A 57,450-nucleotide genomic window follows, 5' to 3' on the forward strand; every position below is an offset into this window, starting at 1 on the left:
TCCGCTGGGGACAATGACCTGCCACGAGGGAAGATGAGCGCGCACCTTTGCTGCGAGACTGTCCCGGGCCGCGCGCAGTTTGTCTCTGTAGTCGGCAACGATTCTGTCATGGTCGCGCATGAGTTCGACGGCGACCAGCTGCTCGAGCACAGGAGCGCCGAGGTCGAGACTCAGTCGGGTGGATGCCATCCCCTCGATGCGGTGGGCAGGAATTCGCATCCATCCGACTCGGAGTCCACCCCAGGAGATCTTACTGGCGCTTCCTGCCGTGATGGAGTCGGGCACGAAGGCCGCCATCGGGGTTGGAGTCGGTTCGCCATCAAGGCCCAGCTCGACCAGAGACTCGTCGAAGATGGGCACCACTGAATTGCGGCTGAGCATGGCCCCGAGTTCGGGCCGTTGCGCTTCGGGCAGGAGTGCACCGGTGGGATTGTGGAAGTCGGGGATGAGGTAGGCCGACCGGACCCGCGTCTGGCGGGCGATATGGTCCATGGCCTCGATGTCCCAGTGGTGCCCGGCCGAACCTCTCTCGAGAGGGTAGGGAATCAGGGAGACACCTGCGCCTTCCAGGGTTGCGATTGCGTTCGGGTAGGTCGGGCTTTCGATGAGCACCCGGCCCCGGCCCTCGTTGAGACCACGCACTGCGATGGACACGGCGCCGAAGGCCCCCGAGGTGATGAGTATCTGATCGGGATCGGTGCGGACCCCGCGCGCCGTGTAGCGTTCGGCGATGAGCTCTCTGAGCACGGGCAGTCCCGAGGGGTAGTAGCCCGTACCGGGCAGATAGGCGTGAATCTGCGAGACCGCACGTTCGTAGGCTGCCAGCAGCCAGGGCGGTGCCACAGCGGCGGTGCAGGTGAGGTCAATCTCGGCCTCGTCGGCTCCAGCAGGGGTCAGGAGGTGATCGATTCGCCCACCCGGGACTTCCGGGAGTTGGACCACGCTTCCCGAGCCGCGCCGCGTGATGACGAAATCCTGTTCACGCAGCTTCGCAAAGGCACGGGTGACCGTCGTCCGAGACAGCCCCGTCGCGGCGGCAACCTCGCGTTCGCTGGGCAGTCTGGCCCCGACCGGAATGCGTCCGTCACCGATGGCGCGCGAGATCGCGGCAGTCAGCGAATCATAGGCCGGACTGGGCCACGGCCCTATGCCGATGATGTCTGTCAACCTGGGTCCGCTCATGATCGGCGTGCTCATAGCATCCTCGCTGTGTCGATGACTCATCCACCGTGGCGGTGTCGATATGACCACTTTCTTCCAATTGGCTATTTTTTACAAGGCCAGTTCGGGAGATGATGGTGATATCAGTTGGAACGACCCGGAAAGACCTACGATGCCATCGACACCTGTACCGAAGCGCGAACTCGCGAATATCGGTCCCATCCAGCAGCTTAAAAGCGGCCGACTCCCCCGTCGATTGCCGCAGCTGCTCTTCGGCCTCTATCTCTATGGCGCCTCGATGGCCATGATTGTGACTTCCGGGCTGGGCATGATGCCCTGGGACGTCCTCCACTCGGGCATCATCAAGCACCTGCCGCTGACATTCGGCACCATCGTCACGATCACCTCGTTCCTCGTCCTCCTCATCTGGATCCCTCTCAAGCAGCAGCCCGGACTCGGGACGGTGCTCAACGCCCTCCTGATCGGTCCCGCCCTCGACCTCACACGCCTGTTCCTGCCCCAACCCGAGGAGCTGTGGTGGAACATCGGACTCCTCGCTGGTGGCATCATCCTCAATGGGGTCGCTTCGGCGATGTACATCGGCTCACAGTTCGGCCCCGGCCCTCGCGATGGCCTGATGACTGGGCTGTCGCGGGTCACCGGAAGGTCCATCCGACTGGTGCGCACCCTCATCGAAGTCACCGTGGTCATCGTCGGCTGGCTGCTCGGCGGCGTCTTCGGCATCGGCACCGCGCTCTATGCGGTGGGCATCGGACCGATCACGCAGTTCCTCCTACCCACGTTCACTGTCGAACTCAAACCACGTCCCCAGCCCCAGGCCCGGGACTGAGGCTCAAACAGAACTCACACGCTTCGGCGTCCGTCTCCGCGTGAGCGTCGAAGAGCTCCAGCGAAGTGGATCACTCCATCGTGTCGAGGATGTCGACAAGGTCCTCAAAGGTCGTGAGCGGGTTGACGATGGCGAACCTGGCATTGGGTCGCCCCTGGTGCGAGCTGGGTACGACGAAGGCTCGCTGATCTTCGAGCAGCCGATCCGACCACTGCTGGTAGTCCTCACGGGTCCAACCATCACGTTCGAAGACGACGACCGAGAGCTCGGGTTCACGCACCAGTCTGAGGGTCGGCCGCTTTTTGATCTCAGTTCCGATCTGCATCGCAAGTTCGATCGAATGACCGATGGCTTCACGGTAGGTCTCGGCGCCGTAGCTGGCCAACGAATACCACAGCGGCAACCCACGAGGCCGCCTGGTGAGCTGGATGGCATAGTCAGAGGGACTCCACTGATCAGCCTCGGTCAGAGTGTCGAGATACTCGGCCCGCTGAGTGTGCGCTCGCCGCCCCAAGGTGGGATCGCGGTAGATGAGTGCGCAGGCGTCGAAGGGAGCGAAGAGCCACTTGTGCGGATCGACGATGACGGAATCGGCTGCCTCGACTCCGGCGAACTTGTGCCGGGCTAGAGGTGAGAGCATCGCCGCCAGCCCATAGGCGCCGTCGATGTGGAGCCAGAAGTCGAAGTCGTCCTTGAGCGCTGCGATTCCGGCGATGTCATCTATAGTGCCGAAGTTCGTCGTCCCCGAAGTTGCGACGACGGCAATGACGGCCTCCCCGTGTTCTTTGAGGGCGGCGCGGACGCCCTCTGGACGCAGGATTCCGTCCTCACCGGTAGGAACGGGAGCCACATCGACGTCCATCACAGCTGCCGCCGACGCGACGGAGGAGTGCGCTTCGGCACTGCACACGATGACCCAGCGCCCTGGCAGCTCATCGCCGAGCGAAGCCTTGCGCGCATCACGCGCCGCGACGAGGGCCGACAGGTTGCCGATCGTACCGCCTTGGACGAAGACGCCGCCGGCTGTCGTCGGCAACCCGAATTCGCCGGCCAGCCACGACAGAACTTCGTTCTCGGCGTGGACGACGCCTGCGCCTTCGAGCCACGAGCCTCCGTAGAGCGCGCTGGCGGAGACCACCAGGTCGAACGCCACAGCAGCCTTCGTCGGCGCACTCGGAATGAAGGACAGGTACTTCGGATGGTCCGTCGTAATGCAGGCGGGAGCGAAGATGTGCTCGAAGATCGCGAGTGCACGAGAAGACCCGACGCCATCCTCGGTGATGGTCGGCCCGGCCAGACGCTTGAGCTCAGTCTCGGTCGTCGGGTGATCGAGCGGAGTATCGACGGCCAAGGTGCGCCGGCGAGAATAGTCGAGGACGAGGTTAACGAGGTTCCGAGTCTCATCAGATACGACGTGCATACGCGAATGGAGATTGTCGTTCATGGGCCCCTCCAGGGGTAGGAATGGTGTCAGCAGGCGAGCATTTCGTTCCTTCGAGAATATCCGCTCCCCTCCGGTGATGAGGGACTCCCGCTCACGTAAATGCCTCCACAAGGCCGAATCTTCAATCGCAAGTCCTGATTGCATCTCAGTATTGCTTGCGCTTTGCGCATGTAAAAGATAGATTGGCCGCTATGAAGGATCGCAGCGATACCGATGCCAGCGACACCGGAAGCACCGCCGCCGATGCCACAGCACGGCGAGCCAAAGAGGCACTGCGCACCAGCGAACTGTCCCAGCGGCATGTAGCCGCGAGCATCGGAATCGATGAGACCAAGCTGTCGAAGTCCCTGTCGGGTCGGCGCCGATTCGCCACCGAGGAACTTCTCGGCCTGGCCACTGCGACCGGTGTGACGGTCAGATGGCTGCTCGGCGACGAGTCCCAGGTCTCAGCGACTCCGCTGCACTTCCAACCCAGTCACGATCGGGCCTCAGCCCCACTCCCGGATTCTTCTCCGCGCAGGCTCATCGTCGAAACCGCCTGGGATCTGTTCGCCAGCGCCGGCTACGAGACCGTGCGAATCGCGGACATCGCAGAGGCCGCAGGGGTCTCGAACGCGAGCATCCACTACTACTTCGATGGCAAGTCCGATCTCTTCGACGCAGCCCTGGAATATTCTGTGAAACTCGCCTTCGATCGGCAGACTGCCTGGCTCGACGAGATCCCCAACCCACGTCGACGACTCGAGCGTCTGCTCGAACTCCAGTCACCGATTGGCCGCACCACCCGCAGCGAGTGGTCGATCTGGCTCCAGACCTGGGCCAGGCTCGGTCTCGAGGAGGCCCATACCTCTGACTACCCGGCCCATTACGAACGCTGGTCGCACACGGTGCGCTCCACCATTGAAGCCGGTCAGTCCTCTGGTCACTTCTTACCCGGTGACAGCGAGGCCATGGCCGATGAACTCACCTCGCTGCTCGACGGCCTCGGAGTCAAGGTCCTCACGGGAATCATGGATGTCGCGACGTTCCGGCGCCGACTCTCCACCTACCTCAAACGCGCAATCATCAACCCCAACCCTGATGAGGAGTCATCATGAATCGCAAGGTCATTCTCACCTGTGCCGTCACCGGCGCCGGCGATACGGCGAACAAGAGCGAGCACGTCCCCGTCACCCCGCAGGAGATCGCCGATGACGCGATCGCCGCGGCTCGTGCCGGCGCATCGGTCGTGCACATCCACGTTCGCGATCTCGACACCAAACAGGGGTCTCGCGAGGTCGCCCACTACAGAGAGGTCGTGCGCCTCATTCGCGCCTCCGACGTCGATCCGGTCATCAACCTGACTGCAGGAATGGGAGGAGATCTCGTCGTCGATCCTCAGGACCCGACCACTCATATGCCGGGCACGGACCTGGTCAATGCCCTCGATCGCCTCCCCCACGTCGAAGAGCTGCTGCCCGAGATCTGCACACTCGACTGCGGTTCCCTGAACTTCGGCGACGGCTCGAACATCTATGTCTCCACCCCTGACATGCTGCGTGAGGGCTCGAAGAAGATTCAGACCCTCGGCGTTCGACCCGAGCTCGAGATCTTCGACACCGGGAACCTCTGGTTCGCCAATGTACTCGTCGAAGAGGGACTCATTGATCCCCCACCGCTTTACCAACTGTGTATGGGGGTCCCCTACGGCGCACCGGTCGATGCCGGGTTGCTGACTGCGATGGTGAACATGTTGCCCGCGGGTGCACAGTTCACCTCCTTCGCCATCGGCCGCAATCAGCTGCCCTGGGTTGCTCAGTCCATTCTCGCCGGAGGCCATGCCCGGGTCGGGCTCGAGGACAACCTTTACCTGGCTAAAGGGGTCAAGGCCACCAACGCCTCGTTGACCGAACGTGCCGTCGACATCATTGAGAACCTCGGTGCCGAGGTGGCCACGCCTGACGAGGCCCGTCAGATCCTCGACCTGCGAGTGCAGACACCGATCGTGACGGGAGCCGACCTGTGAGCGCGACTGACACTGCTGCCTCCTATCCCGAATTCGAGTCGATCACCACGGTCACCTGCATCGGAGCCGGCACCATCGGCGGCGGCTGGGCCGCATACTTCCTGGCCCAGGGCTTCACCGTCAGGGTCTGGGATCCCGCACCGGATGCCGCCGAGAAGCTGAGTCGGCTCATCGACGCAGCCTGGCCCGCGCTGGCCGAACTCGACATGGTCACCGGAGCGGACAGAAACGCGTGGACTGTGCACACGGACCTCGGCGAGGCTGTGGCGGGCACCGGTTTCGTCCAGGAGTCCGCCCCCGAGGACCTTGACCTCAAACGCAAACTCCTGGCCAGCATTGATGCCGTCTGTGATGAACATGTGGTCATCGGTTCCTCCACCTCGGGTTACAGCATGACCGAGATGGCAGTGGATGCCCGCCATCCCGAACGCCTCGTCGTCGGACATCCGTTCAACCCTCCCTATCTCATCCCCCTCGTCGAGGTCGTCGGTGGTGAGTCCACCGACGTCACAGCAATCGACTGGGCGGCCGAGTTCTATACACGCATCGGCAAGTCCGTCATCAGAATGGCCCATGAGGTCCCTGGGTTCATCGCCAACCGACTCCAAGAAGCGCAGTGGCGAGAGGCCCTGCACATGATCGACCAGGGTGAGGCGACGGTGGAACAGATCGACCGGTCGATCACCGACGGTCCCGGTCTGCGCTGGCCGTTCCAAGGACCGATGCTCACCTTCCATCTGGCCGGTGGCGAGGGCGGAATGGCCCATATGCTCGACCACTTCGGTCCCTCGCTGAAGTCCCCCTGGACCCGCCTCGAGGCTCCCGAACTCACCCAGAAGCTGCGGGACGACGTTGTGGCCGGCTGCGATATCGCCGCCGGAGAAAAGACGATTCCCGATCTCATCGCTACGCGAGACGCGGGCATCATCGCATTGCGCAGACTCACGGCCGGACTCGATGCGGGACAAGAATCGATACCACGAGTCACCTCGGCGGATGAGGGAGCGGGAGAACCGGGAAGCCTCGGAACTTATCGGACCCAGGTCATCTCTGACTGGATTGACTACAACGGCCACATGTCCGAAGCCTTCTACGTTTTGGTCTTCGGTTTCGCCACAGATCAGGTGATGGATCAGATCGGTCTCGATCGGGCACATCGCGAGGCACATTCCACCTCGCTGTACACCGTCGAATCACACATCCGCTACCTCGACGAGGTCAGCCTCGGCGCGCAGCTCGAAGTTACCCCCACTCTCGTATCAGCAGGGGGAAAGAAGCTGCACCTGGCCTATGAGATGCGAGTCGACGGACAGCTCGCCGCGACCGAAGAGATCATCGCTTTGCATGTGGACCAGACAACTGGGGTCACAGCACCGTTTCCCAACCAGGTGAGGGAACGCGTCGAGAGGATTCGAACCGGGTCCCCAGACTGGGTCGGTCGACAGCTGAAATGAGTTCAAACCGGCCCCAGTCCCCCACACAACAGGAATCCAGAAGTCAGGCACGTGCGGGGAAGCTATTCTGGTGACCATGAGCACACGTAAGAGCACACCGACGGCCATTGAGTTCTCCACACAGCTGGAAGTCATCAACGACAGGCCGATCCTGCGCCTGCCGGCCGATTCCAGCGCGAAGCTGCCCTCTCGCGGTCAGGTCGCCGCGAATGGGCAGATGGGCGGGGTCGATTTCACGACAGTGATAGAACCCGACGGCATGCGCGGGCATTGGATCAACGTCACCGACGAATTGTCGGTACAGCTGGACACGGACAATGCCGACAGCGTGGACGTGTCACTGACTCCGACGAAGGAGTGGCCGGAGACCTCGATTCCTGATGACTTCGGTGCGGCGCTTTCCGACTCACCCGAACTCACCGAGGTGTGGGCGGGGCTGACACCGATGGCGCGGTGGGAATGGGTGAGGTGGATCCAAGCGACTAAGAATGCCGACACCCGCGCCCGTCGCGTTGAGGTGGCGATCTCAAAGCTGGAATCCGGGAAACGTCGGCCCTGCTGCTTCGACCTGGCCTCATGCACCGACCCAGAACTGGCGAAGAGCGGGAAGCTCCTCGGCATCTCCTGATATCTGTGCCAATCAGTCACGTCCAGGTGCACCTGCAGGTGCACGTGACGGGTGCAGGCCCAGGTGCACAATCGTGGCAGTCGGGGTCAGCGCGGGGTCAGAGACTTCGGGCGTACAGTCAGCGTCATCACCGCACCGAGGATCGAGACCAGGGATGCGGCCGCGAAGAGAAGCCAGAACCCACCGACGAGAGCAACGAGTCCCGCCCCGAGCAGGGGTCCGACGAGTTGTCCCAGTGCGGCGGAATTGTTGACCATGCTCAGGTCGCGGGCATGGTCATCGGGATCGAGCAGCAGGTCGGTGGCGAAGGCCAGGCTCACGGCCATGTACGCACCGTAGCCGGTGCCCATGATGGCAGCAGCGATCGTGGTGGTGACGAATTCGGGGCTGATGAGGATGATGACTCCCGAACAGGCCTGCACCAGCGCCGAGGTGATCGTCCAGAATCGACGATTGCCCGAGCGGTCCGATATGGCGCCCAGCACGATGGACGCGATGACGACGAAGACCGTGTAGATGACGATCAGGACGAGCAGCTTGTCTTCGGCAGTGTCGGCCGGAACCCCGATTCCGTAGATGAGGAAGAAGAGGAGCAGCGAGGTTCCGAAGGCGTTGCCCACGTTGACGACGAACCTCGACACGAGCAGCCATTTGAAATTGTGGTCGAGCAGCGACGATATCCGAGCACGAGTGATTGGTTCACGACCGGCGTGCTGGGTGAGAATCCTCGGATGTTCGGGAGCCGGGTCGGGCAGCAGAATCGCAGTGGCGATTCCGACGGCGGTGATGATTCCGGCCAGTAGCGCATAGGAGGCACCGAGTCCGAGTCCCAAGAGCACGACCGCTCCGACTCCGACGACGATGCCGACGGCCTGGGCGGAGCTCGCCGCTGCCGATGCTGTTCCCCTCTGTGAGTCGAGCTGATCGGCGATGAGTGCGGTCAGCGCCGCTGAGGCGATGGCCACTGAAACGGAGACGACGATCCAGGCAGCACCGACGAACAGTGGTCCATGTGCCCATCCGGTGAGCAGGAGGCCGATTGCGGCTCCCACCGATCCGCCGATGGCCCAAGGGCGACGGCGGCCCCACCGTGAGCGAGTGCGGTCTGAGAGGCTCCCGGCGATCGGGGCGGCGATGATACCGGCGAGTCCACCTGCTGAGAGGACGACTCCGGACCAGACGACTCCGTGCAGCCAGTGTCCGCTTTGGGTGTCGAGCTGCAATGGCAGAAGCAGCTGGATGGGAGTCAGCTGGATCGTCCAGATGGCCAGCCAGGCGAGGGTGAACCACACCATCCAGAGGGGCCCGACCTTCTTACTCGGCCACTGACCGGATCCCGGCTGGATTGCGCTCATGCCCGAACCGCGGCGATGAGATTCCGATACCACTCATACGACGACTTAGGTGTTCGCTGACCGGTCGTCATATTCACATGCACCAAACCGAAGCGCTGGGTGTATCCGTCCGCCCATTCGAAGTTGTCCAGCAGTGACCACACCGTGTACCCGGCGATGGGGACACCGGCCGCGATTGCCTCAGTGAGCGCCAGAAGGTGATCATGCAGGTAGGCGATGCGCTCGTCATCGCGAATCGGTTCGGTGCATTCTTCGGGTTCGGGAAAGGACGCGCCGTTTTCAGAGATCACGATGGGAGGCAGGGACGAGCCGTAGCGAGTGCGCATATCGATGAGGAAGTCTCGGAGTGTGTCGGGTCGGATCGGCCAGAGTGGTCCGAACCCGGTGGTCGCGGCACCCGGTGTGGGCACCATGTCGAAGGGCAACGGCCCTTCGTCGACACTGCGCACCGTGGTCGGGTTGTAGTAGTTGAACCCATAGACGTCGCAGGGTGTTGAGATCAGTTCCATGTCTCCGTCGCGGATCGGCATCTGGACTCCGAGTGCCTCGAGGTCCGGATACTCTCCGAGGAGCAGTGGGTCGGCGAAGAAACGATTGAAGATGAGGTCGAGAGTCGTCGCAGCGCGGTGATCGGCGTCCTCATCAGTCTCGGGGAGGATGAGGCTGTGATTGATTGCCGGTGCCACCTGCTGGGCTCCGTGTTCACGCAGGATCGTCGCTGCGGTGCCATGGGCCAGGAGTTGGTGATGGACCGTGGGCAGCGCGTCGAAGAGCATGGTGTGTCCTGGTGCCAGCTCCCCGAGCGCGTACCCCTGCAATGAGGTCGAGGCGGGTTCGTTGATGGTGTACCAATGGCGGACTCGATCGCCGAGGCGGTTCGCCACGGCTTCGACATATTCGCCGAAGCGATGAACAGTGTCCCTGTTCAGCCAGCCGCCCGCTACCTCGAGTTCGGTGGGAAGGTCCCAATGGTAGAGAGTGGGTTCCGGTGTGACCCCGGCAGCCAGAAGTTCGTCCACGACGCGGTCGTAATAGTCCAGGCCCGCTGCGTTGGGCTTCGTGCTTCGCTGCCCGTCTGGGATGATGCGGACCCACGAGATCGAGAATCGGTAGCGGTCGGCGCCGAGACCGGCCAGCAACGCTGCATCTTCGGCACTGCGGTGATAACTGTCGGGGCCGGGATCGGCGGCGCTGGAGTCGAGGACATTGCCGGGAACGTCGACGAAGTCGTCCCAGATGGATCGCCCACGGCCATCCAGTGTCCGTGCGCCCTCGATCTGGAAGGCAGCAGTGGCCGTTGAGAAGCGCAGACCATTCAATGCCTGCAATGCCTGAGGCGCAAACTCCGGTGTCCCTGCCATTCTCAGAATATGTCATGGAAGAAGTCCTGCCGCAAGGCCGTGGTCAGGGTGAATACTGAGTTCACTCAGCTCTCAGTCCGAGATGCCGATCTCAGTGTGAGGCGTTGGCCCGATCCTGCGCGATGTTCCATGACATCCAGACAAGGGGGACCTGCAGCGGCAGACGGGCGAGGGCGATCGCACGTCCACGAGGGTTGTGCCAGTGCTTCTTCACCGTATAGATGTTGGCAGGATAGACCGCGACCATGAGTGCAGCGGATGCTAGTCCGCCCAGCCTTCGAGTGGGTGGCAGTGCCAGGAGAGTCGCACATCCGAGTTCGGCGACACCGCTGGCATAGGTGATGAAGCGGGGATCGCCGAGGCGAGGCGGAACGATCGACTCGAAGGTCTCGGGTCGCAGGAAGTGTGTGATTCCGGCAAGTCCGAGAATGCCGGTCATGGTCTCTGTCTGCAGCTTCAACTTGTGATCACCTCTGCACGTCTGTGCGACAAATCTGTGGAGCTTAGGGGAATCGAACCCCTGACCTTTTCATTGCGAACGAAACGCTCTACCAACTGAGCTAAAGCCCCTTCGTTCTTCACTTTACGCCGAAGGTCCCGCCGTGCACAAAACGGCATCCCACCGCCGAAGGTTCTCGTTCGGTTGACTCACCGCGACAGGCGGTACAGGGTGGAAGAAATCCCCTCGTGGAAGGACGAACAATGGCTCAGGAATTCGGAACAGTCATCATAGGCGCAGGAATCGGCGGCGGAACCGCGGTCGAGACTCTTCGCGACAGAGGCTACGCCGGGTCGATCGCACTCATCGGTGCCGATCCGGCCGCACCCTATTACCGCCCGGATCTGTCCAAGAAGGTCATGCTCGAAGAGTCTGACCCGGCAGAGTCGGCACTGCGCGGAGAAGACTGGTATCCCGCCCACGATGTGACGACGTTCTTCGGCAGTGCTGTCACGGAACTGGATGCGAAGAATCAGACCCTCGCTCTCGACAGCGGCGAAAGTCTCACCTACGGGCAGGTCATCCTGGCCACCGGTTCCACCCCGCGGACCCTGGACGTGCCGGGTGCCAAGCTGGGCAACATCCACACACTTCGCGATGCCGGCGATGCTGTGGCCATCCGCTCGCAGTTCAGCAAGGGCAACAAAGTCGTCATCATCGGCGGAGGCTGGGTCGGACTCGAAGTCGCGGCAGCAGCACAGAACGCCGGCTGTGAGATCACGGTCGTCCTGCGCTCGACTCCCCCACTGAGGTCGGCCCTCGGCGCGGAAATCGGTCGGTACTTCGAAGAGCTGCATCGGTCCAACGGCATCGAATTCGTCACCGAGGCCGAGACCACCGGCTTCTCAGGATCGAAGGCCGTCGAATCCGTCCAGACCAGTGCCGGTGTCCTGCCTGCCGACCTGGTCGTCGTGGGGATCGGCGCCGACCCCACTATTGAACTGGCCACGTCAGCAGGCTTAGACATCGATAACGGCGTCCTCGTCGATGAGCACATGCGCTCCAGCGATCCCAACATCTTCGCCATCGGCGATATCGCTGCAGCTCAGAACACACTGCTGAAGCAGCGTCTGCGCGTCGAACACTGGGACAACGCTGTTCGCCAGGCCGAGGTCGCAGCATCGACAATCACCGGCGGGGACAAGGAATACGACTGGCAGCCGTACTTCTACACCGACCAGTTCGACCTCGGCATGGAATACGTCGGCCATGGCACCAGTGACGACGACGTCGTCATCCGCGGCGACAAGTCCAGCGGTGAGTTCATTGTCTTCTGGACTCGCGGCGGCGCCGTCACAGCGGCTATGAACGTCAACATTTGGGATGTAGGCGACGAGCTTCGCGCACTCATCGGCAAGAGCGTATCCGCTGCACGCCTGCAGGACGAGTCGATCGAGCTCACAGAACTCTGAGTTCGAGTCCACCCTGTCATGGAGTCACTGTTCGCCGACGAGGCCTTCGACCGCCACCCCCGCGTCATCGCACCGGGGGCGGTCTGGTTGCCTGGTTTCCTCGACGACGCGGCACAAGCCTGGATCATCAGGCAGTACACGATATGGCAGTCCGGACCTGTGCCGGCACATGCGACATCGATCGCCGGGCACCCGATGAGTGTGAAGACAATCGGACTCGGCTGGCATTGGCAGCCGGGCCGCTATGATCGCCACGCCCGCGATGTCAATGGGGAGCGGGTGCTGTCATTCCCTGACTGGATGACTCGCCTGGGCCGCCAGGTCATCTCCCAGGCCGCCGAGGTGGTGGCTGAGGACGTTGGCTCCCCGAGTCAGGCTCCCGAGCTGTGGGGTCTGGTCCCCGAGGACTACCGCCCGGATGTCGCGCTCGTGAACTACTACGATGCGCAGGCGAAGATGGGCATGCACCAAGACAAGGACGAATTCGATCCTGCTCCGGTCGTGTCCTTGTCACTTGGTGACACGTGCATCTTCCGGTTCGGCAACACGCGCAACCGGAACAAACCCTTTGAGGACATTCGGCTGGCCTCCGGCGACGCCTTCGTCTTCGGCGGACCTGCCCGCTTCGCCTATCACGGGGTGACATCGATCCGGGTGGCCACCGCACCCGAGTGCGGTCGTCTGGATCACCTCGGCGGGGGCAGGATCAACATCACGATGCGCACCACAGGCAAGGACTAAGCGGACGACTCCAGCGAGTCCGGGTCCTCATCGACGACTCCCTCAGGTGGGCGGGCTAAACGATTCGGCGCGGTCTTGCGAAAGACAGGCTGCCCTGAGAGAACACTGGCACGCGACAGAGTGTTGCTGGCCACCGACGACACGATGATCAGACACAGCACAGCAACAGCGGCCATGAGCAGGGAACTCCAGCTGAAGCCCTCAGTGTGGATGTCGTAGACGTAGACCGCTGCCACGATCAGAGGCATGCCCAACCCTGTGGCCGGTGAGAACACGTTGATTCGGGACAGTGCGTCGCGGACTCGGAACATCGCAAGCGCGGAGAACAGCATGAGGAGGGATCCGGTGATCCCGAAGACACCGACAAGGGTGGTCGCTACAGCATCGCTCATCAACGCAGCCCCCTTGTCAGGATTCGTGACAGGGCGACGGTGGCCAGAATGCCGACCATCGATGAGAGGAAGATTGCGTCGAGGACGATCGACGAGGATACGAGGATGCCGAACATCGTGAGCATGCCGATGGCGGAGAAGTACATGAGGTCGCTGACGATTGCTCGCGAGCCCAGGTCCTTGGCGGTGAGAACCCGGACGAGACCGAGGATGACGGCCGCGGCGAGGATGACGATGCAGATGCTGACGACAATGGTCATGGGCGTTCTTCCTCCTGTTCGACTTCGACGAGGGGTGCCGCCGGTGACGATGGCGCCCGCCCCCTGGTCATGGCAAGCAGTCGTGACTCCATGTCGTAGAGGCCCTCCAAGGCGCCCTCTTCCGAATCTTCGAAGAGGGCATGGACGAAGAGCACCGGCGGCTGCGTGGAGGTGCCGGCGGCGATGGCGGCAACCAGGGTTCCGGGGGTGATGGTGATCGATGAGGCGAATAGCGTCACCTCGAGGTCGGTCACGCACCGCAGCGGTACCTCGACGATCATCGGATGCGCGTATTGGCCGGGACGGAGGAGTCGGGTGACGATCGTCAGCGACCCGGTCACGATTGCCCAGCCGATATAGGCCAGATAGGTGATGCCGTGGATAACGCGCATCATGGCGTCGTCACCGCCTCGATGTAGGCGCTGTGGTCAAGAAGTCCGGCCGCGGCACGGGAGGTGATCTCGAGCAGCGGTTCGGGGTAGGCGAAGATGGCCACAGACAATGCGATCATGATCGTCCCCGGCACCAGCAGTCGGGTGGGAATCCGAACGCTTCTCAAGATGGGTTCGGCCGGGGCGCGGCCGGTGTCGGCGGAATCGGGGCGGTAGGTCTGCATCGGTGGTCCCCAGAAAGTGTTGCGCCACAGCCGCTGGAGCGCCAGCAGACTGATGAGAGCGCCGACGACGATCGCGCCGACCAGCCACCACCCCAGGCTGTCCCCGCTGCCGATTGCTGCGGTGATCAGTCCGACCTTGCCCCACAGCCCCGAGGTCGGCGGGAGACCGATGAGTGAGAAGAGACCCAGGATCATCAGGATCGTGGCCCATCGTTCCCGGCTGGCCAGTCCGGTCAGCTTTCGGAATGAGCCGCTGCCATAGGTCTGCTCGACTGCTCCCATGATGAGGAGGAGACCTGACATCGTGATCATGTGGTGGACCATGTAGAAGGCGCCGGCGCCCAGCGCCGTCGAGGTCAGAAGGACCACACCGAGGAGGATGTGCCCGACCCCACTCGTCATCTGGAAGGCAAGGACGTTGCGGACCCTGTTCTGCCCGAATCCGGACAATGAGCCGATGAGGATGCTGGCTATTGCGATGACGACGATGACGTTGACCCAAGCGGCCGGTTCACCATAGACGGTGGTGTAGACGCGGTAGATCGCGTAGAGAGCGACCTTCGAGTGCAGTCCCGAGAACAGGGACATCATTCCCGCCGAGGTGTTCGGGTAGCTGCGCACGAGCCAGCCGTGGAATGGTGCCCCGCCGGCCTTGATGATCAGGGCGAAGAGCACAACACCGATGGCCAATGCTCCCTGCCCGGTCGGAGCCCCCATCTGGGCGAGGATCGCAATGTTGACGGTGCCGTTGGCGCCGTAGACGAAACCGACTCCGATGAGCAGGATCGTCGAGGTGAGCAGGTTGACCATCACGTACATGCGACCCACGCCGAGGCGGCGCCAGGTTCCGGTCACCGCGATGAGTGCGTAGGCCGGCAGCACCATGACTTCGATGAAGACGAAGAAGTTGAACAGGTCCCCGGTCAGCAGCGCACCGTAGACACCGGTGAGCATCATCAGGATCAGGGCGGGAACGAAACGGTACTGGTCCTCACCGGTGGCGATGAGGAAGATGCAGCTGGCGATGGCGACAACGGAGGTCAGGACCAGCATCAGCGCGGTGAAGGTGTCGGAGACGAAGGGGATCGCCAGGCCAGGAACGTAGCCGCCGACGGAATGGGCCAGCACCGGTTGGCGTTGGTGGACGAAGAGCAGAACGATGCCGGAGATGCCGACGAAGCTCGGGGCAGCCAACAGCACGATGCGGTCGAATGTGCGCGAAGTGATGAGTACGCTCAGCGCCGAGAACAGGAGCGGGATGCCGATGAGCAGAAGCAGGAAGGCTGAGTTCATGATTCTCGACCCTCCCCTGTCTCCGGGGCCCGTTTCTGATCGTCGTCATGGCCGAGCACAGCCAGAGCAAGCATGAAGATCGTCACCGCCAAGGTGATGACGATGGCGGTGAGGACAAAGGCCTGCGGCAGCGGGTCAGCGGCAAGGCTCTGATCACCTCGATCGCTCAGCGGTTCGACTCGCCAGGCCCCGACTCCTGCGGAGAGCAGGATGAAGTTCGCGGCGTGGGAGACGAGCGTGAGTCCGAAGACTCCTCTGACCATCGACCGCTGCATCATCAGATACACGCCGCCTGCGGTGAGTACACCGATGGTGATGGCTAGGACCATTTCGCAGCCTCCTGCTCATCTGTCGGCGACTGCTCCGCTGTTTCGCCGCTTGACCTCTCGACGGGAGCATCGCCGTGGAGGATATGAGTCGATGATGCTCTTACCTTGGCATCCGGGTCGGCGTCCTTCGACCGTCGGTCCCGAGAAGGTCGCTCCCCTCTGATCGAGTCCAACGGTCCGCTGAGCTCACCGTAGAGCAGCTCATCGGCACGTTCGCGAGTGCGTTCGACATCGCGGCGGATGATGCCGTTGGTCAGCACGTCGTCACCGGCTGGCGTGGCCGCAGAGTCGGAGACTCCGAGGAGGTTGAACGAGGCCAGGATGAGGCCGAGGACCGCGAGGTAGACACCGAGGTCGAAGAGCATCGAGGTGGTGAAGTGTTGGCCCAGGAACTCCGCGTGCAGTGGTTCGAGGAACGAACCGACAGCGATGAGGCCGATGAGTCCGGTCACGACTGCGGTGGCCACGCCGGAGCCGATGAGGTAGAGCGGGGCACGTGGCGGGCCGATGGCTCTGTCCTTGGCCGTGGACATGTAGAGCAGGCCGATGACCGCGGATCCGATGAGTGCGGCTATGAAGCCGCCACCGGGTTCGTTGTGACCGCGCCAGAAGACCACCAGAGAGGTGATCGCCAGCAGGGGGCCGAGCACTCTGATCGTCAGCTGCTGGGGAATCACATTCGGCCAGGCCTCGTGGACCGCGCGATAGGCCGTCGTGCCGCGGGGGCGGATCGAGATCCACGCCTGCCGAGGTGGTTCGGGGATGTTCTCGGCCGGAGGGTCGATGAACTTGTCCTTGACCGTCGACATCACCGCGACGATCGCGATGCCGGCCATGCCCAGCACGGTGAGCTCCCCCAGCGTGTCCAGAGCACGGAACTCCACGAGGATCGTGTTGACGATATTGTGCCCGCCGCTGATGTCCGGGGCGTTGTCGATGTAGTAGAGACCGAGGTCGGATCGTTCTCGACGCCCGTTGAGAGCCAGCGTCAGCACGGTCGCGGCCAGACCGACGACGAGGGCGAAGATCACGCGGGTGGCCTGCAGACGCTTCGGGTATCGCCAGAAGGAACGTGGAAGCTTCTGCAGCACCAGCATGATGACGATGATCGTCATCGCCTCAACGAGCAGCTGGGTGAGGGTGACGTCCGGGGCACCGAGAGCCAAGATCTGAACCGTGGCGAGGATGCCGACTCCCGACAGTGCGACAACTGTGGTCAGACGCGAGTGGGAGGTGCAGACGACGAGCACGGCGATGGTGATGAGGACGAGGAGGACGATGTCGATGGGTCGCCACAGACCATCCTGCAGCGGTGGCAGATCCGGGTAGATGATCGGCACAGCAGAGAATGCGAGCACGGCGAGACCGCCCAGCGACATTGCCAGGTAGGGACCGGAATTCATCGGCTTGGCGAAGATGCTCAGTCCACGACCCGCTCGGCGCAGGACCCAAGTGAGGCCGCTCATGACATCAGCGCCGTCGAATCCGAGGGCGGCTCGGTGGAAGAAGACGAAGACGCGGGAGCGGTTGAAGATGATGATCACGCCGGCCGCGATGATCAGCGCAGAGGCGATGAGTTCTGCGTTGACCCCATGCCACAGTGCCAAGTCTGTAGGCCCCGTTGACTCGAACAGGGAAGCACGAACAGCCTGGCTGATGGGGTTGTCGAAGACGAACAGGGCGAAGCTCAGCGGAATAGACGCGAAAATCGGCACAGCAGCGGAGACGAGCATGACGGGCGAGCCGTGTCCCAGGCGGGCCCGGTCCACGCGCTTTCCATCGATGAAGGCACCCCACACGGTCTTCGCACAGTAGGCGAAGGTCAGCACCGAAGCACCCACGGCCACCAGCAGTGCCGCCCAGCTGGTCCAGGCCGAACCCGGAGTATCGCCGAATGCGGTGAAGAGCGCCTCCTTCGACACGAAGCCGAGCAGCGGAGGTATTCCCGCCATCGAGGCGCAGCCGACGATCATGACGACGAAAGAGACCGGTGCCGCGCGCATCAGTCGTGGGATTCTGGTCAATTCGCGGGTTCCCGTGAGGTGGTCGACGACGCCGACCATCATGAACAGACCGGATTTGAACAGGGCGTGAGCGATGACGTGCAGGATCGCCGCGGCGATCGCTGCCTCGGAGCCGATGCCGATCACCGCGGTGATCAGCCCCAGCTGCGACACCGTGGAATAGGCCATCAGCTTCTTGACGTCGTACTGGTTGAGGGCGAACCAGCCGCCGATGCAGGCGGTGATGAGACCGGCGACGATGAGCAGAGTGTTCCAAGCAGGAGTGGCGTGGAAGGCCGGCGTGAACCGCAGCAGCAAGAAGATGCCGGCCTTCACCACGGCGGCAGCATGCAGATAGGCAGAAACCGGCGTGGCCGCGGCCATCGCGTCGGGCAGCCAGGAGTGGAAGGGGAACTGCGCCGATTTGGTCATCGCCGCAACCGCGATGAGGATGGCCACCAGCGTCGTCACCGGTGCCTGTCCCGACCAGACCGGTGAACTCAGCGCCTCGTTGATGTTCGTGGTCCCGGTGACCGCGATGATGGTTCCGGTGGCCACAAGCAGGGAGAGTCCGCCGATGAAGGTGATGAACATGGTCCGCAGCGACGGACCCTGACCGGGCGAACCTGACCGGGCGATGAGGAAGAAAGATGCCAGGGACGTCAGCTCCCAGCAGACGAACAGCACCAGGAGGTCGTTGCTGAGGACGAGCATCACCATGGAGAAGGTGAAGATCACCATCAGCCAGTAGAAACTCGTGTTTCGCCCCGGGGACAGGTAGGCGGTCGAATAGACGAAGACGATCGCGCCGATGATCAGGGCGATAAAGGTGAAGATGACCCCGATGCCATCGGCACGAAGCGCCAGATCGACCCCGAACGCGGGGATCCACTGGAAGGACACTTCCGGGGTGGACCCGGACATCACCTCGGCGGCGGTGGGGGTGAAAAGGGCGGCAATTGCGAGGTAGGCGACCGCCAGGAGCCATCCGCTGGCTCGGCCGAGCCAGCGAGTGATGATGGGTGTGACGATGATGAGCGCTGCGAGTGCGACAACGGTTAGGATCATGACCGAGGCCTCAGGGCCCCGAACGCGGGTGATGCTTCCTTCACTCACTGACCCTTCGTCACGATGAACGCAATCTCGGATGAACGCAGACTTACAAATGATCAGACTATCTACTCGGAGTTCCATGAGCAAAAGCACAAGCAACCCTCTGACGACCGAAGCGATCCGCGTATTCTTCGATGCCCGCTTCACCCGAACGACCCACCACGACGGCATCTCCCGCTACGGATCGCGCCTGTTGTCTGCTCTCCTCGCAGCCGTGCGGGGAACCGGTATCGAGGTCACTGCGATCATCAACGACGAAGCTCAGCTGGATCTGCTTCCCGATTGTGCGTGGGTCAAGCTCAACTCCCCCACCTCACCTGCAGAACTCTTCATTGCGCGCAAGCTCAATCGGCTCGGTGCCGATGTAGTCTTCTCCACGATGCAGGTCATGGGGTCGACAGGACGCAGATACGGTCTCATTCTGACCGTCCACGATCTCATCTACTATTCTCATCCGCTGCCCCCTGCCGACCTGCCCTCAGCCATCCGGCTGCTGTGGCGGGCCTACCATCTCAGCTACGCACCACAGCGTCTCCTGCTGGGCCGTGCCGATGCGATTGCAGCAGTGAGCCGGACCACGAAGGGGCTCATCGCCGAGCACAAGCTGTCATCGAAGCCGGTCACTGTCGTGTCCAATGCAGCCGAGCTATCCGTCAGCGGTGTGCGAACCGTGAGCCGCCATGATGAGAAGTCCCTGGTCTACATGGGCGCGTTTCTGCCGTACAAGAACGTCGAGACTCTCATTCGCTCACTGGCACATCTGCCCGGTTGGACACTGCACATTGCGAGCCGGATCGAGGGCAGACGTGAAGCCGCGCTGCGCGCGCTCATCCCTGACCGCGCGAAGGTGGTCTTCCACCGAGGAGTCAGCGATGAGGAGTATGCCCAGCTGCTCGAGGGAGCGACGGCTCTGGTCACGGCCTCTCAGGAAGAGGGATTCGGGCTTCCCGTCATCGAGGCGATGGCGCAGGGAGTGCCCGTCGCGATCTCGGACATTCCGATCTTCCATGAGATCGCTGGAGACGCTGCCGTCTACTTCGACTGCACCGATGCCAAGGACGTGGCTTCCGCGATCAGTCGTCTCACCGATCCCGAGCTGTGGTCAGAGCTCTCTGCGGCGGGGCAGCACCAGGCGAAGTCCTTCGATTGGGATTCGTCTGCACGGACGCTGGTGGACATGATCCGCACGGTTCACGCATCACGACAGTGATTGCGCGAGCCGGCGGCGCGCGAACCGAGGGCGCGTGAGCTCCGAACAGGGCATACCACGGTTAGGAGGGGACGGTGCCCCAGCTGCGCAGGATCCAGTTGGTTCCGGTGAAGCCGAATTCGCCGTGTCCGCAGTTGCCCAGGACAGCCAAACGACCCGAACCGTCCATGCCGAGCAGCAGTTCTGCAGCGGCGCGCAGAACCGCTCCATGCGCCACGATGGCGATGGTCTGGGCTTCTGTGCCATCGATGATGTCCGTGATCGCCGAGGCGACGCGCCGACCCGATTCGGAGCGGGATTCGCCACCTGGCGGGTTCATATCAGCTCCGCTGAGCCATTGTTCAAGTTCCTCGGGCCAGGATTCGCTGAGCTCCGCGCGGGTATGACCTTCCCATTGGCCGAAGGCGGTCTCACGAAGACGCTCGTCACGTGTGACGTCGACGTTCAGAAGTGACGCGAGCTCATCGGCGGTAGCAGCGGCTCTCGATAAGTCGGAGGAGACGATGAGGTCAGGCTGCAGTTTGCTGAGGTAGCTCGCTGCTTGCGCAGCCTGGTTCCGCCCCAGTTCGTTGAGCGGGATGTCGGTCTGACCTTGGAACCGGCGTTCGAGGTTGTAGTCAGTCTGGCCATGCCGCCAGAAGATGACCGTTCTGGTCATTGAGTGTCGTCGGCGCCTGCGGGCGCAGGCAGCTGCAGATCGATGACAGGGCAGTCATTCCACAGGCGTTCGAGCGCGTAGTATTCGCGCTGTTCCTGCGAGAAGACGTGGACGACGATGTCACCGAAGTCCAGGAGAACCCAGTCGCCGCTCCCCCTGCCTTCTCGGCGCAACGGTGTATGACCATAGGTCGTCTGCAGAGCTTCTTCGACAGCGTCGACGATCGACGCAATCTGCCGATCGTTCTCTGCCGAGATGATGAGGAAGGCATCGGTGATGTACAGAGTGGCACTCACGTCGAGGGCCACCTGATCGGTGCCGAACTTCTCGTCCGCCGCGCGGGCAGCAGTCCTCAGCATTTGGGTTGTTTCAACGATCTCGCTCACAAGAGCCTTTCAGATGATTACAGCAACATGACCAGTGCAATGACGATGAGTGCGACTGCGAAGAGCGCAGCGACACCCAGCACTACAAAGGGTACTTTGGATGGTTCTTCACCAACAAGGATCCGGCCATCGTGACCGGTGACCTCGCTGGCGCGAATGCGAGTGCCTGGAGGATTTTCGGTCTCTTCATCCTCATAGTCAGGGTTGGGAAGCGCCCATGCCTCGGGCACTGTCTCCATCGGACGCGTCTCCGGGTTGGCTGCAAGAGCACGAGCCGCATCGTCGGATGCGGTCCCAGCCTCATAGCCGGAGTCCGGGTTCTGTCGCGGGTCGAGATCGGCTGCAGACGGGTCAGGAGTCGGTGCCGCAGCTGCGTTCGTGCCTACGCCGGGCTCGTTCCGGTCCGCCGAATGCTGGTTGCTCCGAACATCAGTGCTCGTCTCAGGGCTGTCGACCTCAGGGATCTGGGCTGAGGCCGCGGTGACGACCCGCACCCCCGAGGTGCTCGGAGGCTGAACGATCGGCATGCGCCGCGAGCGGCTCAGCGAGTCATCTTCGTCTGTCGCATCATTGCTCAGCGTCTCATCGCTCGGAACGTCTTCGGCAGCACCCGAGGGAGCCGATGCTGCTGACTCTGCAGCGTGTGGCTCGGAAGAATACCGCTCGGCACCGGGCCACTCCGGAGCAGGCGCCAGTGCATCGTCGTCCGAGGGAGTTTCCGCGGATTCGGGGGTGGGGCCTGCCGGTGCGGCTTTGGGGTCCAGTTCCTCGATCGGCTGGGACAGCGCATCGTGGGGAGCATCGTCGAGGGCAGTCGGGCGAGGAGCTGAATCGGCGGTGACGGGCGATTCGAAATCACGGGCGGCGACTTCGTCGGCGGATCCGCCGAATCCTGCGGTGTCGAAGGATTCGTTCTCGCCGGAGTTGTCTTCGTCCGATCCCTCCGGTGAATTCTCCTCGGGACCCGCGATGACTGGGATCGCGCCTGTGGAGACGTCGCCTTCCAGAGACAGTCCGTGTTCGCGCAGATAATTCTTGCGTGCCGTGCGCGAATCAAAATGCGGCAATGGGGCGCGCTGCGGGTCGAGACGGTCTTCGGCGTTGACTGGTGGCCGGGATTCCTGCGGGTGGTCAGTAGCCAAAGCACCGCGCTCATGACTGATGCGGGGTGTTGGTTCCGCGTCGACGCGCGAGCTGGTGTCAGCCGCTTCGGACTCGTCACTGTTCACTCGGGGTACGGGCACACCGGTGGGCGAATCGGACGTTTGAGCAGGAGCTTCCGGTGCATCGGCGAGCGTCTCAGGTGCCCGGGCAGGCGCTTCGGTTGGTTTAGCAGACGATGCCGGTGTCTGAGTGGACGACGGCTGCGGGTTCAGCAGTTCGGCTCGATCGGTCGCCGACGGCTCGCTTGGCTGCTCAGGCGTCTCTCGTGCTTCGAACGCCTGCTCTGCAGCAATTCGCTCGGCTTCGCGCCGGGCACGACGTGATGTGAACTGCTCCTCAGCCATTTTCACTCCTGTACAACTCGTATTTCGCGATGTACTGAACGACCCCGTCCGGTACGAGGTACCAGACGGGCGCCCCATCCATCACCCGTAGTCTGCAATCCGTGGACGAGATCGACAGGGCAGGAATCTGCACCAAGCTCAATCGGTCCACCGGAAGACCTTCACTGCGAAGTTCGTGTCCCGGGCGGCTCACTCCGACGAAGTGCGCCAAGGAAAACAGCTCATCTACATTCTTCCACGTCAGAATCTGAGCCAAAGCGTCCGCGCCGGTGATGAAGAACATCTCTGTGTCTGACCCGTAGCTCTTGGCTAGATCCCGAAGCGTGTCGATGGTGTAGGTGGGACCTGGACGATCGACGTCGGTTCGAGAGACGGTGAAACGCGGGTTCGACGCTGTTGCGACGACGGTCATCAGATACCGATGTTCGGCGCTGGTGACCTCTCCGGCGTCCTTCTGATAGGGACGGCCAGTGGGCACGAAGACGACTTCGTCGAGATCGAAGGTCGACTGTACCTCACTGGCTGCTACCAGGTGACCGTGGTGAATGGGGTCGAAGGTGCCACCCATGACACCGACCCTGCGTGGTTGTTTTGCCATATCAGTGGCGGTTGGAGATGCCCTTCCACGACCGGCTCACTGCTGCCATCGAGAGGAAGATCGCGAGGGTGATGAGTCCGAAGAAGATCGGGTCCATCGGCAATTCGGTGTGGTGGGCTGCCTTCTCCGCGCCTTCGGCAACGGTGGTCAACAGGGCTGCATTCACGTGCTCTCTCCTAATCAGTGATGATGACGCGGTGTATCTGCGTCGCAGTGCTTATGTCTTCAGTTTCTCATGGACTATGAGACAAGTGGGCATCGACATGGGTATGAGTGGCGTCCAAGTTCACCGTTGGTGCCCTGCGACCAGGGCCGGGTCAGTCCCGGATCTGACCATTGCCCATCATGACCCACTTCGTCGTCGTCAGCTGCTCGACTCCCATAGGCCCGCGGGCGTGGAGCTTCTGGGTCGAGATTCCCACCTCTGCGCCGAAGCCGAGCTCTCCCCCGTCGGTGAACCGTGTAGACACGTTGACTCCCACCGCAGCAGCGTCGATGGCTGTGACGAATGTCTCTGCATTGTCGATGTCCTTGGTCACGATCACTTCTGTGTGTCCCGAGGAATAGGCACGAATATGCTCGATGGCTTCGTCGATTCCCGACACGACCTTCACCGCGAGTTCAAGGTCAAGATATTCTTTCGCCCAGTCACGTCGAGAGACACGCTTGACCTTCATCGATTCAGGCGCCAGTGCCGCAACCGTGGAATCGGCGTGCAGCACGACCCCTGCCTGGTCGAGGCGCTCGAGGATCTTGGGAAGGACGCGCTTGGCAGCCTTCTCATGAACGAGCAGTGTTTCGAGTGAGTTGCAGACACTGGGCCGGTGAGTCTTGGAGTTGACCACCAGGTCGACCGAATTCTTCACGGTGGCCGAAGAGTCGATGAACATGTGGACGTTCCCGATCCCGGTTTCGATGACTGGAACGAGAGATTCCTGCACCACCGTGTTGATGAGTTCTGCACCACCGCGCGGAATGAGGAGATCAACGTAGTCACGTGCGTTCATGAGCACTGTGGCGCCATCGCGTCCGTATTGGTCTATTCCATTGATCGAATCTGCTGGCAATCCGGCTGTTTCCACGGCTTTGCGCAACACGGAAACGATTTCAGTGTTGGTGTTCTGGGCGGCTGAGCCGCCACGCAGGACGGTGGCATTGCCGGCCTTGAGCGCGAGGATCGCGATGTCGACGGTGACGTTGGGGCGAGCTTCGTAGATCGCACCGATCACTCCCATCGGCACGCGGTTCTGGGTCAGACGGATGCCGTTGGGCAGAACACGGCCCACGACGACGTTACCCACGGGATCGTCGAGGTCGATGATCGTGCCCACGGAAGCGGCGATTGCTTCGATGCGATCGTGGTCGAGGCGCAGGCGGTCAAGGAGACCCGTGTTCATCCCGTTGTCGACGCCGGTTGCGATGTCGAGCTCATTGGCTTTGACGATTCGTTCGGAATTTGCGCGCAGGGCTTCGGCGATCGCGCGCAGCCCTGCGTCTTTCTCTGCAGTCGATGAGGTCGCCAGGTGCGCGGAGGCGCTCTTGGCGTTCCTGACGACTCTGGTGACTCCCCGAACGGTCTTCGGATGTATCTCGGATACAGCGGTCATGGACTATCTCCCCCCGCTCACGTGAGTGAGTACGAGATCATTGCGATGGATGACCTCTTTACGGTAATCATTTCCTAGTCGGGTGCCAAGTTCATCCGTGGACAGCCCGAACATCCCGGGTAGTTCGTGCGATGAGAAGTTCGTCATGCCCCGAGCGATGACTTCACCACCGAGGTTCCTGATTTCGATGGGGTCTCCAGCTTCGAAGTCCCCGGTCACGTCGGTCACGCCGGCAGCCAGGAGAGAGGTTCCTCGGGAGAGCACAGCTGATTCTGCACCGTTGTCGATGGTCACCGAGCCGAAGGTGCGAGCCAGATGGCGCAGCCAGAGCAGTCGGGTCCCTCGACGTTTGTGTGTCACTGAGAACCATGTGCCCACAGGTTCGCCGCTCAAGACTGCTGAGATCTTCTCCGCCGAGGTCAGCACTGCGGGAATTCCCGAGTCCGCGACCATGAGAGCGGCTTCGACCTTCGTCGCCATGCCACCTGTCCCGGTACCAGCGTCCCCGGTGCCGCCGATGGCGATGTCACCGAGATCGGCGATGGAAGACACCTGCGAAATATGCACGGAGCCCGGAACGTTGGGCGGCCCCGAATACAGGGCGTCGACATCGGAGAGCAGCACGAGGGCGTCTGCGTGCGAAAGGTGTGCCACAAGAGCGGCCAAACGGTCATTGTCACCGAAGCGAATCTCTTCGGTCGCCACAGCATCGTTCTCATTCACGATCGGCAATGTGCCGAGGGCGAGGAGTTTGTCGATGGCACGTTGGGCGTTCTTGTACCGAGTGCGTCGGATCAGGTCGTCGGCCGAGAGCAGCACCTGACCGGGCACCAAGTCGTATCGACCGAGTGCTCGGGTGTAGGCGGCCATGAGCAGACCCTGACCCACCCCGGCAGCGGCCTGCTGTGTGGCAAGGTCACGGGGTCGTTTGCTCAGGCCCATAGGTTCGAGCCCTGCCGCGATCGCGCCGGAAGACACGAGGATGACCTCATGCCCAGCGGCGCGATGAGCTCCGACCACATCGGTGAGAGCGATCAGCTTCGCTTCGTCCAATCCCCCATCGAGGGTGGTCAGCGACGAGGAGCCGACCTTGATCACGATGCGGCGGGCGGTTGCGACATCGGCTCGCGCCGAGAGGCTGCCAGAATCCGTGGACTGGCTCCCGCTCATTCCTGACCGGACTCTGGATCGGAGGCGGCACGAACGGATCCTTCGCGCCTGCGCTGAGTATTCTCAGCCAGGCGCTCCTCTTCGAACTCGGCACGAACTGCGGCCTTCGCATCCATTCGGTCGTGGAATGCGGCCTTACGTTCCTTGCGAGTGGACCGCGAATCATCGTCCAGGCGCAGGTCGGTTCCGCGGCTGCCCAGCAGCTCGGCACCGCCGACACTTGTCGGATCCCAGTCGAAGACGACGCCGTCGTCTCCCCCGATCACAATTGTGTCACCAGGTTTGGCTCCAGCCTTGAACAGAGACTCTTCGACACCGAGACGATCGAGACGATCTGCGAGATAGCCGACAGCTTCATCGTTGGCGAAGTCCGTCTGCCGAACCCAACGCTCCGGTTTCACGCCGCGGATGCGGAAGACCGGACCGTCCTCGTCGCTTTCGGCCTGAACCTGGAAGCCACGATCATCAACGGCTCTGGGCCGGAGAACGACACGTTGCGGAGTTGCTTCGAACTCCGCCCTGCGCTCACGTTCGGCCGACACCAGCTCAGCCATCGCGAATGACAGTTCCCGTAGACCTGCATGGCTAACTGCGGAGATCTCGAATACACGGTAACCGGCGGCCTCCAGATCGGGGCGAACAATATCTGCCAGGTCACTGCCGTCGGGGATGTCGATCTTGTTCAGGGCCACGAGCTTCGGACGTTCAGACAAAGGCAGCAGTCCGCTGCCGTCGTGGATGTCGACCGCATATGCGGCGAGCTCCGATTCGATGATGGTCAGATCGGACACGGGATCACGGCCCGGCTCCCATGTGGCCATGTCTACGACATGGACGAGGGCTGCACAGCGTTCGACATGCCTGAGGAACTCAAGCCCGAGCCCTTTGCCTTCCGACGCTCCAGGGATGAGGCCTGGCACATCGGCGATGGTGTATCGGACATCGCCGGCCTGGACCACGCCGAGGTTGGGAACGAGGGTGGTGAACGGATAGTCCGCAATCTTCGGCTTGGCCTCTGACATCGCGGCGATGACACTGGACTTGCCAGCCGAAGGGTAGCCGACGAGCGCAATGTCCGCGATCGTCTTCAGTTCCAGTACCAAGCTCAGCGATTCGCCCGGCTCGCCTAGCAGCGCGAAGCCCGGGGCCTTGCGCTTGGACGAGGCCAAGGCTGCATTGCCGAGACCGCCACGGCCACCGGCAGCAGCGACGAATTCGGTGCCGGAGTCGACGAGGTCGGCGACGATCTCGCCGTCCCGGTTCTTCACAACCGTGCCTTCGGGGACAGCGATGACGAGGTCTCCCCCGTCTGCACCGTGGCGCAGGTCGCCCTTGCCGATGCCGCCGTCGTTCGCAGTCAGGTGCGGACGGTGGTGGAGCGGCAGCAGCGTAGTGGTCTGAGAGTCGACGACGAACTTCACGTCACCGCCCTGACCTCCATTGGCGCCATCAGGGCCGCCAAGAGGTTTGAACTTCTCGCGCCTGATCGAGGCGCAGCCGTTGCCGCCGCTTCCGGCGGAAAGATGGACTGTGACACGGTCTATGAACTCGGTGGCCATAATGTCCTTATATCAGATGAAGGGTGAGTCTCGAGACTCACCCTTCATGGACCCCTATGCAGGGGAAAAACAGAACTAGTCGATCAAGCGCCGACGATGTTGACGATCTTGCGACCGTTGCGTTTGCCGAATTCCACGGCTCCTGCAGACAGTGCGAAGAGCGTGTCGTCTCCGCCGCGTCCGACGTTCGCGCCTGGGTGGAACTTGGTTCCACGCTGACGAACGATGATCTCTCCGGCTTTCACAACCTGTCCACCGAAGCGCTTCACACCGAGGTACTGCGGGTTCGAGTCGCGGCCGTTACGGGACGAGCTGACTCCCTTTTTGCTTGACATGTGAAGTCTCCTCTTACTTGATGTTCGTGATCTTCAGACGGGTGAGGTCCTGGCGGTGGCCCTGACGCTTCTTGTAACCGGTCTTGTTCTTGTACTTCTGAATGATGATCTTGGGACCGCGAAGCTCGTTGACGACCTCAGCGCTGACGGCAACCTTCGACAGGGCATCTGCGTCGGTCGTGACAGTCTCGCCGTCGACGAGGAGGACTGCATCGAGTTCGACGCCTTCACCGGCCTTCGCCTTCATTCGGTTGACTGTGATGATGTCGCCGACGCTGACCTTTTCCTGATGGCCACCGGCACGGACAATGGCATAGACCATGGTCGAACCCTTTCTGTTCATACACAAACGAACGGCGGTGTATCCCTTGGCTCCCGAGGAAGGATTTCCCCAGGTGTCCCATTGAGAGGAATCACCAGCCGTGGTGCGCAGCACGCACCGACGATCAAGTCTAATGGATTCGACCGCCGTTGGGCAAACCGTTGGACCTCAGGAACTCAGGCCTCTCGGGTCTCAGCGATCCGCTCATGATGACGGATCACCTCGGCGACAATGAAGGTCAGGAACTTCTCTGCGAACTCCGGGTCCAGGTGGGCATCTTCGGCCAGCTGGCGAAGGTGAGCGACCTGTCGGCCTTCCCGCGCGGGATCCGCAGGAGGCAGCCCGTGATCGGCCTTCAGCTCACCGACCGTCTCCGTGAGCTTGAACCTCTCGGCGAGCAGATGGATGAGCGCTGCGTCGATGTTGTCTATGCTCCCGCGCAGTTCCAACAGTCGCTCTTGGGCACGTGTTTTGTCATTGATCTGATCCACATCCACCAGTCTAACGAGGCTGGAGTGGAACTGGGACCGCCACGCGAAAACCGCCCCTGCACCGAAGTGCAGAGACGGTTCAACCGCGATCAGGTTCAGACCGTCTCCTCCACTGGAACAGCGTCCTTCGTGTCGAGGTCCATCAGAGTGCCAGCCTTCCGATCGGCCAGGTACTTCTTCATCTCCTTCTTGACCACAGGCATCAGCATGTACAGGCCGAGGATGTTGATGAACGCACAGAGGAACAGTGCGGCATCGGCGAATTCAACGATCTTGCTGAAGCTGGCGATGCAGCCGATGACCACGAACACGCAGACGAGGAGACGGAAGACCGTGACCGCGCCCTTCGACTTGCCGAACAGATAGGCCCAGGCTCGTTCCCCATAGTAGGCCCACGTGATAAGTGTTGAGAAGGCGAAGAGAGCCACCGCGATCGCCAGCAGCACCGGATACCAGCTGGCAACCGTTGAGAAGGCATCCGACGCCAGCGCCACGCCGCCGATCTCCCCCTGACCGAGGTCGTTGGTGTACGAAGGCTGGTTGGCAACGATGATCGTCAGTGCGGTCATGGTGCAGACGATCACGGTGTCCACGAAGGGCTCGAGAAGTGCAACGAAGCCTTCCGAGATGGGCCGACGAGTCTTGACCGCCGAGTGTGCGATCGCGGCCGAACCGATGCCGGCTTCATTGGAGAAGGCCGAACGCTGGAACCCGATGATCATGACACCGACGATGCCGCCTGCAATTCCCTGCGGCGCGAACGCTCCCTCGAAGATCTGTCCGATGGCAGTCGGAATCTGGCCGAAGTTGATGACCAGAACCAGCAGGCAGGAAAGAACGTAAAAGATGCCCATTGCGGGAACTAGCTTGTCGGTCACGTGTGCAATCGACCGGATTCCACCGAGAATCACGAGACCGACAAGGCCAGCGAAGATGATTCCGAAGATCAATGACGCCAAAGAACCGGCGAGGAAACCGTCTGCGCCGCCCGTGGCGGTGCGAACCTGAACAAACGTCTGGTTGGCTTGGAACATCCCGCCGCCCACGACACCGAAGATGAGGATGGACACTGCGAAGATTCCGGTCAGCAGACCAGCTATGGGCTTGGAGAACTTGCGAAATGCGATAGGCAGGTACTTGAAAGGCCCGCCATAGACGACGCCATTCTCGTCGATTTCTCGGTATTTGACTCCGAGTGTGCACTCGACGAATTTCGTGCACATGCCGAGAAGACCGGCCACGATCATCCAGAAGGTAGCACCGGGACCGCCGAGGGCAATAGCCACACCGACACCCGCGATATTGCCGAGGCCGACAGTGCCGGACAGCGCCGAGGCCAGTGCCTGGAAGTGGGTGATCTCACCCGGATCATCCTTGGACGAATATTTTCCACGGATGACTTCGAGAGAGACTTTGAATCCTCGCGCTTGGATGAAGCCGAAATAGATGGTGAAGATCAAGGCGGCGCCGATGAGCCAGAGCACCACAAAGGGGAAGGACAAAGGGCCAAGCGTAATAGGAAAGAAGATGATCCCACCGAAGAAGGTGGCGATCGGATCAAACCACGAGTTGATTGCATCATCCACTGGGGACTTGGGGGCGTCAGCTGCCCATAACAAAGGGTTCATGGTGCAATAACCTGCCGTACCCCTCGAGAGGTATCAAGCACTATCGCGCCGGTCGGGTATACAGTTACCCAACTGTTACCTACGTCACACAAAAAGGCAGTTGTGAGATGTATGTCTCACATTGTGTCCTAGACTGAAATCATGACTCAGAACCCTCAACAGCATACGCCTCCCCCGAACCAGCCGCCCGGATCACAGCCCATGCCTCCGCGCCAACCAGGCCCCGGACGCCGACAGCATCCCCCTCAGACCGGACCTCAGGGGCCCCCTGGAGTTCCACCCGACCAGCGGCGACGCGGACCTGCCCGAATAGCCTCCGCCGAGGGCGAACGAGTCAGGGAGAGCTCAGCAGGTGGTGTATCCGGCTACTTCGCCATCGTCGGCGGCGTCGTCCTGTTGATTCTGGCACTTCTGCTGGCACTGTTCGGACTGATCATGACCGTGGCACAGACCATGGTTGGGATCATCCTCATCGTGCTCGGCGTCGTCGTGTTCATAGCAGCGTTGTTCCTGTTCAAGGGCTGCACATCCGTGGCTCCCGGCAACGCTGTCGTCCTCCAGCTGTACGGGAAATACGTCGGCACGGTGCGACTGTCCGGTCTGCGCTTCGTCAATCCCTTCTTTTCGAAGATTCAGGTCTCGACGCGCATCCGCAACCATGAGACGTCCACGCTAAAGGTCAACGATCTCGACGGCAATCCCATCGAAATCGGTGCCGTCGTCGTATGGCAGGTCCAGGACACCGCTCAGGCACTCTTCGAGGTCGATGACTTCGAAGAGTTCGTGGCCATCCAGGCGGAGACTGCTGTCCGCCATATCGCGAATTCCTATGCCTATGATTCCTCCAATCCGAACCGAATGTCTCTACGGGACAACGCGGAGGAGATCACGTCGAAACTCTCCAACGAGGTCGCAGCTCGAGTTGCCGCCGCTGGCGTGACCGTCATCGAATCTCGCATCACGCAGCTGGCATACGCAGCAGAGATCGCGCGTGCAATGCTCCAGCGTCAGCAGGCCACAGCGGTCGTTGCCGCACGTCAGCTCATCGTCGAAGGTGCCGTCGGCATGGTCGAGACCGCCATCGAACAGATCGAGGGCCGTGGGATCGTCAAGCTCGGTCATCTCGAGCGCAGCGATCTCGTGTCGAACCTGATGATCGTTCTCTGCGGCGATCAGGCCGCCCAGCCGACCATCAGCACCACGCGGAATCAAGAGGCCAAGAACTGAAACGTCCCGCCACTGATCATGGTGATCAGTGGCGGGACGCCTCGTGGTCGCGGGCTCAAATCAGTCACACGAGCGCGGACACGGTGCTCAGTCTTCGCCGATGATGACGAACGAGGCTGGCAAGGACTGATGAGCTTTCTCGTCTGTCGGCTGAGTCTTGGCCTTCGGCTTCTGACGGGGAGCTGCCTTGACCGGTTCGGCCTTAGCCACCTTGGTAGCGGTATCGGCTCCGATCATCAGCGGAAGCTCTGCAGCAGGCACATCAGGCTTCTGCGTCTTGACAGGCTTCGTCCGGGCAGGCTTCTCCTGGGCGGGTTCGCCCTGATCGCCCGTGTTCTGTGGGGACGTGTCCTGTGGGGACTTGTCCAGGGTCGGCTCTGATGATCCCTCTGACTTCGCATTCGAGCGTTTACGGTTATTGCGTGTCCGGGATCGACCCGATTTGCCACCGCCGTTTGCATCGGCGGAATCATTGTCCTGCGAACCCTTGGACGACTCAGAGTTCGTGGACGACTGGGAGCCTTTCGACGCCGAGATGTCCTGTGAGTTCTCGTTGTCCTTTGACTGCGACTCATCCTTCTTCAGGGTGGCCTTTGCGATGGCGGCAACGGCCGAACGCGAGGCGTCGTTGGTCGCGGTATCGGTCTGGATATCGGAGCCGCTGGACTTCGCCGCCGGCTTGTTGTCACCGCGGCGCTTGCGATCACGTTTGCTGTTCGAGTTGTCGTTGGATACGGACCGATTGCCGTGGTGGGCCTTCGAACCGTCCTCTTCTGAACCCGGCAGCAACAGCCCCCGACCGGAAAGGTCGGCCCCGGCGCTGACCAGGGACTCTGCGAGTCCAGTGCCGATGCGCTTACGCGTCATCTGCACGAGACCCAGAGACGTCACCTCGGCGACCTGATGCTTGGTCCGGTCCCGGCCCAGGCACTCAACGAGTCGACGCACGACGAGGTCCCTGTTCGATTCGAGGACCATGTCGATGAAGTCGACGACGATGATGCCCCCGATGTCACGCAGACGCACCTGACGGATGACTTCTTCAGCCGCCTCCAGGTTGTTGCGGGTCACGGTCTCTTCCAGGTTTCCACCTGAACCGGTGAACTTACCGGTGTTGACGTCGACGACCGTCATGGCCTCGGTCCGGTCGATGACCAGCGAACCACCGGAAGGAAGGTTGACAGTACGCTGCAGCGCCTTCTGCACCTGCTCCTCGACCCGGTAGTGGTCGAAGATGTCTTCGTCCTCGCTGTAGCGGTGAACGCGATCGAGCAGATCCGGTGCCACCGCCTCGACATATTCGTGGATGGTGTTCCAAGCGCTGTCGCCGTCGATGACCAGAGACGAGAAGTCCTCGTTGAAGACATCGCGGATGATCCGCACGATCATATCCGGCTCGCTGTAGAGGAGCTGAGGGGCCAGTACCTTCGTCGACTTCGACTTCTTCTCGATTGTTTCCCACCGATTCGCCAGTCGTTCGACGTCCCTGCTGAGCTCCTTGTCCGTGGCACCTTCGGCCGCGGTGCGCACGATGACTCCGTTCGAGTCACCGACGAGTTCCTTGAGGAGCTTCTTCAGTCGGTTGCGCTCAACGTCGGGCAGCTTCCGTGAGATGCCCGTCATGGAGTTGCCGGGCACGTAGACGAGGAAGCGTCCCGGCAAGGAGATCTGGCTGGTCAGTCGGGCACCCTTGTGGCCAACCGGGTCCTTGGTGACCTGGACGAGGACCGGGTCGCCGGGGCTTAGAGCAACCTCGATGCGACGAGCCTTGCCGTCCATGCCGAGAGCGTCCCAATTGACCTCACCGGCGTAGAGCACAGCATTGCGGCCCTTGCCGATGTCGATGAATGCGGCTTCCATGCTGGGAAGCACGTTCTGGACCTTGCCCAGGTAGACATTGCCGATGAGAGAGGACTGCTGGCGGTTCTCTTTGAGGTAGTGCTCGACGGTGATTCCGTCTTCGACCACGACCAGCTGGGTCTGCTCTCCGCTTTCCCGCACGAGCATGGTCCGGTCGACGGACTCACGACGAGCCAGAAATTCAGCCTCGGTGATGACGGGGCGGCGACGACCTGCCTCGCGGCCTTCCTTACGACGCTGGCGCTTGGCCTCGAGGCGAGTCGAGCCCTTCAACGAGGTCACTTCGTCATTGTCGGTGCTGCGTGAGCGTGAACGGCGGCGACGACGGCGACGTGAACCATTGTCATCATCATCGTCGTTATCGTCATCATCGGAGTCGTTGGTCTTATCCGGCTGGTGGCCGGAGTTCTTGTCGTCAGAGGCTTTGTTATCTGTGGACTTGTTCGAGTCCGACTTGTTCGAGTCCGACTGCTGACTCTTCTTGTCCGAACGGTTGCCGGAGCGAGAATCACGACTGTTCGAGTGAGAGTCGGAATCATCGTCGCCGGAATCGTGTGCGGACTGCCCCGAGTCGTCGTTGTCGGAATCGTTGCCGTTGTCATCGCGTCCACGGGAGCGTCGTCCCCGGCCGCCGCGGCGGCGACGACGGCCACCGGAATCGTTCGAGTCGTTGTCCTCGGAGTCGTCACTCTGGCCGCGGTTGCTCTCGCTGCCAGATGATTCGGATTCGGTGTAGCCCGAATCGTTGTAGTCCTCGTCGCTGTCATCAGAATCGTAGTTATCGTCCTCGACCTGAACAGGCTGGGCCAGTTCGGCCTTGGGCACCTGGAAGATCAGTCCGCCGTCGTGGGGCACGGCGGGTGCGCTGCGCGGGGTGGGGGCTGGTGCGGGCTCCGCCGATGGTGCGGCGAATGGGTTGCGGGGATCGAATGCAGGAGCTGGGGCCGGCGCTGGAGAAGCGTCAGTCGCGGCGTCTGCGGAATCGTCGTCAGCGTCAGAGGAATCGTACGCTTCGCTCCCCCGGTCATTGTTCGTCGCATTCTGCGTTTCCCCGCCCGGTTCACGGACGAACTGTTCGAATACGAGTCCTCGGTTGGCTACGGCGTCGCGTGCCTTCTTCGGTGCAGCGGACTTCTGTGCGGGAACGTCATCGACGTCCTCGTCCGAGTCATCATCATTCGATTCAGGAATACGCAGAGATTCAGCAGCCTCGGCGATGGTATCGAGCTTTTCCCTGATGCTTTCGTCGACATCCCCATGAGAGGAGTCTGCGGTGTTCGCAGACTGCTGCAGATTAGCGAGATCAGCGAGGATGCCCTCTGTTCCTTCGTTGCCGTCGTTCGACGCGTCATTCATTATTTCTCCCAGACCGAAGACTCCGTCCACACCTCACGGATCTTCGGATCCTTGCATGGCCCAAGTCGGGCCGAAACTTGTGGATGGCACTTCCAGCTCGCGCTCAGCGCGTAGGCCTTCCGTGCTGCCTCTTCTTGGTGTCGACCTGCGAGGTCATACCCTCGACTCGGTGGAGGCACTTCTCCTACTCGGTGTGAGAGCAGGTATCCGTCCGATCATTATGTCACAGATCGGCCCGGGTGCCTCCGCCGATGTCGACCGCAAATGGTCTCCGTCACACTGAGATTGCGACTTTTCACAGCAGCCACCGTTTGCCGAGCGGTGCCTGGGGAGGCATTCTTAGAGTGTGAATACCGCAGACACTCTTCCTGACGACGACATCGACGTGGTACCGCAGACCCGATCTTGGGTGCTGCGACCGACGAGTCTCGGCATCTTCCTCATTGTGGCCTCCGTCGTCGGCTTCTTGGCGTCCTTCGCTTTGGCCGTCGAGAAGTACGAGAAGTTGGAAGATCCCAACGCGGTGCTCTCCTGTGACCTCAACCCGTTCTTCTCCTGCGGATCGGTGATGGAGGCTCCTGAGAGTCAGCTCTTCGGCTTTCCCAACCAGCTTCTGGGAATCGGAGCCTTCATATTCCCTCTGCTCCTCGGCGTGTTGCTTTTGGCCGGAGCGAAGATCCCGCGGTGGGTGATGGTCGGGCTCAACATCGGCCTCGCTCTCGGCACCGCGCTCGTCATGTTCTTGTTCTATATCTCGATCTTCAAGATCGGCGTCGGCTGCCCCTGGTGCATGGTGGTGTGGACGATGACGATCCCGATGTTCGTCGCAGTCACGTCCCACAATGTTCTGGCCGGCAATTTCGGTGCTCGGCTCGCCCAGAATCCGATCGCCAGGGTCTTGGCCAAGGAGAACGTGGCGATCTTCGTTCTGTGGATGCTCGTCATCGCGGCCAGCATCGTCGTCCAGTTCTGGAACTTCTTCTCGACTCTGATCTGAACCGAAGTCCTGAACTGAAAAGACGCGGGTGTCCTGCCGCAGATTCTTCCGAGAAAGCTCTGCCGCAGGGCACCCGCGTCTGTGCGCAGAGGGATCAGGCGGAGTACCAGATTCCGATCTCGCGTTCGGCAGATTCAACGGAATCGGATCCGTGCACGAGGTTCTTCTGAACCTTCTCGCCCCAGTCGCGGCCCAGGTCGCCGCGGATCGTGCCGGGCGCTGCTGCCGTGGGGTCGGTTGCACCTGCCAGTGAGCGGAACCCGGGGATCACGCCCTGGCCGGAGGCGATGATCGAAACGATCGGTCCTTCGGACATGAAGTCGACGAGGGGCTGGTAGAAGGGTTTGCCCTCATGCTCCGCGTAGTGAGCGGAGAGTTCCTCCGCGGTCGCGGTCCGCAGCGACAGCGCGTCGATGGCGTACCCCTTGGCTTCGATCCGAGCGAGGATCTGTCCCACGAGTCCACGCGCGACACCATCGGGCTTGATGAGGATGAGAGTGCGTTCCATTCCGGTCCTTTTCGTTTGTGCGATGATCGGCGGTCATAGTTTAACCGCCGTTGAGGTCATTGATATCAACCGCCCAGGCGGTTCAGGCCCGTTCGGCCACTTCTCTGTCGATCCGTGCCGACCAGTACACCGACACCGCCCACATGGCGATGAAGATCGCTGCGACGAAGAACATCGAGGTGACGAGGAATCCCGAGGCCAGCAGAAGGATCTGCACGACCCAGCCCAGCGCCACGCCAGGCCGTTTCTGGCCGATCCGACGTGGCAGCAGCACCACCGCCACGATCGCCAGAACCGCGATCACGGAGGCCCCGAGGAGGAGCTGGCCCAGGCTCAGAGACCCTGCGGCCTTCACTTCCAACCCATAGGCGGTGAGCACTGCGAAGTAGACGATGAAAAGCTCACAGATCAGGATTGACCCGCAGAGGACGGGAAACTTCGACTTCATCAGCTCATTCCTCCTTGCCCAGCAGCAGACGTGCCTCGGCCACTGTATGCAGTGACCCTGTGACCACGATTCCTGGACTCGTCGCCCCTGAATTGTTCGCCAGGTCGATGGCCTTCATCAGCGCCGCATTGAGATCCGGTGTCTCGATCACCGAGTCCTCATCCACCCATTCGCGGACGGACTCTGCCAACTCATGGGCATCCATAGACCGGGAATTCAACGCTTGGCTGACGACGAACACATCGGCAATGCGGTGGAGCTCCTCAAGTACGCCGAGGATGTCCTTGTCGGCGAACATGGCCAGGACCATCACGGTGTAGTCGAAGTCGAATGCTTCGGTGATGGTTTCGGCCAGCACGTGGGCTGCGTCGGGGTTGTGCGCCCCGTCGACGACCACGGCCGGGCCCGTGCGAACAAGCTCGGCACGTCCAGGAGACGTCACATGAGACAGACCTTCGGCCACTGTGTCAAGGACGAGCGGCTTGTCCTCATCGCTGAGGAACGCCTCGGCCGCGACCACGGCCACAGCGGCGTTGTGTGCCTGATGGATGCCGTGCAGCGGCACGAAGATGTCGGTGTAGACATCACGAATTCCCTGCACTGTGATGAGCTGTCCGTCGACGGCGCGGGTGCGGTCGAGCAGACGGAAATTACGTTCCTCAGTCAGCGCGAGAATACCTCGGCGCTCCACCTCGGCGTCCAAGGCAGTCTGTGCCTCTTCGGCCTGTGCACTGATGACAGCGACCGGATTCGGTGCTGGTGAGGGGTCGAGACTGCGGTTGAGGATTCCGGCCTTGGTGGTGGCGATCTCGGTAAGCGTGTCGCCGAGGAACTCTTGATGATCAAGACCGACCTTTGTGAAGACGCAGACCTGAGCATCGGCGACGTTCGTCGAATCCCATTCGCCGCCCATGCCCACTTCGGTCACCACAACGTCGACGGGGGCATCGGCGAACACGGACAAAGCCAGGATCGTCAGCGCCTCGAAGAACGTCAGCTTTCCGCGCTCTTCGGCAACGAGTTCCGCATCGACGAGGTCGAGCACCGGTGAGATCTCGTCATAGATGCGGACGAAGGTCTCGTCCGGGACAGGACCGCCGTCAACGGAGATCCGCTCGGTCACAGAATGCAGGTGCGGGCTGGTGAACCGGCCCACTCGCAGATCGTGAGCGGACACGATCGAATCGATCATCCGAACGGTCGAGGTTTTGCCGTTCGTGCCGGTGACGGTGATGACCGGTGCCGCCTGGTGTATGTCACCGAGGAGCTCACAGGCACGTCGGGTCGCATCGAGTCGGACTTCGATCTGAGTCTCCCCAGCCCGCGCCAGCAGTGCTGCATAGACGCGGACGATCTGGGAATCTGGAGTCTCGACGCGCTCGTCCGGGCTCATGCTCGGCTCACAGCGAGACGTGTACCGGCGGGCAGTTCCTCAGGGGTGAAGACCTGCCCCGCACCGTCGACGTCAGCGAAGTCGAGTGAGGCGGCCAGTGTCTCACCGGCGATGAGTGCCTGGTGGGCTCTCAGCGCGGCTGCCAGGTCCGTCTCCGCCTCGATGACGACTGTGATCCGATCGGAGATGTGCAGGTCCAGCTGCTTGCGGATTCCCTGGATGGCACGAACCGTGTCACGAGCGACGCCTTCGGCCTCGAGCTCGGGGGTGACTCGTGTGTCGAGTGCCAGGAAGCCGGTGTCGAGCGCGGCGAGTTCCATCCCCTCCGTGCCGGATTCTGCCACGGAATCCAGAGAGTATTCGCCCTCGACCAGATCGATGCCGCCGCTGGTGACCGTGCCGTCGTCGGCGACCGACCAATCGCCGGTCTTCGAGGCTTTGATCACCTGCTGCACTTGCTTGCCCAACCTGGGGCCGGCGGCGCGGGCATTGACCACAAGATTCTGTGACAGGGAGAACCCGGCAGCTTCCGCCTCGGCGACATCGAGGACTTCCACCTCACGGACGTTGAGCTCATCGGAGATGATGTCAGTGAACTCGCTGCCCAGGTCGGTGTCATCGGCAACGGTGAGCTTGGCCAGCGGCAGGCGCACCCGCAGCTGGTTGGCTTTGCGCACCGATGAGGCAGTTGAGCAGATGTCACGCGTCAGGTCCATTGCGGACACGAGATCGGCATCAGCGGGGAACAGGCCGGCATCCGGATAATCAGCCAGGTGAACCGACCTCTCACCGGTCAGTCCGCGATAGATCTCTTCGACAGTGAACGGCAGCAGCGGGGCCGCCACACGGCAGAAGGCTTCGAGGCAGGTGGAAAAGACGTCGAAGGACTCATGTGTTTCCTCGGTGCCGTCCCAGAAACGACGACGGGAGCGGCGCACGTACCAGTTGGTGAGCATATCGAGGTAGCTGCGAACCAGTTCGCAGGCCGCCCAGATGTCGAGGCCCTCCATTGCGTCTGCGAAGTCTGCGATCAGGTCGTGGGTCTTCGCCAGCAGGTACCGGTCGAGCACCTGGCTCGAATAGTAGCGGGCTTTGGCCTGGTACCCGGCCTTCTCGCCATCGGCTCCGTCTGCGGTGTTGGAATAGGTGGCGAAGAACTGCCAGGTGTTCCACAGCGGGAGAACGACCTGTCGCACGCCGTCACGGATACCCTGCTCTGTCACGACGAGGTTGCCGCCGCGCAGGATGGATGAAGCCATGAGGAACCAACGCATCGCATCGGAGCCGTCACGGTCGAAGACCTCGTTGACGTCAGGGTAGTTGCGCAGCGACTTCGACATCTTCTGTCCATCTGAGCCCAAGACGATGCCGTGGGAAATGCAGTTGGTGAATGCAGGACGATCGAAGATCGCTGTCGAAAGCACGTGCAGTAGATAGAACCAGCCACGCGTCTGTCCGACGTACTCCACGATGAAGTCGGCCGGGAAATGGTTGTCGAACCATTCCGAGTTCTCAAACGGGTAGTGGACCTGGGCGTAGCTCATGGATCCTGAATCGAACCAGACGTCGAAGATCTCAGGGATACGGCGCATCATCGACTGACCGGTCGGATCGTCAGGGTTGGGTCGGACCAAGTCGTCGACCCAGGGCCGGTGCAGGTCGACTTCGCCCTGGTCATTGAGCGGCAGGCGCCCGAAGTCGGCTTCGATGTCGGCCAGTGATCCGTACACATCGGTGCGGGGATACGAAGGGTCGTCGGAGGTCCAGACCGGGATCGGTGAACCCCAGAAGCGGTTGCGCGAGATCGACCAGTCTCGTGCGTTCTCCAGCCATTTCCCGAACTGTCCGTGCTTGACGTTGTCGGGCACCCAGTTGATCTGTTCGTTGAGTTCGACCATGCGGTCCTTGAACTCGGTCACCCGGACGAACCAGGAGGACACGGCGCGGTAGATCAGCGGATTGCGGCAGCGCCAGCAGTGCGGGTAGGAGTGTTCGTAGGATTCGTGACGGACGAGCAGCGCCGAGCGACCCTCCAGCGGACCAGTGGAATTGCGCAGGTCCTTGATGATGGCTTTGTTGGCGTCGAAGACCTGCTGGCCTGCGTAGTCGGCCACCGTGGAGTCGAAGCAGCCGGCGTCGTCGACAGGACGGGCCGCAGTGATGCCGTAGGAGTCGGTGAGGTCCTTGTCCTCTTCGCCGAAGGCTGGAGACTGGTGGACGATTCCGGTGCCTTCGTCGGTCGTGACGAAGTCGGCTTCGAGGATGGTGTGCATCCGTTCGCCGAATTCTTCCTGTCGGCCTTCGAAGTACGGGAAGGCAGGCTCGTATTCGCGTCCGAGGAGTTCACTGCCGGAGAATGTGCGCAGCACCTCGGGGTTCTCCCCCAGCTCACGCTGGTAGGTGCCGAGGCGGGCCTCGGCAAGAATCAGGGTCTTACCCTGCAGTTCCGCAGCGCCGTCCTCACCAGCGACGACGGCGACCAGTGGGATCTCAGGGTTGATCGCGACAGCCTGGTTGGACGGAACAGTCCATGGCGTCGTGGTCCAGATGAGGACCCATTCGTCGGACTCTTTGAGCTTGTAGCCGATGGTTACGGCAGGGTCTTGGCGCGACTTGTAGACATCGTCGTCCATCCGCAGCTCGTGGTTCGACAGCGGAGTCTGGTCTTTCCAGCAGTAGGGCAGGACGCGGTAGCCCTCGTACACGAGACCCTTGTCCCAGAGCTGCTTGAACGCCCAGATCACGCTTTCCATGTATTCGACGTTCAGCGTCTTATAGTCGTTCTCAAAATCGACCCACCGACCCTGGCGGGTGACGTACTCTTCCCATTCCTTCGTGTATTTCAGCACAGAGGAACGGCAGGTGTCATTGAATGCGGCCAGGCCCATTCCGCTGATCTCAGACTTATCGGTGATGCCCAACTGACGCTCGGCCTCAAGCTCTGCGGGGAGGCCATGGGTGTCCCAACCGAAACGGCGATCGACCTTCTTACCGCGCATGGTCTGGAAGCGCGGGACAACGTCCTTGACGTATCCGGTCAGCAGGTGACCGTAGTGGGGCAGTCCGTTGGCGAAGGGAGGGCCATCATAGAAGACGAACTCGTTCTCACCATTCTGCCCGGCATCACGCTGGTCGATGGAGGCTTGGAATGTCTCGTCTTGCTGCCAGTAGGCGAGCACTGCCTCTTCGATGGCGGGGAAATCCGGCGAGGCACTGAGGCCGAAGGCCGAGGTCGATACCTTGGGATACAACGGTTGCGTCATGAGCGTCCTTTTGAGTCACTGCGGTCACTGTCACGAGGACGACATGTCTGCCGCGGTACCACCTCGCTTATCCGCTTTCAACGACTGTCGGGTGAGACAGACGATCGGCAGATCGCTCATAGCCGGAGTGATGACGGGTCCAACCGCCCGGTTCTACTGGGTGCGCACTGACCTGCCGAAGTCTTCGGCGAGGATCGAACGCACTGTTCTTCCGGATGCTCCCCGGTGATGGCCGGATCGATGCACCCTCAATCGTATACCGTGGCCCGGGGTGTCGACCATTCGCCGTATCCGGGTAGTCCGTGATCGAGTCTGTGTAGGTCTCTGACCCCTCGTGTTCAATGACCCTGATTATCCGTGTTCAGAGACCCGGGTTGTCCGTGTTCAGAGGCCCTGATTGCGTGCGACTTTGTGTTGTGCGGCCTGCGCGATCGGTCTGATCACCATCAGATCGACGTTGAAGTGGTGTGGTCGGGTCAGGGAATAGACCACGGCATCGGCGACGTCTTCTGCGGTGAGTGGATTTTCCACCCCTGCGTAGACTTTGTCGGCTTTGTCCTGGCTTCCACCGACTCGTTTCAGAGTGAACTCTTCGGTGGCGACCATGCCGGGGGCGATTTCGATGACGCGCACTGGTTCACCGGCGAGCTCGAGTCGCAGCGTCGCTGCGATCGAGTGTGTACCGTGCTTGGCGGCAACGTACCCGCCCCCGCCTTCGTATGCCTGGTGTCCGGCGGTCGAGGACATGACGACGATGTCTCCGCGCCCGGATTCGATCAATGCGGGAAGGAATGCCTTGACGACTCGCAGCACTCCGAGGACGTTGACGTCGAACATGTCACGCCAACCCTCGACTGAGGATTCAGCGACGGTGTCGGTGCCGTAGGCAGCTCCCGCGTTGGCGACCAGAGAGTGCACCGGTCCCCCAGCCAGCACCTCGGCGGTAAGAGCTGCCACTGCGGCATCGTCGGTCAGGTCGGCCACGACATAGCTGGCACCGGTCTCTTCGCACAGTGCCTGCAGCTTCTCTTCTCTCCGGGCTACGGCGACGACGTCCCAGCCCTGCTCTCGCAGCTGGCGAACCGTTGCCGCACCGATTCCCGAACTCGCGCCTGTCACGACTGCTCTGAGTGTTTCCATCGCTGTGCTTCTCCATGCTTCTTCGTCGTTGTTCGTGGTTCCAGGTGTGCAACTTCCCGCGGGCTTCCACCATCTGCTTGAGACCCTGCACGTTGGGGCCATTGTTCAGTCTACGGAGTGCCATCCGAGTCTGCCGGACGGATCGACAAACACAGCGCTGGAGGTAACACGCTGAGAGCCGAACGTCACGGGCTAAGCGCTGGTGGCGTCCGGATCACTCACCTGATCCGATTTCCGTATCTCTTCCGGTTCTTGCCTGGGACTGATCTTGCTTGTTCCAGCAGGGCGTGGAGTCGGCTTCGAATGTGGATTGCGGGGACCGCCTTCGCCGAATACGGCGCGCACGCCGGGAATCTTGACCGCCAGCCACGTCACGGCAGCACAGATGACCGTGTAGACGAGCGGCATCGCGATCGCGTGGATAAGAACACCAGACACGGTCGTCGGCAGACCCATCTCGTTGCGCACCGGGTAGAGCACCAGCGGGTGGAGCAGGAACACACCGAAGGAGTACGGGTAGAACCAGTGCAGAAGGCGGAATCCGTGATTCATGTGATGGTGGAGCAGGAGGTAGGCGGACAGAGAGGCGATGACGACTCCCGGTGAGAGGTACTCGTAGGGGAATACCCACGGTTTTTCGCCCGGGCCGAGTCCGGCCCAGACGATGGTCATCGCGATCGAACCGGCAAGCGCCAGCCAAGACAGCACGACGCCGCGGAAGGGGAGCACCACGTCCCGGAGCACCCAGCCGAGGATGTAGAAACCGGCCATCGGCAGGAACCGGGTGGCGATATTGGCCTCACCCACATCGAAGATGATGCTCGCCCACTGGTCGAGCATCCCGATCCCGAGGAAGATGAGTCCCGTCCCCCACTGCAGTCGCCGCGAACCGTGGACACTGAGCAGCCGGAAGAACGGTGTCAGCAGAGTCAGCCCGGCGAGTACGTAGAGGAAGTAGAGCTGTACGAACGGCGAACCGGTGAGGATGGCAATTCCCGGGTTCCAACCGTCATCGGTCGGGAGCAGATAGAAGCGCCTGAAGAGGACGTAGACGGCAGTCCAGAACACGAGGGGGATCCCGATTCTCCAGACGCGTTTGCTGAGGAATCGGCGCGGTTTATTGCCCCGCGCCGGGTCCAAAGCCAGTGCGCCGGAGATCATGATGAACACGGGAACTGACCATCTGGCGGCGGAGTCGAAACCGTTGGCGACCCACCAGTCGGGTCCCATTCCTGCGTAGTTCTCTTCAACGACGGTTCCCAGCGAATGGATGGCGACGACTGCCACGATCGCGATCGCGCGAGCGGGGTTCATCCACGCGGTCGAGGTAGGGGGCAGGTTCTCTGATCCGATTCTGTCCAAGGGCGCCATGGTCCAATAATCTCATTTTCGGCCGCCGAAGCATCTCACGCTCCATTCAGTGTGTGTCACGGTCCCAAACGAACTAGGTCGCTGCATCGGATGGCTGAAGTTCACTCACGCCGGTTGACCGGTTTGGCCCCAGGCCTCCCGGGTGAGAAAATCAAGAATTATGAACACACCTGCCTTTTCGGACTCGACGCACGAGTCAGTGAACCTGCCGGATAAGCCGGCTCTTGAGGGACTTCGGGACAAATGGGACGCCGCGTGGAGCGACAGCGGAGTCTATGCCTTCGACGTCGATACGGATCGCGAGCAGGTCTATTCGATCGACACTCCCCCACCCACCGCCTCCGGGTCTCTGCACGTCGGCCACGTCTTCTCCTACACTCAGACCGACATCATCGCTCGGTATCAGCGTATGCAGGGCAAGAACGTGTTCTACCCCTTGGGCTGGGATGACAACGGTCTGCCGACGGAACGGCGCGTCCAGAACTACTACGGCGTGACCTGCGATCCTACCCAAAGCTACGACCCGAGCTTCGAGCCACCTGCGAAGCCGTCGAAGAACTCTCGTGACTTCGTCAAGATCTCCCGTCAGAACTTCATCGAACTCTGCGAGACTCTGTCGGCCGAGGACGAGCAGATCTTCGAACACCTCTTCCGTTCCACCGGCTTGTCCGTGGACTGGAACTACACCTACCGCACCATCGATGACACCTCGCGTTCGGTCAGCCAGAAGGCTTTCCTCGCCGATCTCGCGAACGGCCATGCCTACTCTCAGGACGCACCCACCATGTGGGACGTCACCTTCGGCACCGCCGTTGCACAGGCAGAGCTCGAAGACCGGGAGAAGGACGGCGCCTACCACAAAGTCAACTTCTACCCTGAGGGCAGCGACGGCCTTGCCGACACCTCGGCGGAAGCGATCGTCATCCTCACTTCCCGTCCGGAGCTCATTCCTGCCGTTGTCGCGCTCGTGGCCCACCCCGAGGACGAACGTTACGCCTCGTCCTTCGGCACCCGGGTCGTCTCACCGCTCTTCGGAGTCAGCGTCGAAGTCCGCGCCCATGAACTTGCCAAGTCGGACAAGGGCACCGGCATCGCCATGGTGTGTACCTTCGGTGACCTCACCGACGTCACCTGGTGGCGTGAACTCGACCTGCCCACACGTGCGGTCATCAACCGTGGCGGTCGACTCAGCCTCGAAGTCCCCGAATGGATCGCAGCATCACCGAAGACAGATGCTGTCGCCAACTACGAGAAGCTGGCGGGTAAGACCACCTTCACCGCCCGCAAGGACATCGCCGGGATGCTCGCCGAATCCGGTGACCTCATCGGTGAGATCGAAGCGATCACCCATCCTGTGCCGTTCTACGAGAAGGGCGACAAACCCCTCGAGGTCGTCACCTCTCGCCAGTGGTACATCCGCAACGGCGGACGTTCGGCTGAACTTCGCGATGCGCTCATTGCCCGTGGTCGCGAGATCGAGTGGCATCCCGCGTTCATGCGCTCGCGCTACGAGAACTGGGTGGAAAATCTCAACGGTGACTGGCTGGTCTCTCGCCAACGCTACTTCGGCGTTCCGATTCCGCTGTGGTACCGCTTGGATTCGGCCGGGGAACCCGATTACTCGGATCCGATCATTCCCGAATCTCTGCCCACCGACCCCATCGCCGAGGTGCCGGCCGGCTTCACGGCCGACCAGCGTGACGTGCCCGGCGGCTTCACCGCCGACCCGGATGTCCTCGACACCTGGGCGACGTCGTCGCTGACCCCGCAGCTGCTGGGCGGTTGGAGCCGCGACGAGGACTTCTTCTCCAAGGTATTCCCCTTCGACCTGCGGCCCCAGGGTCACGACATCATCCGCACCTGGCTGTTCTCGACTGTCGTCCGGGCGAACTCGCTCAATGATGCCGCTCCGTGGAAGCATGCCGGTCTGTCCGGATGGATTCTCGATCCGGACCGCAAGAAGATGTCGAAGTCGAAGGGCAACGTCGTTGTCCCCTCAGACATACTCGGCGAGTCGAAGCCGGGATTCGGTCCCGACGCGGTGCGCTACTGGGCCGCCAGCGCCAAGTTGGGTTCTGACACCGCCTATGACGTGACGCAGATGCAGATCGGGCGCCGACTGGCGATGAAGCTGCTCAACGCGTCGAAGTTCGCTTTGGCCCAGGGCGTGCACTCCGGGCTGGTCGGCCAGCTCGGATGTGTGACGCACGATCTCGATCGTGCGCTGCTCAAGAAGCTCGCCGATGTGGTCGAAACCGCTTCGGCTCATATGGCGGCCTACGACTACGCGCACGCTCTGCGTGCCGCGGAGAGCTTCTTCTGGGAGTTCACCGATGACTACGTCGAGCTCGTCAAGGACCGGTCCTACGGTGCCGCGGGCGAGGACGACCAGCTCTCCGCTCACGTCACGCTCGCCACCGCTCTCGACGTGCTTCTGCGTCTGTTCGCCCCGATCATGCCCTTCGTGACCGAAGAGGTCTGGTCATGGTGGCGGACGGGATCTGTGCACCGGTCACCGTGGCCCGAAGACGAACAGCTGGCCCATCCGGAAACGTCTGTGGATCCGGACCTGCTGGTCTCTGTCGCCTCCGTGCTCACAGAGATCCGGCGGACGAAGACCGAGGCGAAGGTGTCTCAGAAGACTCAGGTGGCCAGCCTGACCATCCATGCGCCTGCACCTGTGGTCTCCGCAATCGGCAGCGCACAGAACGATCTGATGGCCGCTGGACGCATCCAGAATCTCGTCACTGAGGAAGAGGGTGAGGAGATCACGGTTGCCGCGATCGACTTCGTCGATCAGGACTGAGTGTTCCGGACCTTCCCGCGACCAGCGTTTGTTCCAAGATCAACACAGAGTTCTCCGGTCTCTATGGGGTCCGGACACATACGATGGATTCGATAGTTGAAGGAGTGCATGGCTTCTTCATGGACGAAAGGCCCTTGAACTATGAGAAGTGAACTCTTTTCCAAGCGAAATGCAGAGATCCAGAACCAGGAACGCTGGACTCTGCAGTCGAACAAGATGCTGCGCACAGTCATCACGCCCAATACACCCATGATCGCTACGAAAGGCGCCATGGTTGCGTATCAGGGCGATGTCCATTTCGCTCACCAGGGTTCGAAGTCGGTGGGACAGTTCATGAAGAAGGCCGCCACAGGTGAGGGCGGCAATGTGATGAAGGTCGAGGGCCATGGCGAAGTATTCTTCGCGCGTGAGGCCTCGAACATCTTCATGATGGCGTTGGAAGGCCAGCAGGATGCACTGACGGTCAATACCGCGAACCTGCTGGCCTTCGATGATGCCCTCAATTGGGAGATCAAACGTATCAAGGGCGGAATAGGAGCCATGGCCAGCGGCTCAGGCCTGTTCAACCTCGAACTCAGCGGCGCAGGCACCGCCGCCATCTGCTGCAAGGGCGAACCGATGGTCCTCGACTGTTCCCAGCAGCCGACGTTCGTCGACCCGCAGGCCGCGGTGTGCTGGTCCTCGTCTTTGGCACCGCAGATCAAGACGGATGTCAGCGTGGGAACCTTCTTCGGTCGTGGCTCGGGCGAATCGATCCAGCTTGCCTTCCACGGCCCCGGATTCGTCGTCGTCCAGCCCGCTGAGAATGCTGTGTACACTCCTCAAGCCTGATCAGGCTCATACGAGACCGAGGTGGCCCGGATCAACTTCCGGGCCACCTCGGGTTCGCTGTCTCGACTAAACGTCTTCTCGACTAGACCCCTCAGGTCACCGACGTGCGCGACTGCTGCTCTCCCCCACGTTCCACCCGGTAACGGCGGAACGTCGGGAAGAAGAGCGCACAGGCGAGGACCAGCACGATGACCATGAGGCCTCCTCCGGCGGAGGCAACCGTCGTGTTCGTGAACTCAGCGACCGTCCCATGCAGCACATCAGCTATGCGGGGCCCGCCTGCGACCACGACGATGAAGACACCTTGCATGCGTCCACGCATATCATCACTGGCAGCCTCCTGCAGCATCGTGGAGCGGAAGGCAGAGGAGATGATGTCGGCGCCGCCGCCGATGGCCAGACCGAGGAGTGCCAAGATCAGGGCTGCCGTCCAATACCCGGAGGCGAACTCCAAGGACAGGCCGAACAGCGACATCGCGACACCCCAAACGATGATCGAAGTGATCACCGCCAGGCCCTGCCGTTCGATGCGGGAGACCCAACCGGAGAAGATTCCTGCCAGTGCGCTGCCTACCGCCAAGGATGCGAACAGCAGCGAAAACACAATGCCTCCGGCGGGCGGTCCATTGAAGGTCTCGGCCGCGATCTGTGGGAACAGTGCCCTGGGCATACCGAACACCATGGCGATCACGTCGACCAGCAGCGAGACCATGACCACGGTGTTCGTTCCCAAGTAGCGGAAGCCGTCGATGACTCCCTTGAAACCGGAGCGGGTGTCGGGCTGTTTCAAAGGCACCAATGCAGGCAGACGCATCACCGCGTAGAGAGTCGTCGCCAGGAACAGTGCGTCGACGACATAGAGCATCTGGTAGCCGACGACCGGAATCAGTGCCCCACCGATGATCGGTCCGGCCACGGCGCCCAGCGTCATAACAGTCATATTGAGCGAGTTGCCAGAAGGAAGAAGCTCAAGCGGAATGATCGTCGGAAGGAGAGCACCCTTAGCCGGCTGGTTGAGGCCGAAGAAGGCCTGTTGCAAGGAGAACACGCACAGCAGCAGCCACACGTTGTCCAGCTGCGTCAAGGCGATGAGAGCCAACAGTGAGCTGGCGATGATCAGCCCGACAGTGGAGATGATGAGCAGTTTGCGACGGTCGATGACGTCGGCCAGTGAACCACCCCAAAGCCCGAAGATGACGAGGGGAATCAGACCGAAGACGCCGCTGAGACCCACGTAGGCGGAGGATCCGGTGATGTGATAGATCTGCGCGGGAATGGCAACCACCGTCATCTGAGCACCGATGACGGTGACTATATTGGCCAACCACAGCCGACGGAAGTTGACGTATTTCAGAGGCCGGGTGTCAGCGAACAGCCTCATCTAATGAGACGGGTCAGGCTGATTTTTTGGATGTTCGAGGCTGCTCGCGAGGCACCAGCGTCGGGGCGGCATTCTTTTCCACGACGTCTCTGGTCACGACCACCTCGGCGATGTCCTCCCGGGAGGGCACATCGAACATGACCGACTGCAGAACCTCTTCCAAGATAGACCGCAGACCACGTGCCCCGGTGCCGCGCAGGAGCGCGAGGTCGGAGATGGCTTCCAATGCGTCGGTCTCGAAGCGGAGTTCGACATTGTCGAACTCGAACATGCGCTGGTACTGCTTGATCAGAGCATTCTTCGGTTCTGTGAGGATAGATATCAGGGCGGCACGATCGAGTGTGGAGACGGTGGCCAGCACTGGCAGCCGCCCGATGAATTCGGGGATGAGCCCGAATTTCAGCAGATCCTCGGGCAGGATATCGGCGTAGAGGTCTTCTTCGTCGTTCTTCGACTGCAGGAGTGCGCCGAATCCGATGCCGTGTTTGCCCTTTCGGCCGGCAACGATCTCCTCCATGCCTGCGAATGCGCCGGCAACGATGAAGAGTACGTTCGTGGTGTCGATCTGGAGGAAGTCCTGGTGCGGATGCTTGCGTCCGCCCTGTGGCGGCACGGAGGCCTGTGTACCCTCGAGAATCTTCAGCAGCGCCTGCTGGACGCCTTCGCCGGAGACATCGCGGGTAATCGAGGGGTTTTCCGATTTGCGAGCGATCTTATCGATCTCATCGATGTAGATGATGCCGTGTTCGGCCTTCTGAATGTCGAAGTCCGCGGCCTGGATGAGCTTGAGCAGAATGTTTTCGACATCTTCGCCGACGTATCCTGCTTCGGTCAGTGCTGTCGCGTCTGCCACTGCAAAGGGCACATCGAGTCTCTTCGCCAGTGACTGTGCGAGATAGGTTTTGCCGGATCCGGTGGGGCCTACGAGGAGGATGTTGGACTTCGCGATCTCGACTTCGGTGTCGTCTGAGCCCAGAGTCTTCGTGTCTTCGTCACTCTGCAGGGAGCGGATCCGCTTGTAATGGTTGTAGACGGCAACGGACAGGGCCTTCTTAGCAGGTTCCTGACCGACGACGTATTCCTGGAGGAAGTCGAAGATCTCGCGCGGTTTGGGCAACTCGATCTCGGTATGCTCGGCGGTGCCTTCGCTGAGTTCCTCTTCGATGATCTCGTTGCACAGCCCGATGCATTCATCGCAGATGTAGACTCCAGGTCCGGCGATGAGTTTCCGAACCTGCTTCTGGGATTTCCCACAGAAGTTACATTTGAGCAGGTCTGCTCCGTCCGCACTGCGAGCCACTGTCACAACCTTCCGCCGGGGCACCTGGCCCCAACTCTACCGCTCGTGTTTCCTGTACCTCAATAGCTTCCCATACGGGACTGACATGAGCCGTCAGCACCGCTATTCGGTGTGTCGGAGAAGTTGAACGCACCCACGCTGTCGAGAAGGCCCAAACTACTCGCCGCTTCACCCTGTGGCAACTTCACAGCACAGACGGCATCGGGCCCGGACAGTCGACGACTGTCCGGGCCCGAAGTTGTCGGTGTGCCTCAGACCGCCTTGCGGGAGGTAAGCACCTGATCGACGAGTCCATAGTCCTTCGCCTGTTCGGCGGTGAGGAAGAGGTCACGCTCGATGTCGTTGGAGACCTGCTCCGGTGACTTGTTGGAGTGACTCGATAGGGTCGTCTCCAGCCACTGACGCATCCGGAAGACCTCTGCGGCCTGGATCTCGATATCAGAGGCCTGGCCCTGGCCCGAACCCTCCATCGCCGGCTGGTGGATGAGGACTCGAGCGTTGGGCAGAGCCAAACGCTTGCCCGGAGTACCAGCTGCGAGCAGAACGGCAGCAGCCGAGGCGGCCTGACCGAGGCAGACCGTCTGGATCTCCGGCTTGATGTACTGCATCGTGTCGTAGATCGCGGTCATCGCAGTGAACGAACCGCCCGGTGAGTTGATGTACAGCGTGATGTCACGGTCAGGGTCCTGTGATTCGAGGACCAGGAGCTGGGCCATCACGTCGTCGGCGCTCGTGTCGTCGACCTGGACTCCCAGGAAGATCACGCGATCGTCGAAGAGCTTCGTGTAGGGGTCCTGGCGTTTGAAACCGTAGGGAGTCCGCTCTTCGAACTGGGGCATGACATAGCGGGACTGCGGCATGTTGCCGGCGGTGGACCCTGGCATAAAGTTCATTGAATTCATTCTTCCTTGGCTCCCACTCAGTTGTCGGTGACGTCGGACGAACGGGCCACCATCTTGTCGATGAAGCCATATTCCAGGGCTTCTTCGGCGGTGAACCAGTGGTCGCGGTCGTTGTCCTTAAGGATCTGCTCGAGCGACTTGCCGGTCTGCTCGGCGGTCAGCTCGGCCATCTGCTTCTTCATGTGCAGAATCAGTTCAGCCTGGATCTTGATGTCCGTGGCTGTACCACCGATGCCACCCAGAGGCTGGTGCATGAGAATACGAGCATGAGGTGTGGCGTAGCGCTTGCCCGGAGCACCGGAGGACAGCAGGAACTGTCCCATAGAAGCTGCCATGCCCATCGCCACTGTCGACACGTCCGGTTTGATGTACTGCATCGTGTCGTAGATCGCCATTCCCGCGGTGACCGAGCCACCCGGGGAGTTGATGTACAGCGAGATGTCCGCGTCGGGATCCTCTGCAGCCAGCAGCATCATCTGTGCACAGATCGCGTTGGCGTTGGAGTCACGCACTTCCGAACCGAGCCAGATAATGCGCTCTTTGAGCAGGCGGTTGAAAATATGGTCATCGAGACCCATTGCCCCACCGGCGTCGAGGCCGACGGGCGCTGTCATTTCATGTGCGCTCACGTTTCACTCCTGTTGGTCTTTGGTTGGCTTGATATGGACTCTAACTGCTCACCGGTCGGATTTAGTCCGTCGGAGCGCCTGTGTTCGCCATCAGCGTGATCGGGCACAGAATTCGCCCAAGTCTGAGCTCGCACCTGCCGCCCCAATTGTGGCCAGCCGAATCGGGACAGGCCGGAGTGCAGCCGACTGGGGCCGACCGGTCCACATTTGCGAATGGGTGGTCACAGAATAGCGAAACGGTGGGCACGGAATATCTCCCGTGCCCACCGTTGTCGGCCCTGTCACCGCCGAGGCGGTGCGAAATCAGTTCTCGTCGTCGCCTTCAGCAACGACAGTCGCGTCTGATTCCTCGGCACCTTCAGGTGCCTCTTCCTCAGCAGGAGAGGTGAACTCTTCCATGTCGATGACGTTGCCTGCAGTGTCCTTGACGACAGCACCAGCCAGTGCAGCGGCCAGGGCCTTGCGGCGCGAGACCTCTCCGACCAAGGCGTTGACCTGTCCCGAGCTGTCGAGCATCTGCGCGAATTCGTTCGGGTTCATGCCGTACTGCTGTGAAGCAGAGATCAGGTACTCGATGAGCTCAGGCTGAGTCACCTCGACCTCTTCGGCTTCGGCGATCGAGTCGAGGATGAACTGAGTGCGGAGGTTGCGCTCGGTCTCCTCGGTGACCTCCTTGCGGTGCTCATCGTCGTCCACGCGGCTCTCGGACTCGAGATGACGCTCAACCTCGTCGGTGACGACCTTCTCAGGAACCGGCACGTTGAGGGTTTCGATCAGAGATTCGAGGACCTTGTCGCGTGCCTGGGCACCCTGGTCGGTCTCCTTCTGCTTAGCAGCCTGCTCACGCAGGTCTGTGCGCAGCTCATCGATCGTGTCGAATTCGCTGGCCAGCTGCGCGAAGTCATCGTCAGCCTCTGGCAGTTCGCGAACCTTGACGGCGCTGAGCGTGATGGAGACGGTACCGGTTTCGCCAGCGTGCTCTCCGCCTGCGAAGGTGGTTTCGAAAGTCGTGGTCTCGCCTGCCGACAGGCCGTCGAGAGCTTCGTCCATGCCGTCGAGCATGGTTCCGGCACCAACTTGGTAGGAGATGTCGGAAGCGGTGTCGATCTCTTCACCGTCGATGGTGGCAACGAGATCGAGGGTCACGAAGTCGTCCTTGGCTGCAGGACGGTCAACGGAGCTCAGGGTTCCGAAACGGGTGCGCAGCTGCTCGAGTTCGGCATCGACGTCTTCATCGGTGACCTCGATCGGGTCGACCTCAACACTGATGGTGTCGTAGGCAGGCAGTTCGATGCTCGGACGCACGTCAACCTCAACCGTGAAGGTCAGGTCGCCGTCTTCGGTGCCGTCGAGGCCGGGGACCTCAGAGATCTCAACCTCTGGCTGACCCAGTGGCTTGAGATCGTTTTCTTCGACAGCCTCGCGGTAGAAGCCGTCAAGACCGTTGTTCACGGCCTCCTGGATCACTGCGGGTCGGCCGACGCGCTGATCGATGATGCGCGCGGGGACCTTGCCCTGGCGGAAGCCCGGGATAGTCACCTGGCCACCGATGGTCTTGTATGCCTCGTCGATGCTCGGCTTGAGTTCGGCGTATGGGACATCCACGCTGATCTTGACCCGCGTGGGGTCGAGTTGCTCGACGGAGCTCTTCACAGTGCGACCTTTCAATTTCGACAGTCATGCTAATTCGGTCATCTGGTGACCTGGAGGGAGCGAAAGTCCACGATGAGATCGCGCACGTCCGCAAGACGCAGTCACCCATATTACGCGAAACACGGGACAAAACACGAAAAAGGCAGGACACTGCAGGGCACGAGTTCGCGAGGAGCGCAATCAGGGGCAGTGAAGCTCGTCGAGTGTGATGATCACATTGGATGCCGTCCATGACAGAGGAGCCACGGACAGTGCAGCTCCTTCTGCGCTGACCTTCTCGGGAAAGGAGCCGGCCTGCGTCCGATGGCGCCCCAACCAGTTGAGGACTTCATCAGCCTGCTTCCTGGCCCCGATTCTGGCGAACCCGAGTCCCATCAGAGACGTAGACGGCGTCCAGCTCGTCTGATCGAAGATCCAACCGTGGCCGGGTTTGATCCCGCCTGCGGGCTGGCTCAGCCTGTCCCAGACATGATCGAGCGTCGATTCGTCCAGGCCCAGGCCCGCCCCAGCTGCGGGCAGATAAGCGACCGCCGAATCGAGGCCTCCCGAGGTCGGGTAGCGCTGCAGTCCATTGGCAATGAATGTTCGAGAGAATGTGGCTTCGTACGCCGCGCAGCTCTCTCCGAGGGCGTCAACTCCCCCATCGATGTGCCCCCACATACCGCTGCTGTGCCCGGCCAGCCTGACGAGTGCCTGCAGACCCAGCAGAGTGGGCCCCGCAATACCAAGAGTGACTTGGGATTCGCTGACTTCCCAGTAGTCGGAGGACACCGGTGGCAGAGCGCTGCCCTGCTTCGTGAGGCGGAGGAGGCGCCGCGATGATCGTCGCAGCATCGGAGTCATGGCCTCAAGCGCGACGATCTCAACGTGCTCTCCCTCTGTGCTGACCGCCGAAGCGTGGACCTCGCTGACGGCCCAGAGCAGGAGTCCGATCGCATCGAACTGCGACGGGCGCTCGTCTGGGGCCTTCCCGGTACCCGGGATGTATCGTGCCGCAAACGATCCGTCTTCAAACTGCAGCGACTGCAGATGAAGAAGATGTTTCCACGCCAGGTCGATCGAACCGATCCGGGCCAAGGCAACCGCAGCGAATGCCGCATCGCGCGGCCAGATGTATCGCCACGGCCGATCCCAGCTGGCCACCGTCGCCGGCAGCGAGTCGGTGAGAACCCACAGATCGAGCAGCGCCGAGGTGGCAAGATCGCGTCGATGCTCTGGCAGGTGAGTGATCCACGGGGCACACCGGTCGAGGAATTCCCGCTGTCGGGATGCCGGGCCGGCATCGTCGACGTCGGGCAGGACACGTGAGTGGGGCTCCAACCGCTGCGCCATGTCGATGTCTAGACCTTCGCGAGAGGCCGCCGAGGTGAAGACGACGGTGACGGAGCGCAGAGGATCACTTCGGCCCACCTCGGCGAGGATGTCGGTGCCAGACGATGTCGCGAACCCTGCCCCGAGCAGACCGGCACCGGTCAATGCACCGGTCAGAACCTGACGACGGTTCGGCCGTGGCAGGTGCAGTCGGGGCTGCGAAGGTTCGGAGGTCATATCTGGGGGCTGGCTTTCTGCCGTGGGTCACCTTCAGCAGCGAAGGGTGCCACCTCGGTCGCACAGGGTTGGTGAGAAATGCCGAGCACAAGATGCTGGGCGGTACTGAATTCTATCCGAGCCCGCGATGGAGTGGAGCAAATCGGTTCGAGAATCGAAACAACCGGCCGGACCATCAGGTCCGACCGGTAAATGGAGGGGATGACGAGAATCGAACTCGCACCATCAGTTTGGAAGATTCCTGTTGCCCTCTGTGTCGCCCCAGGTCAGGCCGGGTCCTGTGTGTGTATTCGGACCAAACGTGACCTTATATGACCTAACTATACACACTGAGCTCTAGAGGGTTCGGTCATGTTAGGTCACGCCGTGTCGGCTGCGGTCACGAATCGGTGTCCGGCAACGATGACGAGTCCGCTGGGCGCGGTGGTTCGGTGTCGAGGGCAGCAGCCAAGCGGATGGATTCGGGATCGAGCGGTGAGGAACCGGGCACGCTGTGCCGGGGGCGAGCGTCGAGGTCGGCCCGGTGGCGGCGGGCGAGTTCGTCGCGGACGATGCGGGCCTCTCGGTCGCGGCGGTGGTAACCGGCGGGGAAGTCGGCGGCGGTGAGTCGTTGCAGGTGCGCGAGCAGTGCGGTGGTCGTGGCGGTGCGCAGCACCTGCGCGGAGAGTCCTCGGGGGCGGAGTTTGCGGTGTTTCATGATTTGTGTTCTTTTCGGTGGTGGTTGTGGTCAGTGCGGCAGGTTGCGATTGAACCGGCGACGGCGTTTGCGTCCGCGCCGGGGGCGGTGTTCAGGCGGTTGGTAGTGGTCGGGGTGGAAGCGTTCGGCCCTCTGGGCGCGTTCAATCTCGGCGGTGCGGTAGCGGCGGCGGATTTCGGCGGCAGTGGCGCGGTACTCGGTGACCAGTGCGGTGTAGTCGTCGCCGGTGATGTAGTCGAGCCTGCGGGCAAGATAGTCCCTGTGGGATTCGAGCCGGTCGAGCGGGACTCGACGCAGCTCAAGTCTCCAAGGAAAACGGTCGTGTTTGGTTGTCATGGTTGTTTCCATTCGTTCGGTCGGTTGGTGGTGGGGTTAGCTGATTGCGGCGAGGTGGCCGCGCCGGGTGCCGAATGCCAGCGCAGCCGATGCCCGTCGATTCTGAGCACGAGCAGTGTCCGTGTAGGCTCCGGTCGTCTCCGATGTGCTCGGTTCGGGATCAGCCGCTGGGGTGCTCGGCCCGGTCGGGGTCGGGTCTGTCGGTGTCGGCGATGAAGTGCTGGTGAGCTGGTCGAGCCGGTCGGCCAATGCACGGTCGCGGTCGTTTCCGGCGTGCTGATAGATCGCAGCAGCCCGGGCCGTGGAGTGACCAATCCGGGCTTGCAACTCAGCCTGAGTCGCCCCGGCTTGCGCAGCCAGCGTCGCCCCGGTGTGGCGCAGGTGATGCCAGGCGATATCGGGCCGGTCTATGGCCAGTCGTGCCCGACGCATCACCCCGGACCGTGTGGACGCGGTGACAGGGTTGCCGTGGCCGGTGGTGAACATCAGCGCATCGGGGTCGATGCCGGTGTGCTGGTGGAGATGGTCGGCCAGGACCGGCAAGATTGAACGCGGCAGGTTCACGTTGCGTCGGCCAGCGGCGGACTTCGGCGGACCATAGACGACGGGTTCGCCCGGAACTTCGACCAGGGTACGGGTCACGGTGACAGTCGCGGCGTGTAGGTCGAGGTCGCCCCGGCGCAGGGCGAATGCTTCGCCGGGGCGTAGTCCCGACCAGGCGGCGATGAGCACGGCGGCACGGTACCGGTCGGGCATCGCATCGGCCAGGGCCACCACTTCGGTCGCGGTCAGGGGTCGGCGTTCGGGGTGCGGAGCCGTGCCCGCCCCTTTGACGTGGACCGGGTTCGCGGTGATCAGACCATCGCGCACGGCTTGCATGAGCACGGTCCGCAGCAGTCGGTAGGCACCAGCAGCAGCGGTCCGGCCCGGGTACTCCCCCGCCGTGGTCGGCACCGGCGGGGCCGGTGAACCGGCGGCAGTCCACGCGTCGAGCACATCGGTCGGCAGCTTGCCGGTCGGGGCCACGTCGAATCCGTGACTCATCGCCCAGGCCCGGGCCGGATGCGGGCCGCGTCGGGACGTAGCCGACTGATCGAGAGCAGCAGCGCGGGTGCCGTCGAGCAGCGCGACATACCAAGTACGGACGAATCCCGGGGTCAGGGCTTGGACGGTCACCGTCGAGATATCAACCGGGGTCGTCGTCCCGACCGGGCACAGAATCCACGAATCAGCGGTACGCCGATACAGATCGAGGGTGCGCGGACGCAGCGTCGCCCGAGCGTGGTCAAGGTAGTCGGACAGGTACTGACCGACGGTGATTGCCGACGGCTTCGCGATGACGGGATTGTTGCCCAGCACTTCGGCATGGACCCGCACGCGCACGGCTTCGGCCTCTTGCCGGGTGCCGAACGTGCC

At 61.8% G+C, this 57,450-nt stretch carries 51 protein-coding genes and 1 tRNA gene (2 of these 52 running past the window's edge); 12 read left to right on the plus strand and 40 right to left on the minus strand.

Annotated features, from left to right (window positions below):
• Window positions 1–1,197 carry the 5' portion of a PLP-dependent aminotransferase family protein gene (locus INT40_RS12855; protein ID WP_226831276.1) on the minus strand. It extends 255 nt beyond the left edge of the window, so the window shows 1,197 of its 1,452 coding nt (coding positions 1–1,197); it begins with the start codon at window positions 1,195–1,197; the stop codon falls past the left edge of the window.
• Window positions 1,198–1,333: 136 nt separating this feature from the next.
• Between INT40_RS12855 and INT40_RS12860 the strand changes: the two genes are divergently transcribed.
• Window positions 1,334–2,011, plus strand: coding sequence for a YczE/YyaS/YitT family protein (locus tag INT40_RS12860; RefSeq protein WP_101574607.1), 678 nt, complete (start codon window positions 1,334–1,336; stop codon window positions 2,009–2,011).
• A gap of 70 nt (window positions 2,012–2,081) precedes the next feature.
• Here the strand turns inward: INT40_RS12860 and INT40_RS12865 are convergent, their stop codons facing one another.
• A complete protein-coding gene (locus INT40_RS12865; RefSeq protein ID WP_193096194.1) occupies window positions 2,082–3,455 on the minus strand; it encodes a pyridoxal phosphate-dependent decarboxylase family protein in 1,374 nt (457 codons plus the stop codon).
• A 191-nt stretch (window positions 3,456–3,646) separates the two neighbouring features.
• Between INT40_RS12865 and INT40_RS12870 the strand changes: the two genes are divergently transcribed.
• The 4 genes from INT40_RS12870 (at window position 3,647) to INT40_RS12885 (ending at window position 7,542) form a co-directional block, all read left to right on the plus strand.
• The gene (locus tag INT40_RS12870; RefSeq protein WP_193072077.1) at window positions 3,647–4,552 is read left to right on the plus strand and encodes a TetR family transcriptional regulator C-terminal domain-containing protein; all 906 of its coding nucleotides are present in this window, start codon (window positions 3,647–3,649) and stop codon (window positions 4,550–4,552) included.
• A complete protein-coding gene (locus tag INT40_RS12875) occupies window positions 4,549–5,460 on the plus strand; it encodes a 3-keto-5-aminohexanoate cleavage protein (RefSeq protein WP_101574604.1) in 912 nt (303 codons plus the stop codon). Before INT40_RS12870 ends, INT40_RS12875 begins: the two co-directional genes overlap by 4 nt.
• A complete protein-coding gene (locus tag INT40_RS21225) occupies window positions 5,457–6,914 on the plus strand; it encodes a 3-hydroxyacyl-CoA dehydrogenase NAD-binding domain-containing protein (protein WP_193072075.1) in 1,458 nt (485 codons plus the stop codon). Before INT40_RS12875 ends, INT40_RS21225 begins: the two co-directional genes overlap by 4 nt.
• 76 nt (window positions 6,915–6,990) lie before the next feature.
• Window positions 6,991–7,542: a YdeI/OmpD-associated family protein gene (locus INT40_RS12885; protein ID WP_193072073.1), complete on the plus strand. Its 552-nt coding sequence runs from the start codon at window positions 6,991–6,993 to the stop codon at window positions 7,540–7,542.
• A gap of 86 nt (window positions 7,543–7,628) precedes the next feature.
• Here the strand turns inward: INT40_RS12885 and INT40_RS12890 are convergent, their stop codons facing one another.
• From INT40_RS12890 to INT40_RS12905, 4 genes are all read right to left on the minus strand, one after another.
• Window positions 7,629–8,897 (minus strand): MFS transporter, encoded by a 1,269-nt coding sequence (locus INT40_RS12890; protein WP_226831278.1) that lies wholly within the window; start codon window positions 8,895–8,897, stop codon window positions 7,629–7,631.
• Window positions 8,894–10,258 carry a glycoside hydrolase family 1 protein gene (locus tag INT40_RS12895; RefSeq protein WP_193096195.1) on the minus strand — a complete coding sequence of 455 codons (1,365 nt, stop codon included), beginning with the start codon at window positions 10,256–10,258 and terminating at the stop codon, window positions 8,894–8,896. The genes INT40_RS12890 and INT40_RS12895 overlap by 4 nt, the downstream gene beginning before the upstream one ends.
• Before the next feature lie 91 nt (window positions 10,259–10,349).
• A complete protein-coding gene (locus tag INT40_RS12900) occupies window positions 10,350–10,697 on the minus strand; it encodes a hypothetical protein (protein WP_193096196.1) in 348 nt (115 codons plus the stop codon).
• Window positions 10,698–10,755: 58 nt separating this feature from the next.
• A tRNA-Ala gene (locus INT40_RS12905) sits at window positions 10,756–10,828 on the minus strand.
• 132 nt (window positions 10,829–10,960) lie between these two features.
• Here INT40_RS12905 and INT40_RS12910 point away from each other — a divergent pair.
• Complete coding sequence (locus tag INT40_RS12910; RefSeq protein WP_193096197.1) at window positions 10,961–12,169, plus strand: NAD(P)/FAD-dependent oxidoreductase; 1,209 nt, start codon at window positions 10,961–10,963, stop codon at window positions 12,167–12,169.
• Window positions 12,170–12,187: 18 nt separating this feature from the next.
• Window positions 12,188–12,910, plus strand: a complete 723-nt coding sequence (locus INT40_RS12915; RefSeq protein ID WP_193096198.1) for an alpha-ketoglutarate-dependent dioxygenase AlkB — start codon at window positions 12,188–12,190, stop codon at window positions 12,908–12,910.
• Here INT40_RS12915 and INT40_RS12920 read toward each other — a convergent pair.
• The 6 genes from INT40_RS12920 to INT40_RS12945 are packed head-to-tail and all read right to left on the minus strand — an operon-like array spanning window position 12,907 to window position 18,871.
• Window positions 12,907–13,302 carry a cation:proton antiporter gene (locus tag INT40_RS12920; protein WP_101574721.1) on the minus strand — a complete coding sequence of 132 codons (396 nt, stop codon included), beginning with the start codon at window positions 13,300–13,302 and terminating at the stop codon, window positions 12,907–12,909. The genes INT40_RS12915 and INT40_RS12920 overlap by 4 nt on opposite strands.
• A complete protein-coding gene (locus tag INT40_RS12925; RefSeq protein WP_193096199.1) occupies window positions 13,302–13,562 on the minus strand; it encodes a monovalent cation/H+ antiporter complex subunit F in 261 nt (86 codons plus the stop codon). Before INT40_RS12925 ends, INT40_RS12920 begins: the two co-directional genes overlap by 1 nt.
• On the minus strand, window positions 13,559–13,957 hold the full coding sequence (locus INT40_RS12930) for a Na+/H+ antiporter subunit E (RefSeq protein ID WP_319021988.1): 399 nt from the start codon (window positions 13,955–13,957) through the stop codon (window positions 13,559–13,561). The genes INT40_RS12925 and INT40_RS12930 overlap by 4 nt, the downstream gene beginning before the upstream one ends.
• Complete coding sequence (locus INT40_RS12935) at window positions 13,954–15,471, minus strand: monovalent cation/H+ antiporter subunit D family protein (RefSeq protein ID WP_193096200.1); 1,518 nt, start codon at window positions 15,469–15,471, stop codon at window positions 13,954–13,956. Before INT40_RS12935 ends, INT40_RS12930 begins: the two co-directional genes overlap by 4 nt.
• Window positions 15,468–15,800, minus strand: coding sequence for a sodium:proton antiporter (locus INT40_RS12940; protein WP_101574724.1), 333 nt, complete (start codon window positions 15,798–15,800; stop codon window positions 15,468–15,470). Before INT40_RS12940 ends, INT40_RS12935 begins: the two co-directional genes overlap by 4 nt.
• The gene (locus tag INT40_RS12945) at window positions 15,791–18,871 is read right to left on the minus strand and encodes a DUF4040 family protein (protein WP_193096201.1); all 3,081 of its coding nucleotides are present in this window, start codon (window positions 18,869–18,871) and stop codon (window positions 15,791–15,793) included. Before INT40_RS12945 ends, INT40_RS12940 begins: the two co-directional genes overlap by 10 nt.
• Before the next feature lie 124 nt (window positions 18,872–18,995).
• On the opposite strand from INT40_RS12945, the gene INT40_RS12950 reads away from it, so the two are divergent.
• The gene (locus tag INT40_RS12950; protein WP_193096202.1) at window positions 18,996–20,126 is read left to right on the plus strand and encodes a glycosyltransferase family 4 protein; all 1,131 of its coding nucleotides are present in this window, start codon (window positions 18,996–18,998) and stop codon (window positions 20,124–20,126) included.
• Between the two features lie 61 nt (window positions 20,127–20,187).
• Here the strand turns inward: INT40_RS12950 and INT40_RS12955 are convergent, their stop codons facing one another.
• From INT40_RS12955 to INT40_RS13010, 12 genes are all read right to left on the minus strand, one after another.
• Window positions 20,188–20,784 carry a histidine phosphatase family protein gene (locus INT40_RS12955; RefSeq protein ID WP_101574725.1) on the minus strand — a complete coding sequence of 199 codons (597 nt, stop codon included), beginning with the start codon at window positions 20,782–20,784 and terminating at the stop codon, window positions 20,188–20,190.
• Window positions 20,781–21,143 carry a ribosome silencing factor gene (rsfS, locus tag INT40_RS12960; RefSeq protein WP_193096203.1) on the minus strand — a complete coding sequence of 121 codons (363 nt, stop codon included), beginning with the start codon at window positions 21,141–21,143 and terminating at the stop codon, window positions 20,781–20,783. Before rsfS ends, INT40_RS12955 begins: the two co-directional genes overlap by 4 nt.
• A gap of 44 nt (window positions 21,144–21,187) precedes the next feature.
• The gene (locus INT40_RS12965) at window positions 21,188–22,678 is read right to left on the minus strand and encodes a hypothetical protein (protein WP_193096204.1); all 1,491 of its coding nucleotides are present in this window, start codon (window positions 22,676–22,678) and stop codon (window positions 21,188–21,190) included.
• Window positions 22,671–23,276: a nicotinate-nucleotide adenylyltransferase gene (nadD, locus tag INT40_RS12970; protein ID WP_101574728.1), complete on the minus strand. Its 606-nt coding sequence runs from the start codon at window positions 23,274–23,276 to the stop codon at window positions 22,671–22,673. Before nadD ends, INT40_RS12965 begins: the two co-directional genes overlap by 8 nt.
• A 1-nt stretch (window position 23,277) precedes the next feature.
• On the minus strand, window positions 23,278–23,442 hold the full coding sequence (locus INT40_RS12975; RefSeq protein WP_167389343.1) for a hypothetical protein: 165 nt from the start codon (window positions 23,440–23,442) through the stop codon (window positions 23,278–23,280).
• 151 nt (window positions 23,443–23,593) lie between these two features.
• Window positions 23,594–24,883, minus strand: a complete 1,290-nt coding sequence (locus tag INT40_RS12980) for a glutamate-5-semialdehyde dehydrogenase (RefSeq protein ID WP_101574729.1) — start codon at window positions 24,881–24,883, stop codon at window positions 23,594–23,596.
• A gap of 3 nt (window positions 24,884–24,886) precedes the next feature.
• Window positions 24,887–26,053, minus strand: coding sequence for a glutamate 5-kinase (gene proB, locus INT40_RS12985; RefSeq protein WP_101574730.1), 1,167 nt, complete (start codon window positions 26,051–26,053; stop codon window positions 24,887–24,889).
• A complete protein-coding gene (gene obgE, locus INT40_RS12990; protein WP_193096205.1) occupies window positions 26,050–27,612 on the minus strand; it encodes a GTPase ObgE in 1,563 nt (520 codons plus the stop codon). The genes proB and obgE overlap by 4 nt, the downstream gene beginning before the upstream one ends.
• An 83-nt stretch (window positions 27,613–27,695) precedes the next feature.
• A complete protein-coding gene (gene rpmA / locus INT40_RS12995; protein ID WP_009884168.1) occupies window positions 27,696–27,947 on the minus strand; it encodes a 50S ribosomal protein L27 in 252 nt (83 codons plus the stop codon).
• A gap of 13 nt (window positions 27,948–27,960) precedes the next feature.
• A complete protein-coding gene (gene rplU, locus INT40_RS13000; RefSeq protein WP_101574732.1) occupies window positions 27,961–28,269 on the minus strand; it encodes a 50S ribosomal protein L21 in 309 nt (102 codons plus the stop codon).
• Between the two features lie 176 nt (window positions 28,270–28,445).
• The gene (locus INT40_RS13005) at window positions 28,446–28,760 is read right to left on the minus strand and encodes a chorismate mutase (RefSeq protein ID WP_101574733.1); all 315 of its coding nucleotides are present in this window, start codon (window positions 28,758–28,760) and stop codon (window positions 28,446–28,448) included.
• A gap of 95 nt (window positions 28,761–28,855) precedes the next feature.
• The gene (locus INT40_RS13010) at window positions 28,856–30,388 is read right to left on the minus strand and encodes an alanine/glycine:cation symporter family protein (protein ID WP_101574734.1); all 1,533 of its coding nucleotides are present in this window, start codon (window positions 30,386–30,388) and stop codon (window positions 28,856–28,858) included.
• 141 nt (window positions 30,389–30,529) lie between these two features.
• Here INT40_RS13010 and INT40_RS13015 point away from each other — a divergent pair, with 141 nt between their 5' ends.
• Window positions 30,530–31,615 (plus strand): SPFH domain-containing protein, encoded by a 1,086-nt coding sequence (locus INT40_RS13015; protein WP_226831280.1) that lies wholly within the window; start codon window positions 30,530–30,532, stop codon window positions 31,613–31,615.
• Window positions 31,616–31,702: 87 nt separating this feature from the next.
• On the opposite strand, the gene INT40_RS13020 is transcribed toward INT40_RS13015, so the two are convergent.
• Window positions 31,703–34,831 (minus strand): Rne/Rng family ribonuclease, encoded by a 3,129-nt coding sequence (locus INT40_RS13020; RefSeq protein WP_193096206.1) that lies wholly within the window; start codon window positions 34,829–34,831, stop codon window positions 31,703–31,705.
• A gap of 346 nt (window positions 34,832–35,177) precedes the next feature.
• Between INT40_RS13020 and INT40_RS13025 the strand changes: the two genes are divergently transcribed.
• A complete protein-coding gene (locus INT40_RS13025) occupies window positions 35,178–35,828 on the plus strand; it encodes a vitamin K epoxide reductase family protein (protein WP_193072061.1) in 651 nt (216 codons plus the stop codon).
• Between the two features lie 94 nt (window positions 35,829–35,922).
• On the opposite strand, the gene ndk is transcribed toward INT40_RS13025, so the two are convergent.
• The 6 genes from ndk to INT40_RS13055 all read right to left on the minus strand — a co-directional run bounded on the left by ndk (window position 35,923) and on the right by INT40_RS13055 (window position 43,951).
• Window positions 35,923–36,336, minus strand: coding sequence for a nucleoside-diphosphate kinase (ndk, locus tag INT40_RS13030; RefSeq protein ID WP_101574736.1), 414 nt, complete (start codon window positions 36,334–36,336; stop codon window positions 35,923–35,925).
• An 82-nt stretch (window positions 36,337–36,418) separates the two neighbouring features.
• On the minus strand, window positions 36,419–36,784 hold the full coding sequence (locus tag INT40_RS13035) for a DUF4233 domain-containing protein (RefSeq protein ID WP_101574737.1): 366 nt from the start codon (window positions 36,782–36,784) through the stop codon (window positions 36,419–36,421).
• A 4-nt stretch (window positions 36,785–36,788) separates the two neighbouring features.
• The gene (locus INT40_RS13040) at window positions 36,789–38,177 is read right to left on the minus strand and encodes a bifunctional folylpolyglutamate synthase/dihydrofolate synthase (protein ID WP_193096207.1); all 1,389 of its coding nucleotides are present in this window, start codon (window positions 38,175–38,177) and stop codon (window positions 36,789–36,791) included.
• Window positions 38,174–41,440 (minus strand): isoleucine--tRNA ligase, encoded by a 3,267-nt coding sequence (gene ileS / locus INT40_RS13045; RefSeq protein WP_193072059.1) that lies wholly within the window; start codon window positions 41,438–41,440, stop codon window positions 38,174–38,176. Before ileS ends, INT40_RS13040 begins: the two co-directional genes overlap by 4 nt.
• A gap of 384 nt (window positions 41,441–41,824) precedes the next feature.
• Window positions 41,825–42,580 (minus strand): SDR family oxidoreductase, encoded by a 756-nt coding sequence (locus INT40_RS13050; RefSeq protein ID WP_101574740.1) that lies wholly within the window; start codon window positions 42,578–42,580, stop codon window positions 41,825–41,827.
• A gap of 192 nt (window positions 42,581–42,772) precedes the next feature.
• Window positions 42,773–43,951 carry an acyltransferase gene (locus INT40_RS13055; RefSeq protein WP_226831282.1) on the minus strand — a complete coding sequence of 393 codons (1,179 nt, stop codon included), beginning with the start codon at window positions 43,949–43,951 and terminating at the stop codon, window positions 42,773–42,775.
• Between the two features lie 160 nt (window positions 43,952–44,111).
• On the opposite strand from INT40_RS13055, the gene valS reads away from it, so the two are divergent.
• Together valS and INT40_RS13065 are read left to right on the plus strand one after the other, a co-directional pair.
• Window positions 44,112–46,757 carry a valine--tRNA ligase gene (gene valS / locus INT40_RS13060; RefSeq protein WP_193072058.1) on the plus strand — a complete coding sequence of 882 codons (2,646 nt, stop codon included), beginning with the start codon at window positions 44,112–44,114 and terminating at the stop codon, window positions 46,755–46,757.
• 141 nt (window positions 46,758–46,898) lie between these two features.
• Complete coding sequence (locus INT40_RS13065; protein ID WP_193072057.1) at window positions 46,899–47,588, plus strand: AIM24 family protein; 690 nt, start codon at window positions 46,899–46,901, stop codon at window positions 47,586–47,588.
• A 91-nt stretch (window positions 47,589–47,679) separates the two neighbouring features.
• On the opposite strand, the gene INT40_RS13070 is transcribed toward INT40_RS13065, so the two are convergent.
• From INT40_RS13070 to INT40_RS13110, 9 genes are all read right to left on the minus strand, one after another.
• A complete protein-coding gene (locus INT40_RS13070) occupies window positions 47,680–48,969 on the minus strand; it encodes an MFS transporter (RefSeq protein WP_193072056.1) in 1,290 nt (429 codons plus the stop codon).
• A 13-nt stretch (window positions 48,970–48,982) separates the two neighbouring features.
• Window positions 48,983–50,269, minus strand: coding sequence for an ATP-dependent Clp protease ATP-binding subunit ClpX (gene clpX / locus INT40_RS13075; RefSeq protein WP_101574744.1), 1,287 nt, complete (start codon window positions 50,267–50,269; stop codon window positions 48,983–48,985).
• 251 nt (window positions 50,270–50,520) lie between these two features.
• Window positions 50,521–51,162 carry an ATP-dependent Clp protease proteolytic subunit gene (locus INT40_RS13080; protein WP_101574745.1) on the minus strand — a complete coding sequence of 214 codons (642 nt, stop codon included), beginning with the start codon at window positions 51,160–51,162 and terminating at the stop codon, window positions 50,521–50,523.
• 26 nt (window positions 51,163–51,188) lie between these two features.
• Window positions 51,189–51,785 (minus strand): ATP-dependent Clp protease proteolytic subunit, encoded by a 597-nt coding sequence (locus INT40_RS13085; RefSeq protein WP_101574746.1) that lies wholly within the window; start codon window positions 51,783–51,785, stop codon window positions 51,189–51,191.
• Between the two features lie 318 nt (window positions 51,786–52,103).
• Window positions 52,104–53,453 (minus strand): trigger factor, encoded by a 1,350-nt coding sequence (gene tig, locus INT40_RS13090; protein ID WP_101574747.1) that lies wholly within the window; start codon window positions 53,451–53,453, stop codon window positions 52,104–52,106.
• 180 nt (window positions 53,454–53,633) lie between these two features.
• Window positions 53,634–55,001, minus strand: a complete 1,368-nt coding sequence (locus INT40_RS13095; protein ID WP_193072055.1) for a hypothetical protein — start codon at window positions 54,999–55,001, stop codon at window positions 53,634–53,636.
• Between the two features lie 379 nt (window positions 55,002–55,380).
• Window positions 55,381–55,698 carry a hypothetical protein gene (locus INT40_RS13100; RefSeq protein ID WP_193072054.1) on the minus strand — a complete coding sequence of 106 codons (318 nt, stop codon included), beginning with the start codon at window positions 55,696–55,698 and terminating at the stop codon, window positions 55,381–55,383.
• Between the two features lie 30 nt (window positions 55,699–55,728).
• On the minus strand, window positions 55,729–56,034 hold the full coding sequence (locus INT40_RS13105) for a hypothetical protein (protein ID WP_193072053.1): 306 nt from the start codon (window positions 56,032–56,034) through the stop codon (window positions 55,729–55,731).
• A gap of 36 nt (window positions 56,035–56,070) precedes the next feature.
• Window positions 56,071–57,450, minus strand: the 3' portion of a protein-coding gene (locus INT40_RS13110; protein ID WP_193072052.1) for a tyrosine-type recombinase/integrase. The gene runs 99 nt beyond the window's last position; 1,380 of the gene's 1,479 nt are visible here — the last part of the coding sequence; its start codon lies off the right edge, out of view — the gene reads right to left on this strand; its stop codon occupies window positions 56,071–56,073.

The organism is Brevibacterium sp. FME17 (assembly GCF_014897515.1).
GTDB lineage: Bacteria > Actinomycetota > Actinomycetes > Actinomycetales > Brevibacteriaceae > Brevibacterium.

What these genes read in the sequence shown, in the direction of transcription:
- INT40_RS12860 (WP_101574607.1), top strand. Translation starts at nt 1,334, where the DNA reads ATGCCATCGACACCTGTACCGAAGCGCGAACTCGCGAATATCGGTCCC.
- INT40_RS12865 (WP_193096194.1), bottom strand. Translation starts at nt 3,455, where the DNA reads ATGAACGACAATCTCCATTCGCGTATGCACGTCGTATCTGATGAGACT.
- INT40_RS12870 (WP_193072077.1), top strand. Translation starts at nt 3,647, where the DNA reads ATGAAGGATCGCAGCGATACCGATGCCAGCGACACCGGAAGCACCGCC.
- INT40_RS12875 (WP_101574604.1), top strand. Translation starts at nt 4,549, where the DNA reads ATGAATCGCAAGGTCATTCTCACCTGTGCCGTCACCGGCGCCGGCGAT.
- INT40_RS12885 (WP_193072073.1), top strand. Translation starts at nt 6,991, where the DNA reads ATGAGCACACGTAAGAGCACACCGACGGCCATTGAGTTCTCCACACAG.
- INT40_RS12890 (WP_226831278.1), bottom strand. Translation starts at nt 8,897, where the DNA reads ATGAGCGCAATCCAGCCGGGATCCGGTCAGTGGCCGAGTAAGAAGGTC.
- INT40_RS12895 (WP_193096195.1), bottom strand. Translation starts at nt 10,258, where the DNA reads ATGGCAGGGACACCGGAGTTTGCGCCTCAGGCATTGCAGGCATTGAAT.
- INT40_RS12900 (WP_193096196.1), bottom strand. Translation starts at nt 10,697, where the DNA reads ATGACCGGCATTCTCGGACTTGCCGGAATCACACACTTCCTGCGACCC.
- INT40_RS12910 (WP_193096197.1), top strand. Translation starts at nt 10,961, where the DNA reads ATGGCTCAGGAATTCGGAACAGTCATCATAGGCGCAGGAATCGGCGGC.
- INT40_RS12915 (WP_193096198.1), top strand. Translation starts at nt 12,188, where the DNA reads ATGGAGTCACTGTTCGCCGACGAGGCCTTCGACCGCCACCCCCGCGTC.
- INT40_RS12920 (WP_101574721.1), bottom strand. Translation starts at nt 13,302, where the DNA reads ATGAGCGATGCTGTAGCGACCACCCTTGTCGGTGTCTTCGGGATCACC.
- INT40_RS12925 (WP_193096199.1), bottom strand. Translation starts at nt 13,562, where the DNA reads ATGACCATTGTCGTCAGCATCTGCATCGTCATCCTCGCCGCGGCCGTC.
- INT40_RS12930 (WP_319021988.1), bottom strand. Translation starts at nt 13,957, where the DNA reads ATGATGCGCGTTATCCACGGCATCACCTATCTGGCCTATATCGGCTGG.
- INT40_RS12935 (WP_193096200.1), bottom strand. Translation starts at nt 15,471, where the DNA reads ATGAACTCAGCCTTCCTGCTTCTGCTCATCGGCATCCCGCTCCTGTTC.
- INT40_RS12940 (WP_101574724.1), bottom strand. Translation starts at nt 15,800, where the DNA reads ATGGTCCTAGCCATCACCATCGGTGTACTCACCGCAGGCGGCGTGTAT.
- INT40_RS12945 (WP_193096201.1), bottom strand. Translation starts at nt 18,871, where the DNA reads ATGATCCTAACCGTTGTCGCACTCGCAGCGCTCATCATCGTCACACCC.
- INT40_RS12950 (WP_193096202.1), top strand. Translation starts at nt 18,996, where the DNA reads ATGAGCAAAAGCACAAGCAACCCTCTGACGACCGAAGCGATCCGCGTA.
- INT40_RS12955 (WP_101574725.1), bottom strand. Translation starts at nt 20,784, where the DNA reads ATGACCAGAACGGTCATCTTCTGGCGGCATGGCCAGACTGACTACAAC.
- rsfS (WP_193096203.1), bottom strand. Translation starts at nt 21,143, where the DNA reads ATGCTGAGGACTGCTGCCCGCGCGGCGGACGAGAAGTTCGGCACCGAT.
- INT40_RS12965 (WP_193096204.1), bottom strand. Translation starts at nt 22,678, where the DNA reads ATGGCTGAGGAGCAGTTCACATCACGTCGTGCCCGGCGCGAAGCCGAG.
- nadD (WP_101574728.1), bottom strand. Translation starts at nt 23,276, where the DNA reads ATGGCAAAACAACCACGCAGGGTCGGTGTCATGGGTGGCACCTTCGAC.
- INT40_RS12980 (WP_101574729.1), bottom strand. Translation starts at nt 24,883, where the DNA reads ATGACCGCTGTATCCGAGATACATCCGAAGACCGTTCGGGGAGTCACC.
- proB (WP_101574730.1), bottom strand. Translation starts at nt 26,053, where the DNA reads ATGAGCGGGAGCCAGTCCACGGATTCTGGCAGCCTCTCGGCGCGAGCC.
- obgE (WP_193096205.1), bottom strand. Translation starts at nt 27,612, where the DNA reads ATGGCCACCGAGTTCATAGACCGTGTCACAGTCCATCTTTCCGCCGGA.
- rpmA (WP_009884168.1), bottom strand. Translation starts at nt 27,947, where the DNA reads ATGTCAAGCAAAAAGGGAGTCAGCTCGTCCCGTAACGGCCGCGACTCG.
- rplU (WP_101574732.1), bottom strand. Translation starts at nt 28,269, where the DNA reads ATGGTCTATGCCATTGTCCGTGCCGGTGGCCATCAGGAAAAGGTCAGC.
- INT40_RS13010 (WP_101574734.1), bottom strand. Translation starts at nt 30,388, where the DNA reads ATGAACCCTTTGTTATGGGCAGCTGACGCCCCCAAGTCCCCAGTGGAT.
- INT40_RS13015 (WP_226831280.1), top strand. Translation starts at nt 30,530, where the DNA reads ATGACTCAGAACCCTCAACAGCATACGCCTCCCCCGAACCAGCCGCCC.
- INT40_RS13020 (WP_193096206.1), bottom strand. Translation starts at nt 34,831, where the DNA reads ATGAATGACGCGTCGAACGACGGCAACGAAGGAACAGAGGGCATCCTC.
- ndk (WP_101574736.1), bottom strand. Translation starts at nt 36,336, where the DNA reads ATGGAACGCACTCTCATCCTCATCAAGCCCGATGGTGTCGCGCGTGGA.
- INT40_RS13035 (WP_101574737.1), bottom strand. Translation starts at nt 36,784, where the DNA reads ATGAAGTCGAAGTTTCCCGTCCTCTGCGGGTCAATCCTGATCTGTGAG.
- INT40_RS13040 (WP_193096207.1), bottom strand. Translation starts at nt 38,177, where the DNA reads ATGAGCCCGGACGAGCGCGTCGAGACTCCAGATTCCCAGATCGTCCGC.
- ileS (WP_193072059.1), bottom strand. Translation starts at nt 41,440, where the DNA reads ATGACGCAACCGTTGTATCCCAAGGTATCGACCTCGGCCTTCGGCCTC.
- INT40_RS13050 (WP_101574740.1), bottom strand. Translation starts at nt 42,580, where the DNA reads ATGGAAACACTCAGAGCAGTCGTGACAGGCGCGAGTTCGGGAATCGGT.
- INT40_RS13055 (WP_226831282.1), bottom strand. Translation starts at nt 43,951, where the DNA reads ATGGCGCCCTTGGACAGAATCGGATCAGAGAACCTGCCCCCTACCTCG.
- valS (WP_193072058.1), top strand. Translation starts at nt 44,112, where the DNA reads ATGAACACACCTGCCTTTTCGGACTCGACGCACGAGTCAGTGAACCTG.
- INT40_RS13065 (WP_193072057.1), top strand. Translation starts at nt 46,899, where the DNA reads ATGAGAAGTGAACTCTTTTCCAAGCGAAATGCAGAGATCCAGAACCAG.
- INT40_RS13070 (WP_193072056.1), bottom strand. Translation starts at nt 48,969, where the DNA reads ATGAGGCTGTTCGCTGACACCCGGCCTCTGAAATACGTCAACTTCCGT.
- INT40_RS13080 (WP_101574745.1), bottom strand. Translation starts at nt 51,162, where the DNA reads ATGAACTTTATGCCAGGGTCCACCGCCGGCAACATGCCGCAGTCCCGC.
- INT40_RS13085 (WP_101574746.1), bottom strand. Translation starts at nt 51,785, where the DNA reads ATGACAGCGCCCGTCGGCCTCGACGCCGGTGGGGCAATGGGTCTCGAT.
- INT40_RS13095 (WP_193072055.1), bottom strand. Translation starts at nt 55,001, where the DNA reads ATGACCTCCGAACCTTCGCAGCCCCGACTGCACCTGCCACGGCCGAAC.
- INT40_RS13100 (WP_193072054.1), bottom strand. Translation starts at nt 55,698, where the DNA reads ATGAAACACCGCAAACTCCGCCCCCGAGGACTCTCCGCGCAGGTGCTG.
- INT40_RS13105 (WP_193072053.1), bottom strand. Translation starts at nt 56,034, where the DNA reads ATGACAACCAAACACGACCGTTTTCCTTGGAGACTTGAGCTGCGTCGA.